Annotated in this window: 44 protein-coding genes; 18 read left to right on the top strand and 26 right to left on the bottom strand. The window is 71.9% G+C overall.

From position 1 onward, the window contains the following. Positions 1-194 precede the first annotated feature (194 nt). From ACFZBT_RS28990 to ACFZBT_RS28980, 3 genes are all read right to left on the bottom strand, one after another. Positions 195-596, bottom strand: coding sequence for a hypothetical protein (locus ACFZBT_RS28990; protein WP_391109418.1), 402 nt, complete (start codon positions 594-596; stop codon positions 195-197). 68 nt (positions 597-664) lie between these two features. Then, the gene (gene murQ, locus ACFZBT_RS28985) at positions 665-1597 is read right to left on the bottom strand and encodes an N-acetylmuramic acid 6-phosphate etherase (protein WP_391109416.1); all 933 of its coding nucleotides are present in this window, start codon (positions 1595-1597) and stop codon (positions 665-667) included. A gap of 45 nt (positions 1598-1642) precedes the next feature. Beyond that, positions 1643-2557 carry an SIS domain-containing protein gene (locus ACFZBT_RS28980; protein ID WP_391109413.1) on the bottom strand — a complete coding sequence of 305 codons (915 nt, stop codon included), beginning with the start codon at positions 2555-2557 and terminating at the stop codon, positions 1643-1645. Between the two features lie 56 nt (positions 2558-2613). Here ACFZBT_RS28980 and ACFZBT_RS28975 point away from each other — a divergent pair, with 56 nt between their 5' ends. Together ACFZBT_RS28975 and ACFZBT_RS28970 are read left to right on the top strand one after the other, a co-directional pair. Continuing rightward, positions 2614-2994 (top strand): hypothetical protein, encoded by a 381-nt coding sequence (locus ACFZBT_RS28975; RefSeq protein WP_391109409.1) that lies wholly within the window; start codon positions 2614-2616, stop codon positions 2992-2994. 7 nt (positions 2995-3001) lie between these two features. After that, positions 3002-3289: a DUF4031 domain-containing protein gene (locus ACFZBT_RS28970; RefSeq protein ID WP_391109407.1), complete on the top strand. Its 288-nt coding sequence runs from the start codon at positions 3002-3004 to the stop codon at positions 3287-3289. 49 nt (positions 3290-3338) lie between these two features. On the opposite strand, the gene ACFZBT_RS28965 is transcribed toward ACFZBT_RS28970, so the two are convergent. The 7 genes from ACFZBT_RS28965 to ACFZBT_RS28935 all read right to left on the bottom strand — a co-directional run bounded on the left by ACFZBT_RS28965 (position 3339) and on the right by ACFZBT_RS28935 (position 13862). Next, a complete protein-coding gene (locus ACFZBT_RS28965; protein WP_391109439.1) occupies positions 3339-4397 on the bottom strand; it encodes a GNAT family N-acetyltransferase in 1059 nt (352 codons plus the stop codon). Positions 4398-4431: 34 nt separating this feature from the next. Next, complete coding sequence (locus ACFZBT_RS28960; protein WP_391109404.1) at positions 4432-9117, bottom strand: caspase family protein; 4686 nt, start codon at positions 9115-9117, stop codon at positions 4432-4434. Between the two features lie 164 nt (positions 9118-9281). After that, positions 9282-9623, bottom strand: a complete 342-nt coding sequence (locus tag ACFZBT_RS28955) for a hypothetical protein (protein WP_391109402.1) — start codon at positions 9621-9623, stop codon at positions 9282-9284. Between the two features lie 35 nt (positions 9624-9658). After that, entirely contained in the window at positions 9659-10330 is a 672-nt protein-coding gene (locus ACFZBT_RS28950; RefSeq protein WP_391109399.1) for a hypothetical protein, read from the bottom strand. A 51-nt stretch (positions 10331-10381) separates the two neighbouring features. After that, positions 10382-10588 carry a hypothetical protein gene (locus ACFZBT_RS28945; protein ID WP_391109397.1) on the bottom strand — a complete coding sequence of 69 codons (207 nt, stop codon included), beginning with the start codon at positions 10586-10588 and terminating at the stop codon, positions 10382-10384. Positions 10589-10618: 30 nt separating this feature from the next. Next, complete coding sequence (locus tag ACFZBT_RS28940; RefSeq protein ID WP_391109394.1) at positions 10619-11968, bottom strand: diaminopimelate decarboxylase; 1350 nt, start codon at positions 11966-11968, stop codon at positions 10619-10621. Between the two features lie 226 nt (positions 11969-12194). Continuing rightward, positions 12195-13862 carry a helix-turn-helix domain-containing protein gene (locus ACFZBT_RS28935; protein ID WP_391109391.1) on the bottom strand — a complete coding sequence of 556 codons (1668 nt, stop codon included), beginning with the start codon at positions 13860-13862 and terminating at the stop codon, positions 12195-12197. Positions 13863-14000: 138 nt separating this feature from the next. On the opposite strand from ACFZBT_RS28935, the gene ACFZBT_RS28930 reads away from it, so the two are divergent. The 4 genes from ACFZBT_RS28930 (at position 14001) to ACFZBT_RS28915 (ending at position 17909) form a co-directional block, all read left to right on the top strand. Further along, entirely contained in the window at positions 14001-14681 is a 681-nt protein-coding gene (locus ACFZBT_RS28930) for a maleylpyruvate isomerase family mycothiol-dependent enzyme (protein ID WP_391109388.1), read from the top strand. A gap of 119 nt (positions 14682-14800) precedes the next feature. Further along, positions 14801-15499 (top strand): copper homeostasis protein CutC, encoded by a 699-nt coding sequence (locus ACFZBT_RS28925; RefSeq protein WP_391109384.1) that lies wholly within the window; start codon positions 14801-14803, stop codon positions 15497-15499. A gap of 76 nt (positions 15500-15575) precedes the next feature. Continuing rightward, complete coding sequence (locus ACFZBT_RS28920) at positions 15576-17141, top strand: BTAD domain-containing putative transcriptional regulator (protein WP_391109381.1); 1566 nt, start codon at positions 15576-15578, stop codon at positions 17139-17141. 27 nt (positions 17142-17168) lie between these two features. After that, complete coding sequence (locus tag ACFZBT_RS28915) at positions 17169-17909, top strand: glucose 1-dehydrogenase (protein ID WP_391109378.1); 741 nt, start codon at positions 17169-17171, stop codon at positions 17907-17909. A gap of 4 nt (positions 17910-17913) precedes the next feature. Here ACFZBT_RS28915 and ACFZBT_RS28910 read toward each other — a convergent pair whose 3' ends face one another. Next, entirely contained in the window at positions 17914-19953 is a 2040-nt protein-coding gene (locus ACFZBT_RS28910; protein WP_391109375.1) for an ATP-binding domain-containing protein, read from the bottom strand. 246 nt (positions 19954-20199) lie between these two features. Between ACFZBT_RS28910 and ACFZBT_RS28905 the strand changes: the two genes are divergently transcribed. Beyond that, complete coding sequence (locus ACFZBT_RS28905; protein WP_184599430.1) at positions 20200-20388, top strand: hypothetical protein; 189 nt, start codon at positions 20200-20202, stop codon at positions 20386-20388. Positions 20389-20424: 36 nt separating this feature from the next. Here the strand turns inward: ACFZBT_RS28905 and ACFZBT_RS28900 are convergent, their stop codons facing one another. Next, positions 20425-22068 carry a DNA repair helicase XPB gene (locus ACFZBT_RS28900; RefSeq protein WP_391109372.1) on the bottom strand — a complete coding sequence of 548 codons (1644 nt, stop codon included), beginning with the start codon at positions 22066-22068 and terminating at the stop codon, positions 20425-20427. Between the two features lie 164 nt (positions 22069-22232). Here ACFZBT_RS28900 and istB point away from each other — a divergent pair, with 164 nt between their 5' ends. Further along, positions 22233-23471 (top strand): IS21-like element helper ATPase IstB, encoded by a 1239-nt coding sequence (istB, locus tag ACFZBT_RS28895; protein ID WP_391109369.1) that lies wholly within the window; start codon positions 22233-22235, stop codon positions 23469-23471. Here istB and ACFZBT_RS28890 read toward each other — a convergent pair. The 3 genes from ACFZBT_RS28890 to ACFZBT_RS28880 form a co-directional block, all read right to left on the bottom strand. Beyond that, positions 23449-23640 (bottom strand): hypothetical protein, encoded by a 192-nt coding sequence (locus tag ACFZBT_RS28890; RefSeq protein WP_391109367.1) that lies wholly within the window; start codon positions 23638-23640, stop codon positions 23449-23451. The two genes, istB and ACFZBT_RS28890, sit on opposite strands and share 23 nt — an antisense overlap. A 96-nt stretch (positions 23641-23736) precedes the next feature. Then, on the bottom strand, positions 23737-23865 hold the full coding sequence (locus ACFZBT_RS28885; RefSeq protein ID WP_391109364.1) for a hypothetical protein: 129 nt from the start codon (positions 23863-23865) through the stop codon (positions 23737-23739). Between the two features lie 174 nt (positions 23866-24039). Further along, positions 24040-26589 (bottom strand): helicase-associated domain-containing protein, encoded by a 2550-nt coding sequence (locus ACFZBT_RS28880; RefSeq protein ID WP_391109361.1) that lies wholly within the window; start codon positions 26587-26589, stop codon positions 24040-24042. A 152-nt stretch (positions 26590-26741) separates the two neighbouring features. Here ACFZBT_RS28880 and ACFZBT_RS28875 point away from each other — a divergent pair, with 152 nt between their 5' ends. Both ACFZBT_RS28875 and ACFZBT_RS28870 read left to right on the top strand, forming a co-directional pair. Beyond that, positions 26742-27740 (top strand): hypothetical protein, encoded by a 999-nt coding sequence (locus ACFZBT_RS28875; RefSeq protein WP_391109358.1) that lies wholly within the window; start codon positions 26742-26744, stop codon positions 27738-27740. Positions 27741-27783: 43 nt separating this feature from the next. Then, complete coding sequence (locus ACFZBT_RS28870) at positions 27784-28407, top strand: haloacid dehalogenase-like hydrolase (RefSeq protein ID WP_391109355.1); 624 nt, start codon at positions 27784-27786, stop codon at positions 28405-28407. On the opposite strand, the gene ACFZBT_RS28865 is transcribed toward ACFZBT_RS28870, so the two are convergent. After that, positions 28386-28634, bottom strand: coding sequence for a hypothetical protein (locus tag ACFZBT_RS28865; RefSeq protein ID WP_010035898.1), 249 nt, complete (start codon positions 28632-28634; stop codon positions 28386-28388). The genes ACFZBT_RS28870 and ACFZBT_RS28865 overlap by 22 nt on opposite strands. A 164-nt stretch (positions 28635-28798) precedes the next feature. Here ACFZBT_RS28865 and ACFZBT_RS28860 point away from each other — a divergent pair, with 164 nt between their 5' ends. Continuing rightward, positions 28799-29182, top strand: coding sequence for a cold shock domain-containing protein (locus ACFZBT_RS28860; protein ID WP_391109352.1), 384 nt, complete (start codon positions 28799-28801; stop codon positions 29180-29182). 14 nt (positions 29183-29196) lie between these two features. Here ACFZBT_RS28860 and ACFZBT_RS28855 read toward each other — a convergent pair whose 3' ends face one another. The 4 genes from ACFZBT_RS28855 to ACFZBT_RS28840 all read right to left on the bottom strand — a co-directional run bounded on the left by ACFZBT_RS28855 (position 29197) and on the right by ACFZBT_RS28840 (position 32651). Continuing rightward, positions 29197-30045, bottom strand: a complete 849-nt coding sequence (locus ACFZBT_RS28855; RefSeq protein ID WP_391109349.1) for an MqnA/MqnD/SBP family protein — start codon at positions 30043-30045, stop codon at positions 29197-29199. Further along, positions 30035-30685 (bottom strand): futalosine hydrolase, encoded by a 651-nt coding sequence (locus tag ACFZBT_RS28850; protein WP_391109346.1) that lies wholly within the window; start codon positions 30683-30685, stop codon positions 30035-30037. The genes ACFZBT_RS28855 and ACFZBT_RS28850 overlap by 11 nt, the downstream gene beginning before the upstream one ends. A 29-nt stretch (positions 30686-30714) precedes the next feature. Continuing rightward, positions 30715-31188 (bottom strand): DUF2771 domain-containing protein, encoded by a 474-nt coding sequence (locus tag ACFZBT_RS28845; RefSeq protein ID WP_391109343.1) that lies wholly within the window; start codon positions 31186-31188, stop codon positions 30715-30717. A 62-nt stretch (positions 31189-31250) separates the two neighbouring features. Beyond that, the gene (locus ACFZBT_RS28840; protein WP_391109436.1) at positions 31251-32651 is read right to left on the bottom strand and encodes an MFS transporter; all 1401 of its coding nucleotides are present in this window, start codon (positions 32649-32651) and stop codon (positions 31251-31253) included. Positions 32652-32913: 262 nt separating this feature from the next. Here ACFZBT_RS28840 and ACFZBT_RS28835 point away from each other — a divergent pair, with 262 nt between their 5' ends. The 3 genes from ACFZBT_RS28835 to ACFZBT_RS28825 all read left to right on the top strand — a co-directional run bounded on the left by ACFZBT_RS28835 (position 32914) and on the right by ACFZBT_RS28825 (position 38104). Continuing rightward, the gene (locus tag ACFZBT_RS28835; protein WP_391109340.1) at positions 32914-33843 is read left to right on the top strand and encodes a DUF3027 domain-containing protein; all 930 of its coding nucleotides are present in this window, start codon (positions 32914-32916) and stop codon (positions 33841-33843) included. A 101-nt stretch (positions 33844-33944) separates the two neighbouring features. After that, positions 33945-37079, top strand: coding sequence for a sacsin N-terminal ATP-binding-like domain-containing protein (locus ACFZBT_RS28830; protein WP_391109337.1), 3135 nt, complete (start codon positions 33945-33947; stop codon positions 37077-37079). A gap of 170 nt (positions 37080-37249) precedes the next feature. Continuing rightward, positions 37250-38104 (top strand): hypothetical protein, encoded by an 855-nt coding sequence (locus ACFZBT_RS28825; RefSeq protein ID WP_391109335.1) that lies wholly within the window; start codon positions 37250-37252, stop codon positions 38102-38104. 8 nt (positions 38105-38112) lie between these two features. On the opposite strand, the gene ACFZBT_RS28820 is transcribed toward ACFZBT_RS28825, so the two are convergent. From ACFZBT_RS28820 to ACFZBT_RS28810, 3 genes are all read right to left on the bottom strand, one after another. Beyond that, positions 38113-40506, bottom strand: coding sequence for an HAD-IC family P-type ATPase (locus ACFZBT_RS28820; RefSeq protein ID WP_391109332.1), 2394 nt, complete (start codon positions 40504-40506; stop codon positions 38113-38115). Positions 40507-40640: 134 nt separating this feature from the next. Then, positions 40641-41468 (bottom strand): methyltransferase domain-containing protein, encoded by an 828-nt coding sequence (locus ACFZBT_RS28815; protein ID WP_391109330.1) that lies wholly within the window; start codon positions 41466-41468, stop codon positions 40641-40643. A gap of 376 nt (positions 41469-41844) precedes the next feature. After that, positions 41845-42120, bottom strand: a complete 276-nt coding sequence (locus tag ACFZBT_RS28810; protein ID WP_391109327.1) for a DUF2530 domain-containing protein — start codon at positions 42118-42120, stop codon at positions 41845-41847. A 117-nt stretch (positions 42121-42237) separates the two neighbouring features. On the opposite strand from ACFZBT_RS28810, the gene ACFZBT_RS28805 reads away from it, so the two are divergent. Beyond that, positions 42238-43689, top strand: a complete 1452-nt coding sequence (locus ACFZBT_RS28805; protein ID WP_391109324.1) for a solute carrier family 23 protein — start codon at positions 42238-42240, stop codon at positions 43687-43689. A gap of 39 nt (positions 43690-43728) precedes the next feature. Here ACFZBT_RS28805 and ACFZBT_RS28800 read toward each other — a convergent pair whose 3' ends face one another. Then, positions 43729-43911 (bottom strand): ribbon-helix-helix protein, CopG family, encoded by a 183-nt coding sequence (locus tag ACFZBT_RS28800; protein ID WP_391109322.1) that lies wholly within the window; start codon positions 43909-43911, stop codon positions 43729-43731. Positions 43912-44065: 154 nt separating this feature from the next. Between ACFZBT_RS28800 and ACFZBT_RS28795 the strand changes: the two genes are divergently transcribed. After that, positions 44066-44503 carry a MarR family winged helix-turn-helix transcriptional regulator gene (locus ACFZBT_RS28795; protein WP_215120700.1) on the top strand — a complete coding sequence of 146 codons (438 nt, stop codon included), beginning with the start codon at positions 44066-44068 and terminating at the stop codon, positions 44501-44503. 27 nt (positions 44504-44530) lie between these two features. Continuing rightward, positions 44531-45913 (top strand): MFS transporter, encoded by a 1383-nt coding sequence (locus tag ACFZBT_RS28790; protein WP_391109318.1) that lies wholly within the window; start codon positions 44531-44533, stop codon positions 45911-45913. Positions 45914-45933: 20 nt separating this feature from the next. On the opposite strand, the gene ACFZBT_RS28785 is transcribed toward ACFZBT_RS28790, so the two are convergent. Together ACFZBT_RS28785 and ACFZBT_RS28780 are read right to left on the bottom strand one after the other, a co-directional pair. Continuing rightward, complete coding sequence (locus ACFZBT_RS28785; RefSeq protein ID WP_391109316.1) at positions 45934-46521, bottom strand: Uma2 family endonuclease; 588 nt, start codon at positions 46519-46521, stop codon at positions 45934-45936. A 98-nt stretch (positions 46522-46619) separates the two neighbouring features. Further along, positions 46620-47141, bottom strand: coding sequence for a GNAT family N-acetyltransferase (locus ACFZBT_RS28780; protein ID WP_391109313.1), 522 nt, complete (start codon positions 47139-47141; stop codon positions 46620-46622). A gap of 25 nt (positions 47142-47166) precedes the next feature. On the opposite strand from ACFZBT_RS28780, the gene thpR reads away from it, so the two are divergent. Beyond that, complete coding sequence (gene thpR, locus ACFZBT_RS28775; RefSeq protein WP_391109311.1) at positions 47167-47739, top strand: RNA 2',3'-cyclic phosphodiesterase; 573 nt, start codon at positions 47167-47169, stop codon at positions 47737-47739. The last annotated feature ends 244 nt before the right edge of the window (positions 47740-47983 follow it).

Genomic DNA, 47983 nt, shown 5'->3' with positions numbered 1-47983 from the left:
GCCCTAGCCGGGTGAAACAGCACGTCAGGCGTTGCTCAGCCATGCCCGCCACCAAGCCTTCTGCAACACCCTTTAGGTCGTGTCCGCAAAGTCCCGTCGTCCGCCCGGAGGGCGGGGCAGGCGGGACTTTGCGGACACGGCCCAGGGCGCTCATCGAGTCGTGGTCAACGAGTCGCCCCGTGAGCGCGAGCGCCTCAAGGGCAAGTCAGGGCGTCGAGCGACGCCACGGGAACGATGCCGTCCGCCCGACGAGCCAACGCCTCATCGATCGTGACCAGCGCATCGGCCTGAAGCCGCGTCACGGCGAGATATTCGGCGTCCCCGATAGCGTCCCACCCCTGCTCCCGGGCGATCCGCCAGGCTGTGCGACGGGAGACTCGGTCGCCGAGCAGCCGCATCTTCACCTCGGTCAGGCGCTCGTGTATGCGCAACGCCTCGACCTCGTCGAGGTCGCCGCATCCGACCTGTTCGAACAGCAGCGACAGTGCCTGCGAGCGCACCGGATTCGGTGCGACGAGCTGGTGATCGGGGCTGATCCGCACGCCGGTCGACACTATGTGCAGCAAGGTCCTGGCATCGACCACGTAGCGCGTCATGGCTCGCAGAGTACGGCAGGGCATGCCCCGCCCTTCCGAACCCGTTTGATCACGACTCGAAACGCGCCCTAGGAACGCGAGTCGAGCGCCGCCCGCAGATGGCCGTCGGATTCCTCCAGCAGGCGGGCCGCCGTCGGGCCGTCGACACCGGCCAGGAGGGTGAGGATCGCGTTCTTGACCTCGCCGTCGGTGGCGAGGAGGGCGTCCTCGATCTCCTTGTCCTCGGCGCCGGTGGCGAGGGCGACGATGCGGTGGGAGCGGGCGCGGAGCTTGTCGTTCGAGGCGCGGACGTCGACCATCAGGTTCCCGTAGGTCTTGCCCAGGCGGATCATCGTGATCGTCGAGAGCATGTTGAGAACGAGTTTCTGTGCCGTGCCGGCCTTCAGGCGGGTGGAGCCGGTGAGGAGTTCGGGGCCCACGACGATCTCGATGCCGTGGTCGGCGGCGGCCCCGAGCGGGCTGCCGGGGTTGCAGGCGAGGCCGAGGGTGAGGGAGCCACGGGTGCGGGCGTACTCGACCGCGCCGATGGCGTAGGGCGTGCGGCCGGAGGCGGAGATGCCGACCACCGTGTCGTCGGGGGTGAGGCCGAGGGGCTCCAGGTCGGTCCGGGCCAGCTCGCGGGAGTCCTCCGCGCCCTCGACCGAGGTGACCATGGCCGCCGGGCCGCCCGCGATCAGGCCGACGACCCGGGCCGGGTCGGTGTTGAACGTGGGCGGGCACTCGGAGGCGTCCAGGATGCCCAGCCGGCCCGCCGTGCCCGCGCCCGCGTAGACGAGGCGGCCGCCCCGGGCCATGCGCTCCGCGATCGCGTCGATCGCGGCGGTGATCTGCGGCAGCCGTGCCGCGACCGCCCCGGCCACGGTGGCGTCCTCGCCGTTCATCAGCCGCGCGATGTCGAGCGTGGGCAGCCGGTCGATGTCCGCGAGCTCCGGCCGGAAGGCCTCGGTGGTCAGGGACTCCAGCTCGGTTCTGAGGTGCCGGGGGTCGGAGGTGGAGGTCATGACGGCTCTTTCGTGTCCTTCTGTGTCTTCCCGCGTCTTTCCGGCTCAGGAACGGTGCCGGTGGGCCAGCGCCTCGTACGACGCCGAGAGCGCCGGCGCCGCCGTCTCGTACGTCCGCTGCGCCACCCCTATGAACAGGCAGTCCACCACAAGGAGCTGACCGGTCCGCGACGACATCGCCGCCGGACGCAGTTCGCTCTCCCGCGCGGTGGACGTGGTGAGGACGTGATCGGCGTACTGCGTCACCGGCCCGTCCGGGCGGCCGGTGATCGCCACCGTCGTCGCGCCGCGCTCGAAGGCGACCCGCAGCGGCTCGATGACGTCCCCGGTGGACCCCGAGTGCGTGATGGCGACCGCCACGTCACCCGCCCGCAGTTGCACCGCGTTCGTCACGGCGAGGTGCGGGTCGCTGTGGGCGTGGGCCATCAGCCCTATGCGCAGCAGCTTCTGCGTGAGGTCCTGAGCGACCAGGCCGGACGCCCCGACGCCGTACACGTCGGTGCGGCGGGCCGCGACCAGCGCGGTGACGGCGGCGCCCAGCTGGACGGTGTCGAGGCCGGCGGCGGTGTCGGCGAGGGTCTGCTGTTCGTCGTAAGCGAGCTTCGCGACCACGTCGGCGATCGGGTCGTCCACCGCGATGTCCGTCGTGATGGCCGGGGCCCGGCCGGACTGCTGCTGGGCGGCGAGGCCGGCGAGGGCGAGGCGCAGGTCCCGGTAACCCGGATAGCCGAGCAGCCGGGCGGTGCGTACGACGGTGGCCTCGCTGGTGCCGGTGAGTTCGGCGAGGCCGGTGACCGTGAGGGCCGCGCAGCCGGCCGGGTCGCCCGCGACAGCCTCGGCGACACGCTGCATGGAACGCGTCATCGACGGCGCCAGCGTGCGGACCTTGGCCGCGAGGGCGGCGGGTGCGGGCGGGGTGCCGAGCGCGCCGACGAAACTTTCCTTCACTCTGCTGGTCACCACTGAAAGATATTTTCGGCTCGGTGCCGGGGTCAAGAGTGCGCACAATGGGGGGCATGGAGCCCATCACCCCCCTGGAGCAGACGCTGCACGCCGCGCGTGCCCTGGTACTGGCCGACCTCGTCGCGGGACGCGTCGCCGAGGCCGATGTCGTGTCCCTGGTCGAGGAGGCCGTCACACAGCGGCGGTGGTGGGTCGAGCAGTGGCCGGAGGGTGCGCCGTACGTGGCGGGTCTGGTCGCGCAGGACGTACAGGACGCCCTGCTGGAGCAGTACGGCCGCTGGCCGCTGTGCCCGGTGTGCGGCACCGGCGATCCGCACGCGCTGGACGTGGACCCGGTGCTGGGGGCCGACCCGCACTGGGTGTGCGGCGAGGCGGGCGTGAAGGTCGCGGCGGTCGGGTCGCTGAGCGAGGCCCTCGGCGGGGCGTCCTCGTGAGGCCCTGGTGACGATCTACATCGACCCACCGGCCTGGCCCGGGCACGGCCGCATGTGGTCCCACCTGATCAGCGACGTCTCGTACGACGAACTGCACACCTTCGCCGAACGCCTCGGCGTGCCCCGGCGGGCCTTCGAACGCGACCACTACGACATCCCCGCCCAGCGGTACGCCGACGCGGTGGGCGCCGGGGCCGTGGAGGTCAGCAGCCGCGAGGTGGTGCGGCTGCTGCACGGGGCCGGGCTGCGGCGGCCCAAAGGCCTCTACCGCTCGCCGGGTTCACCCGGCTCGTAGGCCATTCACCTCGTTGGCCATTCACCTCGTTGGCCATTCACCTCGTAGGTCATTCACCTCGCAGGTCGGTCATCTCGTAGGTCACCTGCTCGGTGTCCTCCGCGACGGCCGTGAAGCCGGCGCGGGTGAGGACGTTCCGCGAGGGCGTGTTGTCCCGCTCGACGTTGGCGACGACGGCCCGTACGCCGTCCTGGGCCAGGGCCCACGCCGACAGCGCGCGCAGGGCCTCGGTGGCGTAGCCGTGCCCGCGGGCCGCTTCGACCAGGTCGTAGCCGATCTCGACCCGACCCGCCTCGTCGGGAACGGCGTGGAACCCCATGGCGCCGAGCGCCTGGTCGTCCTCGCGGCGGACCAGCACGTACATGGTCCACTCCGGGCGGTGGACCCCGTCCTCGTACTGCTTGAACATCAGTCCGGCGCCCACCCGGGTGCCCTCGGCCGGGCTCCCGCCGAGCCACTCGAAGCAGCCGGCGTCGCCGTCCGTGGCGAGGTCGTGGGCCACCGCCGGGGTGACGCCCTCAAGGGTGAGCCGTTCGGTGTCGATCACCAGGTTGTTGTTCCACCGCCACTCGGTGACGGGCGCCCGCCCCGGCAGCTCACCCCGGCCGGTGGCCCACAGCAGGGTCTGCCAGGAGGCCGGGCCGGGCTGGACATGCGGGAAGATCCGCCTGAGGACGAAGTCGCACAGCCCGGAGTCCGCCTCGTACGCCACGCCCAGCCCCTCGGCGATGTCGTGCGTGTGCAGCAGCACCTCGGCCACGCCCATCGCCGCGAACCCCTCACGGTTCGCGCTGCGGAACGGATACGGATGGAAGGCCCGCACCTGCCGTGGCGTCGTCCGGATCGCGGCGGCGAGCAGGGCCCCCGTCGTCCTGATCACCCGCACCGCATCCGCGTTGCCGGCCCCCTCCTCCAGCGACAGCTCGAACGGTGTGTACCCATCGGGCTCCCGCCCCGCCAACTGCCCCGCGTACGCGATCAGATCCTGCGCGATGTGCACGGCCGTCTCCCGGCAGCTCCACGCGAGCCGCCCGGCCGCTGACCCCTCCCAGTCCCGGTCGGTGACGTCCCCCAGCAGGCCCACGCACTCGCCTACGGCCTGCTCCACTTGTTCCGCGCCCGTTGTCCACATGGTGGGGAGGTTACGAGGGGGTGGGGGGCTGGGGCGACGGGATTTCCGGGGTGGGGAACCAGTCCTCGATCTCGTGACGCATGCCGAGTTCGGTGGCCTTGAGGGCGGTTTCGCGGAGGGTCTTGGCGGCTGAGAGGGCTACTACGGCCAGGGTGACGAGGGAGAGCGGGGGGTCGTCGGGGAGGGGGGTGAAGGGCCAGGCTGTCAGCCCGGTGAGCGTGTGGAGCAGGACTTCTTCGAGTTGGAGTTCTCTGACGTCGCTTTCCGACAGAGGGACGACGTCGTAGCCGAAGTCGGTGAGGGCCTTGGCTCGGCCGCCCACGGCCTTGAGGGCGGCGGGGGATACCTGGCCGTAGGTGGCGGGGTCGGCGTACGGGCGGTGTCTCAGGATGATGCTGTCGATGTCGTCGGCGTGGGAAAGGGTCACGGCTGTGACCGCGCAGGGGTAGCCCCATCTGGCGAGGATGGAGACGGCCTCGGGCAGGGGGACACCCGCCTGCCGTGCTCCGTAGGCCACTTCGAACACGCTCAAGGGACCGTTCGTGTGCAGCGTGAGACTGGCATTCACGAGAGCGGTCTCAGTCGGGGAGGGCAGCTGAGCTTCCTCGTCGGGGACGGACGCCACCGCGTAGCCCAGTTCCTCCAGCCGCGCCGCGACGTCGGCGACGGGCCTGTGGAGATGGCGTGCCACAGCCGTCATGTAGAGGAGTGATACTTCCCGGTCCACCCACGGACGTTGGGCGTTGTACACAAGGAGCGACCGGTCGTCCTCGGTCAGTTCGGGGCCGTCCGTGGCGTCGGGGGGCAGTCGGAAGCCCAGCCCGGACAGGAACTCCGAGGCGCGGAGGACCGTCGCATCCGACCCATGGGCCACCGAGACCAACTGCGCCCGGGAGATCCGCAGAGCCTCCTCTGGGGACGGCGTGCCGGCGCACGACGACCACAAGCTCGTGAGGATGCCCCGCTCCTCCTCGGTCCAGTGCTCACGGACCGGCAGGTCATCCGGCACGGTGAAGCCCAGCTCCCGCAGACGCCGCGCGGCTTGCGCCGTGGAACAGGCACGGCGCGCGGCACTGACACAGACCTGGGGCCCCGAAAGCGCCGAGCCGGGAGCCAGCCAGCCCGACGGGTAGCCCATCGGTCGCAGCAGCGGAAGATCGTCGTAGCCGACGTCGAGGCAGTCGTCCAAGGACTCGACCTGGTACCCCAGAGCGGCGAGCCGGTCGGCGACCTCCGCGGGCGCGCGCTCCACCCGGAGGCTCAGCGAGAAGACCTCGCCGACGCCCAGCGGCCGGGCGGGATCGTGCCAATCGACGAGGAGACCGAGAAGCAACGCGGGATGCCGGCCGACCCGCTCAGTCGTCCAGTCCTGGTACGCCCTGTCCCAACGCCTTCGCCTGCCTCTGGTGAGCAGCGACAGGTCGGAGGGCCGGGCGCACAACTCGTCGGACGGGCATGATTCGGGCAGTGACACCGGGCCGCCGAGACCCGCGCGGTACAGCGCCCGCAGGCGCCAACGCAGCACACTCGGCGGCATGGTGGCAAAGAAACGGGCATTTTGGACCGACTGTCGTTCCGGTGTGTAGCTGCCGGTCACCAGCGGGATCAGGTCGATGTCGGGGAGGAAGTAGCCGACTTCACGGAAAGACATCGAGGCGTTCCCGATCCGCCATGGCAGATCGGCCAGTTGGGCATGCCGGGCCACGAGGTCGCCGAACCACATCGCGACCGAGCTGGCTTGCGTCAGCCACGGGTGGGTCGGGAGGGGAAGATCCGGGAGGGTCAGACTCGGCGCCGCGGCGGTGAGGACCGCCCTCACGTGATCGCCGTCGAAAGAACGCACCTTCTTGCGGTCGACGGTGAGGACCGGCGCATGCTCACCGTGCAGATTCAGGACGATGCCGTAAGGAAACTGGTGCACCAGCTGGAATGACGGTTCGGGTTCGGTCAACAGGCCGTCGGACAGGATGATGCCCTGGCGGTCGATCCACCAGAGGTCGGGTGAGCCGGACGCGAGGCAGACAGGATCCTTGACGCGGGGTCCTGGCTTCAGTCTCGACATCTCGATCTCAAGGGCCGTACGGGACAACTCCCCTGGCGCCCACCCGAACTCCCGTGACCCATGCACCGCCGAAGTCCTATACGGCGCCACCCACAGCAACCGCTGCAACGCCTCCACACACGACACACGCTTCCCCTGCCGCGACAGCAGCAGCCGCACGGTCGTCCCCGACGCGTCGCCCTCCCCGAGATCCTCCACCCGGAACAGATTCCCCGGCCCCGCGATCGTCACCTGCAGCAACCGCCCGGGCCGCCCGTCCCGCCCCATGCGGCAGGTGCGGACCACGATCTCGTCGGCCAGCATGAAGTAGCTCAGGACGCCGATGCCGAAACGGGAGTTGGGGTACAGCCGGAGCTTGGGCTCCGGGAGTTCGCTCCAGGCGACCTGTTCCTCGATGTACTCGGGCAGGTCGACGAAGCGGGTGCCGCCCTGGGAGAAGACGCTGCCGAGTTCGGTGAGGCCCATGCCGATGCCGTTGTCGCGGCACTCCAGGTAGGGGCGGCCGTCCGAGCCCACGCCCTGGACGAACTCGATCCGGCCCTCCCAGGACGCCGTCGGACGGCCCGTGCGCTGGAGGTACTGAGTGCGGCAGTCCCGGTAGCGGAGCGCGTCCAGCGCGTTCTGGTACAGCTCGCGGACCGCCAGCTCGCGGTCGCCGTAGAGCTGTTCGCCCATGAGGAGTTCCTGGACGCGGTCCTCGGCGAGCTGGAAGCGGATGCCGTCGGAGAGCTGGTCGGGGGTGTTGCCGTCGAGGCGGACCCGGCTGCCGTCGGCGTAGGGCGGCAGGGCGCCCAGCGGGGCCAGGGCGGGGTTGTCGTCGCGGTTGATCTCGCGGAGCAGGGTGTCGACGCGGGTGGCGTGTTCCCGCAGGGCGATCTGGACGGCCGGGTGGGTGCAGACCGCGTTCAGGGAGCGGCCGACGCCGGAGTGGCGCCAGTCGGAGCGGCGCACGGTGACCATGAGCTCGCCGAGGTCGACGCTGTCGTAGATGCCGAGGTGCTCCACGACGATCTCGGGCAGGTCGACGGGGTCGACGGCCATCGCGTAGGCCGCCTTGAGCAGGGCGGAGACCAGGGGCGGGCGCACCTCGTGCTCGTCGCCGGTGGTGGCGGCGATGACGTCGTGGTCGTCGAGGACGCCGGAAGGGCGGCCGACAGCGGCCCGGCGGACGGAGAACGGGGCCGTGCGGTGTTCCTTCAGCAGCCGCATCAGACGGTCCGCGGAGAGTGCGTCGGTCACCCACGGCGGCTGGTCGGAGCCGCCGGTCACCTCGCCGAGGAGGGACTTGAGCTTCTCCGCCGCGTACAGCTCCGGCTGCTGGATCAGCCAGCGGTGGAAGAGCCACCAGCGGATCCGCTTCACGGAGTCGCGGGCCGCCGTCTGATCGTGCAGGGTGCGCAGCCGACGCTTGAGGCGCGGGAAGCCCTGGCCGAACTTGCGGAAGCGGGTGTGGTCGGGGCCGGTGGCGCACCGGTCCGTGGCGAGTACGCCGACGCGCTGTGCCGCCTCCTGGGTCCAGAAGGCCTGCTCGACCAGGGGCAGCAGGACCGCCAGCGCGGCCTCGGTCGGGGACAGAGCGACGTTGTCGGCCAGCCGGCTGGTGAGGAAGTCCAGTCTGACGTGGGTGCGCCGGGCCAGTTCGGCATCGTGCCAGGGGTCGTCGCGCAGGGCGTCGGCCGCGCTCTCGTACGCCGCGGCCAGCCGGGACGCCAGGGCGGCACAGGTCTCCTGGAGGTGCCGGCGGGCGGGGCCGTCAGGGGTGCGCTGCCAGATCGGGTGCTGTTCGGCGGAACGGATCCACGGGTGCGCCTCGGTGCGCCGGTCGGGGCCGGGCAGCAGCGGGAAGTCCTCGCCGCCGGGGGTGGCCGCGGTCTCCGTGACGACGGTGACCTCCTGCACGGGCCGTGTCTTGCCGTAGGCGCGGTGGAGTTCCCCGACCCGTTTCTGCACCCGCGCCGCGAACTCGCGCAGGCGCAGGGCGTGCGGGTCCGCCGCGATCGTGTCCGCGAGGGCGCGGGAGAAGAGACTGAAGGACTCGCCCGGCTGCGTGCCGGGGTCGAAGCCCGGCCGGACCGTCTCCTTCTCGCCTACGAACAGGGCCAGTTGGGGTGCCTTGCAGGCGTGCACGTACGCCACTTTGCGGCGCAGCGCGTCGGCGACCTTGCGCCGGGGCCAGGGCTGGACGCCGGGCAGCGCCGCCATGGTGTCGCGGTCGATGCCCTCGCGGCAGGCGTCGACGAGGAAGACGACATGGCCGGCGGGGGAGTCCTCCAGCTCCCGCTCCCAGCCGATCTCGATGCAGCTGTCGGCGAAGACCCCGACATCGAAGGTGGCGTCCTCTGGGATCAGGAAGTCCTTGCCCTCGAAGTGCTGGCCGTGTCCGCTGAGCAGGATCAGCAGGGTGTCGCCCGGGCCGGCGTCGCGAAGGAAGGCGCGGATGCGGCCGTTGACCGTGTTCGGTGTGATGCCGCGCTTGCTCTCGACGATCTCCGCTGCCTGGAAGCCGCGTTCGATGAGTACGTCCCGGATCCGCTGCAGGTCGTCGCGGACGAACGGCAGGTTCTGGATGCGCTGGTCGTCGTAGTCGCTCGCTCCGATGAGCAGGGCCTTGTGCTGGACCTTGTGCTGGGGCATGCGCGGCGGGTCAGGCGGGGCAGGCCGTCTTGGCTGTACTGCTTCCGTTCGCCGCGCTGCCGCTCATGCCGTCCCCCTGACCCTCGGCCGTTCGTCCGACAACTTTAGTTCACAAAGGGGTTGTTGCGTCCCCTGCGGAAGTTCTCGGAAGTGCCTGGAAGGCGCTAGGAAGGCCGCTTGAAGACCAGCGTCAGTCCGCGGGTGCCCTGGACCTGGCCGGTGCCGAGGAGCTGGACGCCGCCGCTCGCGGTGACCTGGAACGACAGCTGGGCCTCGGCGAGCGGCAGGGTGCCGCCCCGGGCCGCGGCGTCCTCGAACAGCTGCTGGAGGGCGTCGACGGTCTCGGCGAGGTTCTTGCGCAGCGGGCCGAGCGGGACGGACCGCAGGGCCGGTTCGCCGCCGCCGTTGCCGAACAGGCCCATCGAGTCGTCGTCGCCCTCCTCGCTGACGGTGACCCAGAACGGCAGGCTCGGCTCGATGACCTCGGGCTCGGTGGTGTTGTCCATGCGTGTCCCCTCCCTGTGGTGCGTTGGGGCCAACCCTAGGACCCGGAGGCCGGTCCGGAGGGTGAATCCTCCAGCAGCTCCAGTTCCGACCGCAGGTTGTAGCGGGCCGTCGCCTCCCACTCCTTCGCTCCGTGCGGGGTCCTGAACAGCTTCGGCAGGGCGAGGAGTTGGCGCAGGATCGTGGCGCGGCCCGTGCGGAAGGCGTCGTTCGGGACGAAGTGGTACTCCTCGCGGACGGCGGCGGTATAGGCCGCGTACGCCGACGGGGGCGAGGCGAGGATCGCCAGGTCGGCGTCGCACAGGACCTGGCCGTCGGGGTCGTCGTCTGCGGGGTCGTGGCTGACCGTGAGGCGGACCAGGCGGGCCACCTCGGCGGTCTTGCCCTCCGGGAGTCCGGCCTCGGTCAGGGCACGTTCGGCGAGTCGGGCGGAGCGTTCCTCGTTCTCGGAGCGGTCGGGGAGGTAGACCGCGTCGTGGAACCAGGCGGCCAGCCGCACCACGTCCAGGTCGTGCGCGTGCCGCTCCAGTACGTCGATGTGATCGAGGACCGCCGTGAGGTGCTCGACCGTGTGGTAGCGGCGCTGGGGCTCCTGCCAGCGGGTGAGCAGGTTGTCGGCGTACGGCGTCGGGTCGGGGCCGCCGGCCGGGCCCCGGGCTCCTTCCAGGGCGCGGGCGAAGCGGGTGCGCAGGGTGTCGGGATCGGCCATGGGTGCATTCTCCGCCGACGGGGCCGGAACCCCAAGATCCTCATGGGTCCGCTAGTCGATGATCTCGTTGAAGAGCACGACGGCCACGGCGCTCGCACCGCAGCCGACGCCGACCGCGACAGGCCAGACGTTGCCGGCCAGGCACGACAGGACGGCGGCACCGATGCCGACCAGCGCGGCCAGCAGGAACACCACGGCGGCGCGCTGACTGAGCAGGGGCCCGTTCCCGTCGCCCTTGGTGCGGTTTCCGTGTTCCACCGTGGTGCTCCTCGCTGTCTCTCGTGGGCGTCAGCGACGGACGAGGCCGCTGGGCCGGGGGGCGGGCACGGCGGCGGTCCGGGCCGCCGGGGCCGGTACCTCGTAGGGGTCCTGGGCCGGTCGGAAGAGGTCGAAGGAGACCTGGCCGTCCGCGCCGACCCGCACGCCGTACACGGCCGGTTCCGGCAGGCTGTTGTAGTGGAACGGCGTCGAGAAGTAGTAGGCGCCGGTGTCCGGGAGCAGGACGATGTCGCCCGGTTCCAGCCGGGGCAGTGCGCGGTCGCGTGCCAGCAGGTCGCCGGAGAAGCAGGCCGGGCCTGCGATGTCCTGCCGGACGAGGCTGCCGTGCTTCGCCCGGCCAGTCGGGTCGTGCGCGGTGATCCGCAGGGGCCAGGACTCCGGGGCGAACACCGTCCGGGTGGCGACCTGCACGCCGGCGTGCGTGAGGGCGATCGGCCGGCCACCCGCCGTCTTGGTGTACTCGACATAGGCGGCCATGAAGCCGTTCTTCGCGAGGATCGAACGTCCGAACTCGGTGACGATCGCGTACCTGCCGGAGAACAGGTCGGGCGCGTGCTCGGCCAGCAGCGCGACGTAGGTGGCGAAGTCGGGGGTGACCTCGTCTCCGGCGAAGTTGACGGGCAGTCCGCCGCCGATGTCGATCCCGGTGACCTGGGGCCCTCCTGCCGCCCGGTTGACCTCCTCCGCGAAGGCGACGGCCTCCGCCACCCCCTGGGCCATGAGGTCCAGCGGGCATCCCTGCGATCCGGCGTGCGTGTGCACCCAGGTCAGCCAGGGACGTTCCCGGAAGGCACGGAGCAGTTCTCGGTGGCTCTCCGGGTCCGAGAGGGGGATGCCGAACTTCGACGTCCGCGTAGCCGTGCTCATCGCGGCGATGCTCCCCCCGCCCACCTGGGAGTTGACGCGTACGCCGAGCTGCGACACGGGGGCGCGTCCGGCGAGGATCGCGTCGATGCGGGCCAGTTCCTGAAAGCTGTCCACGTTGATGGTGACGCCCAGGTCCAGGGCCCGTTCAAGGTCCGTACGGTGCTTGACCGGCGAGTCGAACACGATCCGCTCCGGTGGGAAGCCCGCCGCGAGTGCCCCGGCCAGTTCGCCGGCCGTCGCCACTTCACAGCCCATGCCGTGGCGTTCCAGCTCCGCCAGGACGGGTACCAGGCTGTTCGCCTTCGCCGCGAAGGCGTGCAGGGCGGAGAGCGAGCCGGGGAACGCCGCGCGCAGGCCGCCGACCGTCGCCGCGACGCCGTCGAGGTCGACGAACCCGGCCAGCAGGGACCGCTCGGGATCCAGCAGTCCCTGCCGTACGGCTGCTCGCAGGATCTGCTCACGTCGGTCGGCGGGGGCGGTGAGGCCGGTCATGGTGTCTCCCGTGGGGGCCGTGTGCGGACGCCCGGCGGACCCGGGCTGGTTCCCAGGCTGCCGAGCTCCCCGGGGAGACGTCTTCGTGGAGAAGGCAGAGGTGCCGGCGCGGGGGCCGGGGCCGTGGGCAGGGTCCGGGCCGGGCCGCACCGCGGTTGTGCGCTACGACGAAGGCCGGGCCGAGCCATGGTGCGGACGGCCGAAGAACGGGGGACCGGCCGAGCGGTCAGTGACTGGCACCGGCGGCACCGTCGGCGTCGCGGTCGAGCAACCGCAACTGGAGCTCGGCGAACAGCCGGGCGTCCGGACTGTCCAGGGCGATCCCGGAGACCTCGACGATGCGGCGGATCCGGTAGCGCAGGCTGTTGGGGTGCAGGCACAGAGCGCGGGAGGCGGTCGGCACGTCCCCGAAGTGGTCGAGGTACACCCGCAGCGTCCGCAGCAGGCAACTCCCGCTGTGCTCAGCGTCGAACGCCGCCAGCCGCGCCACAGGGGTCCCCGGCGGCAGCGTCACCGTCCGCAGCGCGTCCATGACCTGCATGAGGCCGACCGTCTCCGCGAGATCCTCGGTACGGGCGACCACACGTGTCCCTCCGGCCGTTGTCAGCGCGGCGAGGGCCAGCTCGGCCGACCGGCGGGACGCGGGCAGCTCCGCCAGCCCCCCGGCCAGGTCGCCCAGGCCGACCCGCACGGTTGTCCCCAGGGTTGCCGACACCTGCCCGGCCACCGACGTCCCCAGCTCCTTCGCCTGCGCCTCCGCCCGCCCGCGCTCGCGGTCCAGCGCGCCCAGCACCACCAGCATCGCTCCGTTCAACCGCACGACGACGGCCCGGTAGCCGTGAGCGGAACAGAGCAGCGCCAGCACGTCGTGCAGCCGTGACGCCTCGGCACCTCCCTGGTCGGTCCCGGCGTGCACGGCGAGGACGGCGCAATTCCCGGTCTCCGGCAGCGAGGCCCGCTCGGCCAGCACCGCCGCGGGTCCACGCCCCTCCAGCACCGCCCGAGCCGCGTCCTCCACGAGACGGGTGTCCGCACCGCGCGTACGGTGGTGCAGCAGATGCGGAGCGGCCGCCCGGGTCGCCGCGCGCAGCGCCTCCGAGGCGTTCGGGGCGAGGGGACGGCCCCCCACCGCCGCCACCCAGATGGACCCCAGCACCTCGCCGCCCGCCCGCACGGCCCCCACCAGCCGCTCGGGATCCGCCCCACGAGCCGGCCGGTGGAGGACATCGCTTCTCCCCCACAGCGCCCGGAAGAACCCGGCCTCCCGCATCGCGTCGACCCGCCACGGCGGGACGCGGCGCCCGAGGATCGTCAGCCGCCGCAGCTCGTCCACGTCCTCCTCGGTGCCGGTGGAGGAGTAGGCCAGCACCTGGGAGTCCAGGTCTTCGATCGTCACGGCGCCCCCTACCAGGGCGGCCACCGCGTCCGCCAGCCCGTTGAGATCACCGAGGGGCACGCCCGGCGTGGTGAGACCAGGGGCGAGCCCCGCCGAGGCGAGCCCCGCCCTCAGTACGCCCACCAACTGGTCCCAGGAGCACCAGGACGTACGGACCAGCACAGCCGTACCGGCTTCCTCGGCTGTCTTCCGGAGCGCGGGGTTGGTCCCCTCCCCCGTGCCCGGGCCGAAGACCACCCCGGCGGCGCCGTCCGCTCCGGCCCGCCGCACCACGTCCACGGCGTGGGCCGACCCTGCGTCGACACCGACGGCGAGAAGCAGTTCGCGCGGCCGGACGCCGGGCTCCAGCGCGTCAAGCACCGTGACACCGGAGACGGGCACCTCAAGCCCACCCGGCGCGACGTGCAACTCCAGTGCCCCGGAGCCGACCACCGACAGCAAGCCTTCCAGCGTCACCTGCGACGCGTCGGCGGCTCCCCACTCCGGTAACGGGTCCATCCCCACGAGCGCCCCCTGCTTCCCGTCGGTGAGGACCGTACGACACCACACAAACGCCCGGCGCTCAACGGCGCACAGCCGCACGGGCGGGCGCAACGGGCCCTCGCCCGACACCGACGTCCCACATAGCGTGGGTGCATGACGACTCCTGCTGATGTGCACGACGTACGGGACCCCGAGCAGCCCGGGCGGCTGCTCACGATCGAGCGTGACGCGCTGATCCCGCTGCTGCGGGGCAGGGCGGAGGAGGACTTCGCGCGGCCCGTCGCCGCGTGTCCGGGCTGGACGGTGCGGGATGTGCTGGCGCACTGCTCGTCCGTGCTGACGCGGGTGGCGGAGGGCCGGTTCGAGGAGGGGGTGTTCTCGCCGGAGTCCAACGACCGGGACATCGCCGAGCGGGGCGGCTGGAGCAACGCGCAGGTCGTGGACGAGCTGGAGCGCGGGATGGGCGAGGCCGGGGCCGTGATCGCCGGGGCGGACGGGAAGCTCGACGGCCTCGCGCTCGGGGAGTGGGTGCACGCCGGGGACGTGCGCGAGGCCCTCGGTGAGCCGGGGGCGTACGGCGGGGCCGGGCTGCCGGACGCGCTCGCGCTGCTCGCCCGGATCACCCGTGAGCGGGGGCACGTACCACTGCACGCCGACCTCGACGACCTGGACGAGCCGCTGCGGCTCGGCGAGAGCGACGGGGAGCGGCCCCCGGGGCGTTTCATCGGGGACGGGCCGACCCTCGTACGGCTGTACGCGGGGCGGCCGGTCGACGGGGCGCCCGCGTTCGAGCTGGCGGGGGTGGAGGCGAAGGAGCTGAACATCTTCGGGTGAGGCCTGCCCTCCGGGTGCTTGGGATGGGGCGGAACTGGGCAGCGTAGGCTGTGATTGGACTAGACCTGTCATGACCGTCAGGCGTCCGAACGCCGATGCCACGCCGACGAAGGGGCCCCATGAGCAAGCGTGCAGTCCTGGAGGTGATCGCCCTCGGCGTCGAGGACGCGGTCGCCGCCCAGGCGGGAGGCGCGGACCGCCTCGAGCTGGTCACCGACATGGCGGCCGACGGGCTCACCCCGTCGGCCGCCACCGTCGCCGGGATCCGCCGGTCCGTGGACCTCTCGCTGCGGGTGATGCTCCGGCTCGCCGACGGTTTCGCCGCGGGGGACGTCGACCGGCTGGTCCGGGCGGCGGGCGAGCTGCGGGAGGCCGGGGCCGAGGAGTTCGTGCTCGGGTTCCTCGACGCGGACGGCGGCGTGGACCTGGCGGCGGTGGAGCGGGTGGTCGCGGTGCTGGACGGCTGTCCCTGGACCTTCCACCGCGCGATCGACCGGGCCGCCGACCGGGACGCCCTGCGCAAGCAGCTGGACGGGATGCCGGGGCTCGACACGTACCTCACCGCCGGATCGGCCGACGGGGTCGACGACGGGCTTTCCGTACTGCTCGCGGAGGCGGCCCGCCGAGGAGAGCCGGGGTACGAGCAGCACCTGCTGGTGGGCGGCGGCCTGCGGCTCGACCATGTGCCGACGCTGCTGGCGGCCGGGGTCGACGGCTTCCACATCGGCGGGGCGGCCCGGCCGGAGGGCTGGGAGGCGCCGGTGTCGGCGGAGGCCGTCGCGCGGTGGCGGACCGCACTGGACGCCGCCCCCGTGTGACCCTCCCGGCAGGACACGGGGAAGCAGGGCATGGGCCCCCGCGTTGTGCTGCTGCATGAGCCTGCGCTTCTCACTGATGGGTCCGGTACGAGCCTGGCGCGACGAGGAGGAGGTCGGACTGGGTCCGCGCCAGCAGCGGGCGGTGCTGGCGGCCCTGCTGCTGAACAACGGCGTCCGACTGAGTAACGACCAGTTGATCGGCATGGTCTGGGACGACCCGACGCCGAGCGCGGTGATGGCACTGCGGACGTACGTCTACAAGATCCGCAAGACGCTTCCGGAGCTGAACCTGAAGTCCAGGGACGGCGGGTACACGGTCCGGGCGGAGGTCGTCGACGACTGCCGCGGCGAGCCGCTGGAAGGCCTCCGGAGTGCCTACTTCGACGCGCAACGGGTGCGGCTCGGCGACCACCGGATCAAGGCGCGGGAGGACTGGCTCGAACGCGAGCTCGACGTGCTGGAGCTGCAGAAACACGTCGCCGCCTTCCCGCTCAGGGAACGACCGCGCGCCCTCCTGATGCGCGCGCTCTACCTGGAGGGCAGGCAGGGCGAAGCACTCGACCACTTCCACCGGATGCGCGCACTCCTCATCGAGGAGCTCGGCCTCGAACCAGGGCCGGAGCTGCGCAGGGTCCACGCGCAGATCCTCGACGGCGACCTCACCCTGCCGCGCAGGCCGGAGCAACTGGTGCCGGATCTGATCGACTTCACCGGTCGCGCCGAGGAGATCGCGCGGGCTCTGCGGACGCTGCCGGGCACCCTGGGCATCACCGGTATGCGGGGCAGCGGCAAGACCGCGCTGGCCATCCGGATCGGCCACCTCGTCAAAGGACGCTTCCCGGACGGGCAGATCTTCGTCAGGGGCGGGGACGTCGCCGGCGAGTTGTTGCGCGCGGTCGGTGTGGAGAACCCCGTCGGCGACAAGGCCGCGCTGTGGCGGGAGAAGGCGCGCGGCAAGCGGTTCCTGGTCGTGGTCGACGACGTGCGGGACGCGGCGGCCGTACGCGATCTCGCCACGTCCGGCTCGGCGATGATCCTCACGAGTGTCCGCCGGTTGCACGAGCTGCCGGGGGTGACCTGGCTGAAGATCGCCGGGCTGGCCGAGCGGGAGGCGCGGGAGTTCCTGCGCAAGACCGTCGGCCCGGTACGCGTGGACGCGGAACCCGAGCAGGCCGAGATGCTGCTGGAGCGCCTTTCGCGACTGCCGCACCCGATCAGGGTGATGGGCGGCAAGCTCAGCGCGCGTCCGCACTGGACGATCGAGATGGTCTTGCGGCAGATGGAGCGGGAAAGCAGGCTCGCCGACGTGATCCCGCCCGACTGCGCCGCGCTGATGGCCCCGTTGATCGCGGCCGAGAAGCAGCTGAGCGATCCGGAACGGCACATGCTCATGTGCCTCGCCCGCCAGGGCGCCGAGGTGATCGACAGTCAGAAGGCGGCGGAGATGTCCGGGACCGACGCCGGCGAGATCGAGCTGGTGCTGGAGTCGCTCGTGGGCGTGCACCTGATCGAGCCGCTCGTACTGGGCCGTTACCGGCTGCCGCGGTTCGTGAGCCTCTGCTTCAGGCTGCGCGCGGCGGCCTCCTCGCGACCTGGCCAGGCTGTACCTGACCAGGCCGTATATGCGGAAATTATGCGCTGACGATCCGGCGCGGTCAGGTTGGCAGACATGACAACCAAGGAACTTCAGGACAAGAAGGCACTCGTCACCGGCGCCACGTCGGGCATCGGCCGCGCGATCGCGGTCAAGCTCGCGGAGGCGGGTGCCACCGTCTACGTGACCGGGCGCAGGGCCGAACTCGGCAAGGAGACCGTCGAGCTGATCGAGCGGGCGGGCGGGACGGGCCACTTCGTCGTCGCGGACGTCGCGAACATCGACGACGTCCGCAGGCTCGCCGAGGAGGTCGGCGAGGTGGACGTGCTCGTGAACAACGCGGGCGTCTTCCCGTTCTCGACGACCCCGGAGCAGCCGCTCGACAGCTACCAGCAGGTGTTCGACGTCAACGTCCGTGCGACCTACTTCCTGACGGCCGCGCTCGTGCCGGCCATGGTCGCCAGGAAGAAGGGCGCGATCGTCAACGTTTCGTCGGTCGCCGGGCAGGTCGGCACCCCGGTCGGCTCCGTCTACAACGCCACCAAGGCCGCGATGGACGCGCTGACCCGGTCATGGGCCGTCGAGTTCGGCGCGGCGGGCGTTCGCGTCAACTCCGTGGCGCCCGGCCCGATCCGCACCGACATGGCCGTCGAGACGGTGGGCGAGATGTTCGAGGAGTTCAGCCGGAACACCCCGCTCGCCCGCGCCGGCGAGCCCGAGGAGATCGCCGAGGCCGTGGCGTTCCTGGCCTCCGACAAGGCCGGTTACATCACCGGCGCGGTGCTCGCCGCCGACGGTGGCTACGTCGCGACCTGAGCGGTCACGCCAGTTGCGGCGGCAGCGGCGCCGCGTGCGTGACGATCAGACCCGACACCGCTCGCGTCAGCGCCACGTACAGGCGCCGCAGCCCCGTCCGTTCGTCCGGCTCGCCGTCGACCACGGCCCGCGGCTCGTCCAGCACGACGTAGTCGTACTCCAGGCCCTTCGCGAGCGAGGCCGGGACCAGGGTCAGGCGGGTCTCCCGGGTGGTCTCCTCGCCGGGGCCCAGGTACGGGATCCCGGCCTCCGCCAGGGCCCGTGCCAGCTCCGGGATCCGGGCGTCCGCCGCGATCAGGCCGGTCGAGCCCTCGTTGCGCAGCAGCTCGCGGCAGGCCTCGACCACGCCGGTGGTCCCGGCGACCTCCCGGACCTCGAAGTGGCCCGGGTTCTCGCGGATCGACACGACCGGGGTGAGGCCCGGGGCGATGTGCGGCAGCAGCCGGGAGGCGTAGGTGATGACGTCCGTCGGGACGCGGAAACCGGCCGTCAGCTCCTCCACCACCGCGTCCTGCTTGCCCAGGTGGGTCAGCGCCTCCTGCCAGCCGCGGGTCGCCCAGGGCGTGGTGCCCTGCGCCAGGTCGCCGAGGACGGTCGCGCTGCCGGTGGTGCAGCGGCGGCCGACCGCCCGGTACTGCATGGGGGAGAGGTCCTGCGCCTCGTCGAGGACGACATGCCCGAGGGAGTGCGTGCGCTGGATCAGGTCGGTGGCCTCGTCGATGAGGACGGCGTCGGCCGCCGCCCACTTGGCGGACTTGACGCTGCGCGCCGGTCGCGCCCACAGGATCGCCTTCCGCTCCTCCTCGTCGAGGATCCCCTCCGCGTGCTCGGCGAGGAAGTCCGCGTCCGACAGCAGGCGCAGCACCAGTTTCGCCGGATCGACGGCCGGCCACACCGTCTTCACCGCCGCCTTGACCGCGCTGTTGCGGGCCACCGCGTCCTGCACCCGGTCGTCCGGCGCCTCGCCCGACCGCTCCATCTGCACCAGCACGGCGTGCGCGATGCGCTGCGGCAGGGCCTCGCGGGCGGCGCCGTAGCGGATGCCGCGGTCCAGCAACTCGCGGACGATGTCCTCCAGTTCGTACTGCGCGACCCGCCAGCGGCGGGAGCCGCGTACGACCACGACAGGCTCGGTGGGCAGGGTGACGTGCGCGTAGAGGGCCCTGCGCAGTACCTGGGCCATGCGGGCGTCACCCTTGACGACCGCGGCCGTGGCGTCGTCCGTGCCCTTGATCTCGACGTGCGCCACCAGGTCCTCGACGGTGGCCTGCTGGACGCTCAACTCGCCCAGGGCGGGGAGCACTTGCTCGATGTAGTGCAGGAAGGACCGGTTGGGTCCGATGACCAGGGTGCCGGTACGGGCGAGGCGCTCGCGGTGGGCGTAGAGGAGGTAGGCGACCCGGTGCAGGCCGACGGCGGTCTTCCCGGTGCCCGGACCGCCCTGCACGCACACCGAGCCGGAGAGCCCGGACCGTACGATCTCGTCCTGCTCGGGCTGGATCGTCGCGACGATGTCCCGCATCGGGCCGACACGCGGACGCTCGATCTCCTGCTGGAGCAGCCGGCTGGTCTTCGCCGCCTCGGCCGGGTCCGAGAGACGCTCGTCCTCGTACGCCGTGATGTCGCCGCGGGTGTACCCGAAGCGGCGGCGCAGCGCGATGTCCTGCGGGTCCTTCTTGGAGGCCCGGTAGAACGGCTGCGAGACCGGTGCGCGCCAGTCGATCACCATGGGGTCGCCGTCGGCGTCGTGCACATGCCGCCGCCCGATGTAGAAGCGCTCGCCCTCCGCGCCCTCGGCCTGCTCGGCGCCCGGGGTGTGCAGATAGTCGAGCCGCCCGAAGAACAGCGGGGTGTCGCTGAGGTCGGCCAGGGCCTTGATGCGCTCCTCGATCTGGTGGTTCAGCGCCTCCGCGTTGACCCAGTTCGCGGTGACGTCGCTGATGTCGAGGGCCTCGACGTCCTCGCGCATGGCGCGCAGGGCGGAACGGGACGAGGCGAGGTGGGAGCGCTCACGGGAGAGCGGGTCGTCGACGGGCGTGGACAAGGGAGTGCCTCCGGAGGACCTGCGGAAGGAATGGCGGTGAGATACCGGCCGGTTTCCGTCCGGTCGGCGGCGCTCCCTCGGGGAGGCGGGCAAGAGCGGAGATCCTAGAGGAGCGGGGAAGGCGACCGCCAACGGTTTTCCGGCGACCCGGAAGGGTTGCCGGCGTACGAGGTCATACGAGCGGAGGACGCGGACTCGGTCCCTGGACCGACGCGGGCTTTACGGGCGAAACCGCACCATGGAGACATGAGCGCAGCAACCCTTTCCCCTGCCCCCGCACCGGGCCGGCCGCCGGGTGCCACCGCCGTGACCGGCAGCCACCGCCACCGCCTCGGCGACGCCCTGCGCGCCGTCAAGGTCTTCGCGGGCGCCGCCTTCGACGTGATCGTCCTCGGACAGTACGGCGAGGAGGTCGGCGTGGTCCGCCGCAAGTGAGCCGACAGACCCGCCCCACGGAAGGACCGGCCGGTCTCAGCTGTCCGCCAGCAGCTCGTCCGCGTCCACGATCCGGTACGCGTACCCCTGCTCCGCCAGGAAGCGCTGCCGGTGGGCCGCGAAGTCCTGGTCGACGGTGTCCCGGGCGACCACGGAGTAGAAGTGGGCCTGGTGGCCGTCCGACTTGGGTCGCAGCACCCGGCCCAGGCGCTGGGCCTCCTCCTGGCGGGAGCCGAAGGTACCCGACACCTGGATCGCGACCGTCGCCTCCGGCAGGTCGATCGAGAAGTTCGCGACCTTGGAGACGACCAGCACGCTGATCTCGCCCTCGCGGAAGGCGTCGAAGAGCTTCTCGCGCTGCGCGTTCGACGTCTCGCCCTTGATCACGGGCGCGCCCAGGTGCTCACCCAGCTCGTCGAGCTGGTCGATGTACTGGCCGATCACCAGGATCTGCTGCCCGGCGAAGCGGCGGACGATCGCCTCGGTGACCTTCCGCTTGGTCGCGGTCGTGGCGCAGAAGCGGTACTTCTCCTCCGTCTCGGCCGTGGCGTACGCGAGCCGCTCGGAGTCCGTCAGATTGACCCGGACCTCGACGCAGTCGGCGGGCGCGATGTAGCCCTGCGCCTCGATCTCCTTCCACGGCGCGTCGAACCGCTTGGGCCCGATCAGGGAGAACACGTCCGACTCGCGGCCGTCCTCACGGACCAGGGTGGCGGTCAGGCCGAGGCGGCGACGCGCCTGCAGATCCGCGGTGAACTTGAAGACCGGCGCCGGCAGCAGGTGCACCTCGTCGTAGACGACCAGGCCCCAGTCCCGCGAGTCGAACAGCTCCAGGTGCGGATAGACGCCCTTCCGCTTGGTCGTCAGCACCTGGTACGTGGCGATCGTGACGGGCCGGATCTCCTTGCGCGTCCCGCTGTACTCGCCGATCTCGTCCTCGGTGAGCGAGGTCCGCCGCACCAGCTCGTGCTTCCACTGCCGGGCGGAGACGGTGTTGGTGACGAGGATCAGCGTCGTGGACTTCGCCTGTGCCATCGCCCCGGCCCCGACCAGCGTCTTCCCGGCGCCACAGGGCAGGACGACGACGCCGGAGCCGCCGTGCCAGAAGTTCTCGACCGCCTGCTTCTGGTACGGCCTGAGCGCCCAGCCGTCCTCGGCCAGCTCGATCGAATGCGCCTCGCCGTCGACGTACCCGGCGAGGTCCTCGGCCGGCCAGCCCAGCTTCAGCAGGGTCTGCTTGATCTGCCCGCGCTCGGAGGGGTGCACGGCGACGGTGTCCGGGTCGATCCGGGCGCCGACCAGCGGTGTGATCCGCTTCGAGCGCAGGATCTCCTCCAGCACCGGCCGGTCGGTGGTGGTCAGGACCAGGCCGTGCGCCGGGTGCTTGGACAGGGTGAGCCGGCCGTAGCGGTCCATCGTCTCGGCGATGTCGACGAGCAGCGCGTGCGGCACCGGATAGCGGCTGTACTCCACCAGCGCGTCCACGACCTGCTCTGCGTCATGGCCCGCCGCGCGCGCGTTCCACAGGCCCAGCGGGGTCACCCGGTAGGTGTGGATGTGCTCCGGCGCCCGCTCCAGCTCCGCGAAGGGGGCGATGACACGACGGCAGTCGTCGGCCCGCTCGTGGTCGACTTCCAGGAGCAGGGTCTTGTCGGACTGGACGATCAGCGGACCATTCACACGCGGCACCCTTTCTGCGGCCAAACGTCCAGTGTGCCTGATCGACGCCCCCCGAGGGTGTGATCTGCGCTGCTGGAACGACACCGGTCCTACAGAATGCCTTTTCATCCCAACGTGTGGTGTGAATTCAGTTTTTCCACCGTCTCCCCGAAGAATGGCGAACCGTGCAGAATACGCCGACGACCACGCTCGGATACGCCCTGTTCGCCACCCGCTGGCTCCAGGCCCCGCTGTACTTCGGGCTGGTGGCCGCGCAGGGCGTCTACGTCTACAAGTTCTTCAAGGAGCTGTGGACCTTAATTCTGATGTGCGTGAGCGGGCACGCCACCGAGACGTATGTGATGCTCGCCGTGCTCAAGCTCGTCGACGTCGTCATGATCGCCAATCTGCTGATCATGGTGATCGTCGGCGGCTACGAGACCTTCGTCTCGCGCATCGGCCTCCAGGGCCACCGCGACCAGCCGGAATGGCTCTCGCACGTCAACTCCAACGTACTGAAGGTCAAGCTCGCCACCGCGATCGTGGGCATCTCCTCCGTGCATCTGCTCCAGATGTTCGTGGACGTCCACCACACCTCCCACCACTCCCTGCTGTGGGGGACGGTGATCCACATGGCGTTCATCGCCTCGGCGGCGATCCTCGCGTACATGTCGGGGCCGATGGCGGCGCAGAGCGATCGCGGACACACCGACCGCCCCCACACCGACCATGCGCAGGCCGGGCACCCGCAGGCCGTGCTCCCGCGGCCGGGCCAGGACACCCCGGCGATCACGTTGCCCTCACCCCGGCAGCCGGAGCCGGGCCCCGTGCCGGAACCCGACGCGGACGCCGAGGCCCGGATCCGCGCGGCCGGCTTCCCCGCCCGCAAGCAGCTGGAGGACTTCGACCAGCAGCACCCCCGTGGCTTCGACCGGGAGACCGTGGCCCGGCTCGGCAAGGCGGACTTCGTCGCCGCCCGGCGCAATGTGGTCTTCGTCGGCCCGACCGGCACCGGCAAGACACATCTGGCCGTCGCCCTGGGCGTGCGGGCCTGCCAGGCCGGGCACCGGGTGCTGTTCGCGACCGCCGCCGACTGGGCCGCCCGGCTGTCCGAGGCCCGGGCCGCCGGCCGGCTCGACGCGGAGCTGGCCGCCCTCGACGAACACCCCCTCCTGATCGTCGACGAGATCGGCTACACGCCCTTCGACGCGGCCACCGCCGGCCTGTTCTTCCGGCTGGTCGCGCACCGCTACGAGCGTGGCTCGCTGATCGTGACCAGCGACCGCCCGCTCGGCCGCTGGGACGAGGTCTTCGGTGCCTCCGCACCCGCGATGGCGGACCGCCTCGCCCATCACGCCGAGGTCGTCCGGCTGGAGGGCGACAGCTACCGGACCCGCCGCGCTACCGCGGCGTGGACAGACTGATGGTGTTGACCAGCGGGCCCTCGACGGAGACGCCCTCGCCCACCAGGGACTCGGCGTGGGCCGCCGGGATCGGCAGCGGCAGCGCGGCCGGGGCCGCCGCGGCCGAGGGCGCGAGCACGGCCACGAGGGCGGCGGCGGAGAGGACGACGGCGGGAAGCTTTTCACGCATGGCGGCAGGGCCTTTCACGGGCTGATCGGTGAGGGACACAGCACCGCGGGCCGGCCCGGAACACGGGGCCGGCCCCGACGGGTGCGCGGAGGCGGATCAGATCTGCGGCGTCTCGATGACAAGGCCGGCGACATCGATGCCGACCGCCGCGGCCGGGGTGGCGAGCCCTCCGAACATCAGGGCGGCGGTGGCCAGGACGGCGGCGACTCGACGGGCAGCACGCATGCTGGGACTTCCTTTCGGCAGTGCTCACAGGAACACCCGGTGGCTGCCCCCGGGCACAGCGCGGGATGCGGCACGCCCGGCAACGTCGCCCGAGGGTGGGACATCCCCGGCGTGGCGTGCATGAACGCCGTCGTGCACCCGAACGGGTGAGACAACGCTTCTGCCCAGGAGGAGTCAGCCCGCGTCGTCGGCCAGCTCCGCGACCCCGGTGATCCGGTGCAGCGGATACGTACGGACCTCGTCCGCCGTGTGGTCGTACGCCGTGACGAAGCCGCCCTCGACGCGGACGGGCGCGATGACCCGCTGGCTGGCGGTGCCCTCGGCGTTGACGTAGCCGATCCACAGGGCCTCGCCGGTCAGGACGGCGGCCTGCATGGTGGCGAGGGTTTCGGCGGAACCGGTGCGGGGCAGCTCGCCGTTGACCGCCGGGGCGGTGCCGGGCTTGCGAGGTGTGGTGGAGGCCAGGTCGCCCGCCCGGATGGCGCGCAGCGCCGCCGCGAGGAGGACGTCGTCGGGGACCGGCGGGCCGTCCGGCACCGGCTCGGGCGCCGTACGCGGGGGAGTGCGGTGGGCGAGGGCGCGGGTGATCAGCACATCGCCCTCGGCGGACTCGGCGGCCGGTGCGAACCCCATCGCCCGCAGGCCTTCGAGGAGGCCCGCGGGGTCGGCCTGCGCGGCCAGCACGGTCGGGGCGAGCCGCCGCAGGCCCAGCCCGGCGGCCCGTTTGTCGGCCAGGATCTCGTTGAGTACCGCGTCGTCGTCGCAGCGCACATACGCCGAGGCCGCGCCGACCCGCAGATGGCCGTGTCTGCGGGCCACGTCGTCGATCAGATAGGCGAGCGGCTGCGGCACCGGCGTACGGGAGTGCGCGGCGAGGAAGGCGTGCAGGTCGGAGGCGGCCTGCCCGGCGTCGAGCGCGCGCCGCACCGAGCCGGGCGTGAACCGGTAGACGGTGGCACCGCCCTTGGACTCGACGTCCGCCAGCACTCCGAGCATGTCGGCGAGCGGGCGCCGCAGGGGCCCGGGCGCCACCGCCGTCAGGTCGGCCTGGAGCAGCACGTGGTCCAGCGGCTCGGGCAGCTGGGGTGTGAGGAGCCGGGCCGCCGCGGCGGAGGCGACGGCCTGTTCGGCGGGGGAGAGGGGAGCGACCGGGGCGGGTCGATGGTGGTGGTGATGGACGGGGAGCTTGTCTCCCGGACCCGCCGATCCGGAGGGCTCCGCTTCGGGGTGCTTCACGGCCGCCGCCGGTCCCAGCAGGGCCCGGCCATGGCCCGACAACGCGCCCCGGCCGGTCACGCCCAGCAGCTCCGCCTCGGACAGGGCCCACCGGGCGAGGCGGGTGCGCGGGTCGTCCTCGTGCTGCGCGCCGCGCAGGGGACGCTCCCAGCGCAGCCGGGCCAGCACCGACTCCGCGTCCGGCGCGGCCCCCTCCGGCAGCCCGGCCAGCAGCGCCAGCACCCGGTGCCGTACCTCGGGCGCCGCCGAGCGGTCCAGGCCCGGCCCGAGCGCCGACAACGTACGGTCCTTCGCGTCCCGCCCGCCCACCAGGCCGGCCGTCCGGGTCGCCGCGAGCCACGCCGTGGCCAGCCGCGACCAGCGCTCGGCGGGCGGCGCCTCCAGCCACTCGTCGTAGGCCGGGGTCGCCGCGTACCGCTCGTCGGCCTCACCGTCCGAGGCGATCAGGCCCGCCGCGTACGCCAGTTCCACCCAGAACGCGGCGACCGGCTCGGGCACGTCGAGCGCGACGGCGGTCCGCTTCAGGTCCCGCACGCTCAGCCCGCCGGCCCGCAGCACCGCGGGCCCGCCCTCGTCCCAGTCCTTCAGCAGCTCCTCGACGGTCGCCAGCGCGGTGTACGCCTGCCCGGCCGCCGTACTGTCCACAACCTGTGGACGATGCGCGGCGGTGGCCTCGACCACCGGCGGCACGGGCTCGGGCGTCCGGTGCGCGAGCCCTCGTCGCAGGTGCAGGGCGACCTCGCGCGGCAGGACGACCGTCCCCGGCGCCGTCGGCAGCAGCAGCCCCCGGTCCAGCAGCCAGCGCAGCCGCGCCGCCGGGTCCGCGGTGACCTGCCCGTACGGCGGCCCCCACACCAGGCGTTCGAGCACCTCCAGGGAGTCGGCCGGGGCGTCGGCGAGCAGCGCGGCCATTCGGGCCCGGTCCGTGAACAGGCCGGTGAGGGCGGTCACAGCGGAGACCGAGTCATGGGTCGAGGCCAGCCCGGCCGTCGTGACGATCTCCTGGATCCGCCCCGGGGACATCCCGGCGGTGGCCTCCTGGACCGTGGGGCCGAGACCGGTCGGCGAGGGGTGCTGCGGCGCGGGTGCCAGCAGCTCACGCGCCGTACGGACCAGCCGCAGCCGGTCGTCGCCGCCCCAGACCAGGGCCTGCTCGCGCAGGACGTCCACGGCGTGCGGCAGGGCGGCGACCACGGCCGGGTCGGCGTCGTCCCCGGCGGTGAGCCCGAGCAGTTCGCCGTACGTCGCCGGGTCCGCCGCCACGGCCAGCGCCTCGGCCGTCTGCAGCGTGAACCGGTCCAGCCGCTCCAGGGCCCGCACGACCGAGGCGCGGGTGCCGGCCCGGGTCGCGAGCTGGGTGAGGTCGGTCGGCACGGGCGTGATGAGGTCCGGGCGGCTGCGCAGGAGCGCGCCCAGCGCGGCATCGCCCCGCGCGCGGAGCGCTTCGGCGAGGGAGCGGGGGGCCGGGGGCCTGTCCTCGGTGCTCATCCGGTCCACGGTAGCGGGTCGCCTCGGGCGGCCGGGCCGACTGCGGGCACCCCCGGCCCCGATCGCGGTACGGGCTTTTGGCCGACCCGCCGGTCCTCGCGATACCGTCGTCCGACGGCGTCAGCCAACGCACCCGCCCCGGAGGGGACTTCGTGGGGATTGAGAGCGACCAGGTCGTTTACGAGTATCTGAGCCGTGTCGGCGACGTGGCCCAGCAGCGGCAGTTGTCCTCGGCCACCCGGATGCGCCTGGTCGCGGACCTGCGCAATGAGATCGACCGGCGCCGCGCGAAAGCCACCGTGGACTCGCCCGCCGCCGTCCGCCGCATCCTGACCCGCATGGGCAGCCCCGACGAGGTCGTGGCGGCGGCAGCGGACGGCACCGGCGGCCCGCCCCAGGGCGCCACCCCCGCCCCCGCTTCCGTCCCCGTGCAGCGCGACGCCGAGCCGGAGGAACGGCCGAAGGGGGTCCTGCGGCGCGTCGTCCCCCGGCCCCGCCCGGCCCGGCCCGCCGGGGAGTCGCACCCGGCGCCCTCCGACGGCCCGGCCCCGCCGCACCTGGCCGCCGGGCACGAGCTCGGGGACAGCGTCGTCCAGCCCGACTGGTGGCGGGTGGACAGCAGCCCGTTCGGCGTGGGCGAGGAGGTGCCGGGCTTCGTGGGCGGCGTGGAACTGCCGGACCTGCTGAAGCCACCGCAGCCGAGGAAGCCGGAGCTGGAGAAGACGGCCGCCGAGGAGACCGAGCCGGCCGTCGAGGCCGTCGAGGAAGCGGCCGGGACCGGCGCCCGTCGCCGCCTGCCCCGGCTGCCGGGCGGCAGCTGGAGCAACCCGCTGCTCCTCGCCGCCGCCGCTCTGCTCGTCGCGGGCGCCGTGCTCGGCAACTGGTTCGTGCTGCTCCTCGGCTGGCTCATCGCCTACGCCTCGCGCCGGCTGACCCAGGCCGAGACGAAGTGGGCGGTCATGGTCCTGCCCGGGCTCGCCCTCACGTCGGGCCTGGTCTGGCTCTGGGGCAGGATGAACGGCCGCTGGGGCACCCCGATCGCCGAGGGCCACATGAACGACGCGGTCTCCGAGACCTGGCCCTGGGTGGTGCGGGGCGCGGCGGTGGCGTCGGCGCTGTTCCTGGTCTGGCGCTCCCAGCGTCAGAAGTAACCGGCACCCCGGGGACGCCTGCCCGTCACCCGCCCTGGGCACAATGGCCCATATGGCACTCACCGTCGGTTTCGACCTGGACATGACCCTCATCGACTCCCGCCCCGGCATCCGCGCCTGCTACCAGGCGCTGTCCGAGCGGACGGGGACGTACATCGACGCCGATCTGGCGGTCACGCGGCTCGGGCCGCCGCTGGCCGATGAGCTGATCAACTGGTTCCCGGCCGAGGAGGTCGCGGACATGGCCGACCTGTACCGCGCGATGTACCCGTCGATCGCCATCGCCGCGACCCCGGCGATGACCGGCGCCGCCGAGGCCATCGCGGCCGTACGGGAGGCCGGCGGACGGGCGATAGTCGTCACCGCCAAGTACGAGCCCAACGCCAAGCTGCACCTCGCCCACCTCGGCATGGAGCCCGACGCGGTGATCGGCGACCTGTGGGCCGAGCGGAAGGCGGAGGCGCTGCGCGAGCACGACGCGGCCGTCTACGTCGGCGACCACGTCGGGGACGTGCGCGGCGCCCGGACGGCCGGCGCGCTGTCCGTCGCCGTGGCCACCGGTCCCTGCTCCCCGGAGGAACTGCGCGCGGCGGGCGCGGACGTCGTCCTCGGGGATCTGACGGAATTCCCCGGGTGGCTTTCGGACTACCGGCCCGCGCGCGCCTGACGCCGGCCGGCCGCCACGGAACGCAGTACTCCCGCGCCGGCCATCAGGAAACCGACCGCCATGAGCATGCTCAATCCGAACATGTACGTCGGAAAGGGCGTCGTCCCGAGGAACAGCGGGGCGACCGTGACCAGTGTGGCCACGGCACCGATGAAGAAGACGATGGCACCGGCACGGACCAGACGGTCACCGGGCGCGGCGGAATTCGTTTGGGTTTTGTCACGCACCCGACCAGGGTAGTTCCCAGCCCGAAGGAACAACCCGGTGACGTCTTGTCACCGGCCTGAAGAGCACTAGCCTTGGTACCGGCGGGTCCGTGCGGCCCGCCCGAGTGCTATCAAGAGCCGTTTCCCGAAGCAGTTTTCCGACGAGTACGAGGACGAGGACAGACGTGCCTACCGGCAAGGTCAAGTGGTTCAACAGCGAGAAGGGCTTCGGCTTTCTCTCCCGCGACGACGGCGGTGACGTCTTCGTCCATTCCTCGGTCCTCCCCGCCGGAGTCGAGACGCTCAAGCCCGGTCAGCGAGTGGAGTTCGGCGTGGTCGCCGGGCAGCGCGGCGACCAGGCCCTGTCCCTGGCGATTCTGGACCCGACCCCCTCGGTCGCCGCCGCGACGCGCAAGAAGCCGGACGAACTCGCCTCGATCGTCCAGGACCTCACGACCCTGCTGGAGAACATCACCCCGATGCTGGAGCGGGGCCGCTATCCCGAGCGCACCTCCGGCAAGAAGATCGCCGGCCTGCTGCGGGCGGTCGCCGACCAGCTGGACGTCTGAGACTCCCGGGGGCTTCAGGGAAAGCGCAGCGCGTTCGGGCCGAGGGGCGGTACGAGTCCCTCGGCCGCCGCGCGGGTCAGCAGTCCCCGTACGGCCGCGTAGCCGTCCTCGCCGAGACCGGCCGTGAACTCGTTGACGTACAGCCCGATGTGCTGGTCGGCGACGGCCGGGTCCATCTCCTGGGCGTGCTCCATGACGTACGGGCGGGACACCTCGGGGTCGTCCCAGGCGGCGCGCACGGACGTCCGGATGGAGTCGGCGAGCAGCCGCAGCTTCTGCTCGCCCAGCGACCGCTTGGCGATGATCGCGCCCAGCGGGATCGGCAGCCCGGTGGTGTGCTCCCAGTGCTCGCCCATGTCGGCGAGCTTGTGCAGGCCGTAGCCCCCGTAGGTGAAGCGCGCCTCGTGGATCACGAGCCCCGCGTCGACCTTCCCGTCCCGCACGGCGGGCATGATCTCGTGGAACGGCATGACGACGATCTCGCCGACCCCGTCGGCCAGCGTGTCGGCGGCCCACAGCCGGAACAGCAGATAGGCGGTGGACTTCTCGCTGGGCATGGCGACGGTGCGCCCGGTGAGGTCGACGTCCGCCTCCCGTGTCAGCACCAGCGGCCCGCAGCCCCGCCCCAGCGCACCCCCGCAGGGCAGCAGCGCGTACTCGTCGAGGACGTACGGCAGCACGGCGTACGACACCTTCAGCACGTCGAACTCGCCGCGCTCGGCCATGCCGTTGGTGACGTCGATGTCGGCGAAGGTCACGTCGAGGGAGGGGGCGCCCGGGACGCGGGCGTGGGCCAGGGCGTCGAAGACGAAGGTGTCGTTCGGGCAGGGGGAGTACGCGATCTGCAACTGGTCACTGGTCATGCCGGTTCCAACTCTCCAGTACGGGCCCGAGCTTCCCGAAACCCTCGGTCAAAGCCGCCAGGGCGTCCCCGATGCGCCAGGCGGCGCGGTCACGCGGCCCGACGGGATTCGAGACCGCCCGGATCTCCAGCACCGGCACCCCGTGCGCCCCGGCGGCCTCGGCGACACCGAAGCCCTCCATGGCCTCGGCGAGAGCGGTGGGGTGCCGCTCGCGCAGCGCGGTGGCCCTGGCGGCCGTCCCGGTCACGGTGGACACGGTGAGCACGGCCCCGGTCAGCGCCCCGGCGGCCTCGGCGACCCGCCGTACGAGTTCCCCGGGCGGCCGGTGACGTACGGTCCCGAATCCGAGCTCAGTGACCGGCACGAACCCGTCGGGCGTCTCGGCCCCCAGATCGGCCGCGACGATCTCGTCGGCGACGACGAGCGACCCCACGGGCGCCTCCGGCTGGAAGCCGCCACCGATCCCGGCGGAGACGACGAGGTCGTAGGGGGTGCCCTGGAGGGCGGCGGCGGTGAGAGCCGAGGCGGTGGAGGCGGCGGCGAGGGCGGGCCCGACACCGGCGTCGATCACGTCGACGCCGCTACCGCCGTGGAAAGCCCGGGCCACCGCGTCCCTCTCCACAGGAACGGCGGTGGCCACCAGCACCCTGCCCAGCCCAGCGGCAGCGATCAGGCGTCCTTCTTGAGCTTGAAGTTCCAGAGCCCGGACGTGTCCTTCTCGCCCTCCTTGATGGACACCAGCGTCGAGTCGCCCTGCGCGCCGTACTGGGCGTTGAAGAACACGCTGCCCGGGATGGTGCGGTACGTCTTCGTGCTGTTGTCGGTCAGCGGCTGACCGTTCATCAGGATCGTCCAGCCCTTGTCGGCGATCTCCGGGTCGACGCCGAAGCGCACGGTCTCGTCCGGGTCGACCGAGATGGACTTGATGCCCTTGTCCTTCAGGCACTGCGTGAGGTCGGCGGGCTTCAGGGCGTCGCCCTCGCCGCCGCAGGTGGCCTCGGAGTTCACCGTGTCGCTGCCCACGGTGACCGTGGCCATCGGCGTCGGCTTGTCGCAGGCCGACAGGACGAGCAGTCCGGCGGATACGACACCGGCGACAGCGACGGCGCGGCGGCGTCGCACTACGGATTGCAACGTGTTCATGGGCGAAGGTTATCGGGCACACGACCGGGAGTGCCCACGCGGGGTACGGCGTGCCCGTACGGCTACGCCACGCGCGCCCGCGTCGCACCGCCGCGCCGGGCCGAGGCGATCAGCCCCCGTACGGTCGTCAGCCACCCCGTGCCGATGATCACCGCGCCCACCGCCAGCCCGACCGGGCCGTTGAGCGGCAGCACGATGCCGACCGCCCCGCCGAGCACCCAGGCCATCTGCAGCAGGGTCTCGGACCGTGCGAAGGCCGAGGTGCGGACCAGTTCGGGCACGTCCCGCTGGATCAGCGCGTCCAGCGACAGCTTGGCCAGGGCCTGCGCGAAGCCCGCCATCGCCGCCAGACAGGCCACCAGGACCGCGCTGAAGAACACCGAGGCCAGCACCGCCACGCCCACCACACACGCCACGACCGTCACGATGATGATCTCCGGCGCCCGGGAGCGCAGCCATGCCCCGACCGCCGTACCGAGCGCGTTGCCCGCGCCCGCCGAGACGCCCACGATCCCCAGGGACACGGCGGCGCTCTGGCCGGAGACCGGGTGCTCGCGGAGCAGGAAGGCCAGGAAGAAGATCAGGAAGCCGGTGAGACAGCGGATGGAGGCGTTGGCGGCCAGCGCGTGGGTGACGGCCGGGCCGACCGTGCGCAGCCCCGGGCGTTTGACGGGCCTGCGGTGCGGGCCGTGCAGATGCTGTTCGTCCGCGGCCAGCAGCGCGGTGTCCTCGCCCTTGGCGGAGTCGACCTTGGGCGGCAGCGTGAACGACAGGACCGTCCCCGCGATGAAGAGCACGAAGGCACCGTAGAGCGGCCAGCGTGGCCCGATCTGCTGGAGTCCGGCGCCGATCGGGGCGGCGATGCCGGTGGCGAGGAGACCGCCGAGGGTGACCCGCGAGTTGGCCTTCACCAGGGAGAAGCGAGGCGGCAGCAGCCGGGGCACGACGGCGCTTCTGACCACCCCGTACGCCTTCGACGAGACGAGCACGCCGAGCGCCGCCGGGTACAGCTCGATACCGCCGGTGACGACCGCCCCGGACAGGACGATCGCGAGCAGCGCCCGGGCCAGCATCGCGCCGGCCATGGCCGCCCGGCGGCCGTGCGGGACGCGGTCGAGGAGGGGGCCGATCACCGGCGCGAGGAGTGTGAAGGGCGCCATGGTGATGGCGAGGTAGAGCGCGACCCGGCCGCGGGCCTCGTCGGTGGGAACGGAGAAGAAGACGGTCGACGCGAGGGCGACGGTGACCATGACATCGCCGGCGCCGTTCACGCCGTGCAGCTCGATCAGCTTGCCGAGGCCGGACTCGCCGGCGCCGTGCGCGTGGGTGGCCTTGCGGATGCCGCGGGCGGTCCCGGTCACCGGGAAGTGCAGGGCACGGCCGACCGCGCGGAGGGAGCCGCGCATACGGCCCGGTCCGCTCAGTCGGCTGCTTCCCTTGACGGGCGTCTTCGCGGCTGCCACGACGTCATAGTGCCCCGAGAAGGCTGTGGGTAGTGCCATTACCGCTTGTATAGGGCCTGTGGGGTGACTGTCGGATGACTGCCCGGTCGTCGGGTCATGGGACCGTCGGTGTACGTGAAGAGGGGCGGAAGGGTAGCGTGCGTATCTCAGCCATCCCGCAAAATGGATGAAGGACGTCGACGCGGTCCCCCGGTCCGCTCCGTCCGCCCCCGCGCTGGGAGTGGCGCACTCGTGAGACGGCGTATGGAGAGAAGCGATACCTGTGAGCGCAGCGACAACGCGAAGCCGCACCCCTGACCGCCTGTGCGCCGAGGCCGTCGACCTCGCGCGCGCCGCAGCCGAGGAGGCCGCGGCGCCAGGGATCGTCGGCGAGCACGTGGGGGCGGTCTCCGAGGGAGACCGCGTTGTCACGCACTTCTTCGAGTGCCGGGAGCTGGGGTACCGGGGCTGGCGCTGGGCCGTGACGGTGGCCCGGGCGTCCCGGGCGAAGATCGTCACGGTGGACGAGGCGGCGCTGCTGCCCGGCCCGGACGCGGTGCTCGCGCCCGAGTGGGTGCCGTGGAGCGAGCGGCTGCGCCCCGGCGACATGGGGCCGGGCGATCTGCTGCCCACGGACGCCGAGGACCTGCGTCTGGAGCCCGGCTACACGGGAGAGGACGAGCCGGCGCCGAATTCCCCCGTCTCGCACGAGCTGGCCGACCTGGTGGAGGCCGAGGACGCGGACGTCGCCGCGGGCCCCCCGTCCGGCTTCCTCCCGGTCGTCCCGTCCCGCGGCTCCATCACCGGAGTGGCGGAGGAGCTCGGCATGCGCCGGGCCCGCGTCCTGTCCCGCTACGGCCTGTACACTGCGGCCGACCGCTGGGAGGAGGCGTTCGGCCCCAAGACGCCCATGGCCCAGTCGGCCCCGGCGGCCTGCGTCACCTGCGGCTTCCTCGCCCCCATCGGCGGCTCCCTCGGCCAGGCCTTCGGCGTCTGCGCCAACGAGTTCTCCCCGGCCGACGGCCGCCTCGTCTCACTCACCTACGGCTGCGGCGGCCACTCCGAGGCCGCGGTCATGCCCCGCCCCCCGCAGCCGCCCTCCCCGGTCATCGACGAGACCCGGGTCGACCCGTTCCCGCTGCGCCCGGCACCGGACTCGGGCTCGGTGGCGGCGACGGCGGACGAGGACTCGGAGGAACTGGGCCACTCGTAGCGGCCCGCGCGTTCCGGAGCCGGTAGCGCCGGGCGGGCGCGCACCCCCCGCTCCACAGGCGGTACCTTCGTCCTCACGCCGACGAGGAGAAGGTACGGAACGTGAGCAGCAAGTTCGTGCGGCCCGCCGCTGAGGGGGCCGATCCGTTCGGTACCGCCCGCCTGCGCCGCGGGGTCCTCGACGCCTGGGCCACCAGCCCCGCCCGGTTCCGTGAGGACGCCAACGCCGAGGAGGACCTGGTCCTCGGCGGCTACCGGGACCGGCTCGTCGTCGAGCTCGCCCAGAACGCCGCCGACGCCGCGGCCCGGGCCGGAGTGCCGGGGCGCTTGCGGCTCACCCTGCGGGACGGCGTTCTCGTCGCCGCCAACACGGGGGCACCCCTGGACGCGGCCGGTGTCGAGTCGCTGTCCACGCTGCGGGCGTCGGCGAAACGGGAGACCCAGGAGCAGGCCGTCGGACGCTTCGGTGTCGGCTTCGCCGCCGTCCTGTCCGTCACCGACGAGCCCGCCGTCGTCGGCCGGCACGGCGGGGTGCGCTGGTCCCTCGCCGAGGCACGCGACCTTGCCGCCGAGACCGCCCGGCACAGCCCCGGACTCGGGGACGAGGTCCGGCGGCGTGACGGGCACGTACCGCTGCTGCGACTGCCGTTCGCCGCCGAGGGCACCGCCCCCGCCCCGTACGACACCGCTGTCATCCTGCCCCTGCGCGACGACCCCGCCGCCGACCTCGCCGAGCGGCTGCTGCACGCCGTCGACGACGCGCTGCTGCTCGCCCTCCCCGGCCTCGAAGAGGTCGTCGTGGAGGTCAACGGGGAGAGCCCCAGGACCCTCACCCGCCGCACCGACGGGGCCTTCACCGTCGTCGACGACTCCGAGGGCGGCGTCACCCACTGGCGGACCGCCGTCGCACACGGCCCGCTCACCCCCGAGCTGCTCGCCGACCGGCCCGTCGAGGAGCGGCTGCGGCCGCGGTGGTCCGTCACCTGGGCCGTGCCCGTCGACAGCGACGGCAGCCCGGCCCGGCCCCGCACCAGCCCGGTCGTGCACGCCCCCACGCCCAGCGACGAGCCGCTCGGGGTCCCGGCGCTGCTCATCGCCTCGTTCCCGCTGGACTCCACCCGCCGGCACGCCGCCCCCGGGCCGCTGACCGACTTCCTCGTCCAGCGCGCGGCCGACGCGTACACCGAACTCCTCGGCGACTGGCGGCCCGTGACCGCCGGGATCATCGGCCTCGTGCCCGGCCCGCTCGGCAAGGCCGAGCTGGACGGCGCCCTGCGCCGGGCGATCCTGGAGCGGCTGCCGCGGACGCCGTTTCTCCCGCCCGCCGCCGAGCGCCGTGAGCAGGAGGGGGACGACGACCTGCCCGAGTCCCTGCGGCCCCGGGACGCCGAGATCGTCGAGGGCGCGGGCGCGGACACCGTCCGGGTCCTCGCCGAGGTGCTGCCCACCCTGCTGCCCGGCGGTCTCGAGCGGCGCGCCGAGCTGCGGACCCTGGGCGTCGCCCGCGTCCCGCTGACCGACGCGATCGACCGGCTGGCCGGGCTGGAGAAGGACCCCGGCTGGTGGCGGCGGCTCTACGACAGCCTCGCCGGGGTGGACCCCGACCGGCTGTCGGGCCTCCCGGTGCCGCTTGCCGACGGGCGTACGACGATCGGCCCCCGGCAGGTCCTCCTGCCCAGCGCGGAGGCCGCCGGTATCGACCCCGAGGTGCTGGCCCGGCTCGGCCTGAAGGTCGCCCACCCGGACGCCGCCCACCCGCTCCTGGAGAAGCTCGGCGCCCTGCCCGCGACCCCGCGTGCCGTGCTCACCACCCCGCAGGTGAGGGCTGCCGTCGCCGCGTCCCTGGACGACGAGGGCGGGGTGAACTGGGAAGAGGACACCCTCGACGCCGAGGAACTGGCCGACACCGTGCTCGCACTGGTCCGGGACGCCGGCCTGGAGCCCGGTGACGAGCCCTGGCTCGGCGCCCTCGCCCTGCCCGACGAGGACGGCGAACCGGCCCCCGCCTGCGAACTCGTCTTCCCCGGCGGCCCCTTCGCCCAGGTGATGCGCGAGGGCGAACTCGCCGCCGTGGACACCGAACTGGCCGACCGGTGGGGCGAGCAGCCGCTCGCGGCCTGCGGGGTCCTGGTGGACTTCGCGCTCGTCCGCGCCACCGACGTCGTCCTCGACCCGGACGAACTGGAGCCCCGCGAGGGCGACTTCGCCGAGCCCGACGACGCGGGCCTGCTGGACGCCGTCGACGTGTGGTGCGAGGACATCCTCGACCGCTTCCCGGACAGCCCGGTCCCGCCGGTCGCCACGGAGATCATCGCCGTACGGGACCTGGACCTGGTCGACGAGGACAAGTGGGCCCAGGCCCTGGCCCTGCTGTCGCGGCCGCCCTTCCGGGACGCCATCGTCCAGCCCGTGCGGATCCTGCTGCACGACGGGACACACGAGGTCGTACGTCCGTACGCGGCGTGGTGGCTCCGCGGGAACCCGGTGCTCGACGGCCGCCGCCCGGCCGGACTGCGCGCCGCCGGTGGCGACCCGCTGCTGCGCGGTCTCTACGACGAGGCCGACGCCACCGGCTTCGAGGACGAACAGGTGCTGCGGGCGCTGGGCGTACGGACGTCCGTCGCCGCGCTGCTGGACGAGCCCGGCGGCGCCGCCGAGCTGCTCGACCGGCTCGCCGATCCCGAGCGCGAGGTGGCGGACGCCCAGCTGCACGCCCTGTACGGGGCCTTGGCGGATCTGGATCCCGAGCAGGTGACCCTGCCGGACGAGCTGCGCGCGGTCGTCGACGGCCGGGTGGAGGTCGTGGACGCGGCCGAGGCCGTGGTCGTCGACTCGCCCGACCTCCTCCCCTTCACCTCGGGCGTCCCCCTGCTGCCGGTCCGCCCCGCCCGGGCCGCCGAGCTGGCCGAGCTGTTCCAGGTGCGGCGCCTCAGCGAGTCCGTCACTGGGGCGGTCGGCTCCGAGGGTGTCGAGCACGACGTACCGGAGCCGGTGCGGGTGCTGCTCGGCCGGCTGACCCCGGCCTCCTACGTCGAGCACGAGGAACTCGTCGTCGACGGCGTGGAGATCGACTGGCGCCTGACGAACGACGGCGTCCTGCACGCCGCCACCCTGGAGGGCGTGGCCGCGGGTCTGGCCTGGGCGGCCGGGCAGTGGCCGCGGCGGTTCGAGGTGGCGGCGCTGCTGGAGGATCCGTCGCGGACGGAGGAGTTGGCGCGGGATCGGTGGTTCGACTGAGGCTCAAGGGGCTCGGGCGGCTGGTGAAAACTTCCGCACAAAGTTTTCACTCGTCGCACAACCATGCGCATCCGTCGCGTATCTGATCACCTGAGTCAACAGACTCCACGATCACTTGGGCCCCAGGAGCCGACGACGAGCGCCGGGGCCCCTCTCCACCTGGAGAACGCATGCGCATCCGAGCCACCGTGGCCGCCGTCACCGGCGCCCTGGCCCTTTCCGCCTTCGCCGTGCCGGCGGCGCAGGCCGCCGACGCGCCCTGGGCGTCGGGCAGGACCGCCTTCGGTGCGGCCACCGTCGGCGGCGTCACCGCCGCCGCCGATCTCGATGTCACCTTCTCGAACATGAAGGTGAACGGCGGCAAGAACATAGTCGTCGGTACCACGAACGCGGTCAGGGTCCCGGTCACTTACACCCTGACGCACCCCGCCGACCTGGACACCAGCGCCGACAACTTCGCCAACGGCCCGCTCATCTACAAGGGCAGCTCGGGGGCCACCGCGACCAACATGCTGATCAGCGACGACCCGGCGACCTGCACCGCCACCTCGTCGACCAAGCTCAGCTGCAAGGGCGTCATCACCATTCGCCCCGCCGACGGCGACCTGTCGAGCGACGAGGCCGGCACGTGGAACGCGGGCGGCCTCGCCATCGCGGGCGAAGAGGACTCCAAGGTCCAGGACGGTCTCGGAGCCGTCCGAGTCCAGCGGTACTCGAAGCTGACGGTCAACGCCTCGCCCGAGCCGGTGAAGAAGGGCAAGACCATCACCGTCACCGGCAAGCTGTCCCGGGCCAACTGGGACGACAACAAGTACCACGGCTACACCAACCAGTCGGTGAAGCTGCAGTTCCGCAAGAAGAACTCCAGCACCTACACGACGGTGAAGACCATCAAGTCGAACTCCACCGGTGAGCTGAAGACCACGGTCAAGGCGTCGGCCGATGGTTACTTCCGCTACTCCTTCGCGGGCACGACGACCACCCCGGCGGTCAACGCCACGGGCGACTTCGTCGACGTGCAGTAGACCCGGCGCTATGCGGGAACGCGGCGGTCCACCCATCTCCACGTGAGTTCCAGGGTGGCCGCCGCCACCGCCGCGATGCCGACCGCGACCCACGGCATGGTCATGCCGACCAGCTTCAGCGCGAAGAAGTGCTGGAGCCATGGGACCACCAGGACCAGCAGGAACGCCCCGGCCATCGACGCCACCAGGCCGATGCGCCACCAGGTGTAGGGGCGGGCGATGATCGCCAGGACCCACATCGAGATCAGGAAGAGGGTCAGCGTCGCGGCGCTGGTCTCCGCGTCCAGCGCGCCCGCGCCCGTGTAGTGCTCCCGGGCGATGAGATACGTCGCGAACGTCGCCAGCGCTGCCACCACTCCGCCCGGGATCGCGTACCGCATGACCCGCCGCACGAAGTTCGGCCTCGCACGCTCCTTGTTGGGCGCGAGCGCGAGGAAGAACGCGGGGACACCGATCGTCAGCGTGGAGAGCAGAGTCAGGTGGCGTGGCAGGAACGGGTACTCGACCTGTGAGCAGACCACCAGGACGGCCAGCAGCACCGAGTACACCGTCTTGACGAGGAACAGCGTCGCCACGCGCGAGATGTTGCCGATCACCCGGCGGCCCTCGGCCACCACCGAAGGCAGCGTGGCGAAGCTGTTGTTCAGCAGCACGATCTGCGCCACCGCCCGGGTCGCCTCCGAGCCCGAGCCCATCGCCACGCCGATGTCGGCGTCCTTCAGGGCGAGGACGTCGTTCACCCCGTCACCCGTCATCGCGACCGTGTGCCCGCGGGACTGCAGCGCGCCCACCATGGTCCGCTTCTGCTGCGGGGTGACCCGCCCGAACACCGTGCTGTCGTCGAGGGCGTCGGCCATCCCGTCCTGGTCGGCGGGGAGCCGGCGGGCGTCGATCGTGGTTCCGGAGAGTCCGAGCTTGGCCGCCACCGCGCCTACCGATACCGCGTTGTCGCCGGAGATGACCTTGGCCTTGACGTTCTGGTCGGCGAAGTAGCGCAGGGTGTCGGCCGCGTCCGGGCGCAGCCGCTGCTCCAGGACGACCAGCGCGGTGGGCTTCGCCCCCTCGGTCACCTCGGCGTCGTCGAGGTCGCGTGCGACGCGGACGAGCAGCAGCACCCGTAGGCCCTGTTCGTTCAGCCGGCCTGTCTCCGCGAGGGCGGGGTCGTCGTCGGGCAGCAGGACGTCGGGTGCCCCGAGCAGCCAGGTGCTCGTCCGGCCGTCGGTCTCGGCGAACGCTGCGCCGCTGTACTTGCGGGCCGAGGAGAAGGGCAGCGCCTGGGTGCAGCGCCACTGCTCGCCGTCCGGGTAGGCGTCGATGATCGCCTTCAGGGAGGCGTTCGGGCGCGGGTCCGATTCGCCGAGGGCGCCGAGGACCTGTCGTACGTACGTCTCGTCGGCGTCCTGGAGCGGGCGCAGCTCCGTGACGTCCATGCCGCCCTCGGTGAGGGTGCCGGTCTTGTCGAGGCAGACCGTGTCGACCCGGGCCAGGCCCTCGATCGCGGGTAGTTCCTGGACCAGGCACTGCTTGCGGCCGAGGCGGATGACGCCGATGGCGAAGGCGACGGAGGTGAGCAGGACCAAGCCCTCGGGGACCATCGGGACGATGCCGCCGACCGTGCGGGCGACGGAGTCGTCGAAGGCGTTCTCCTTCACGAACAGCTGGCTGACGACCAGGCCGATCGCGGTCGGGACCATCATCCACGTGACGTACTTGAGGATCGTCGAGATGCCGGAGCGCAGCTCGGACTGGACGAGGGTGAAGCGCGAGGCCTCCTCGGCGAGCTGGGCGGCGTAGGCCTCCCGGCCGACCTTCGTCGCCTGGAAGGCGCCGCCGCCCGCGACCACGAAACTGCCCGACATCACCTGGTCGCCGGGGCGTTTGACGACCGGGTCGGCCTCGCCGGTGAGCAGCGACTCGTCGATCTCGAGGCTGTCGGCCTCCGCGCAGACGCCGTCGACGACGACCTTGTCGCCGGGAGCGATCTCTATCAGGTCGTCGAGGACGATCTCGGACGTGCTGATTCGGGTGGCGGCTCCGTCACGGCGGACGGTGGGTCTGACCTCGCCGATCAGCGCGAGGGAGTCCAGCGTCTTCTTCGCCCGCCACTCCTGCACGATCCCGATGCCGGTGTTGGCGAGGATCACGAAGCCGAACAGGCTGTCCTGGATCGGCGCGACGACCAGCATGATCAGCCACAGGATGCCGATAATCGCGTTGAAGCGGGTGAAGACGTTCGCGCGGACGATGTCGACGGTGGAGCGGCTGCTGCGCACCGGTACGTCGTTGACCTCGCCGCGCGCCACGCGTTCGGCGACCTGAGCACCGGTCAGGCCGGTCACCGGGGAGGTGACCCGCGCCGGTCCTGCGGAGTCGAGCCGGGCACCCGCGTCGAGATGCGTCATGCATTCGACGGTACGTGCGGATTTGCCGCTTCACCTGCTGAATGTGGGGAAGGTCCGACCTGGGGAGGAGGGGTGTAGTGCCCTGGTCGTACGGCAGTTGTATGCGTCCGTCGACCTGTCCGTCGGCCTGTCCGTCAGCCTGCCCGGCGGGCGGTGAGCAGGAGGTACTCCCACTCCCGGGCCGCGCCGTCGTGACCGAGATCCACCAGGGCGCGGTCCAGGGCGGCGACGCGGTCGGGGTCGTCGGCGATGTTCTTGTAGACGGCGATCGTCGGGCCGTAGCGCTCCTTGAAGTAGTCCCGGAACGCCTCGGGCGTCGCGAAGCGGTCGACCCTGGCGGTGCCGCGCTCGGCGTGTACGTCCGTGACCCGGTCGCGGTCGCCGAGGAGGGCGCGTACGTGGTTCTCGTCTCCCCAGAGCGGGGGCGGCTGGGCGCCGGGTGGGGGTGGGGGCGCGTACGGCTTCATCGTGGCGAACATCCGGCCGATGAAGCCCTGGGGTGTCCAGCTCAGGAGGCCGATGGTGCCGCCGGGCCGGCAGACGCGGACGAGTTCGTCGGCTGCCTGCTGGTGGTGCGGGGCGAACATGACGCCGACGCAGGACAGCACGGTGTCGAATGCCGCGTCGGCGAAGGGCAGGGCCTCGGCGTCGGCCTCCTGCCAGGTGAGGGTGGCGCCCTGTTTCTCGGCCGCGAGGCGGCCTGCCGCGAACAGTTCCGGGGTCAGGTCGGAGGCGATGACGTCCGCGCCGGCCAGGGCCGCCGGGATGGCGGCGTTGCCGCTGCCGGCGCCGACGTCCAGTACGCGGTGGCCGGGGCGTACCCCGCATGCCTCGACCAGGACCGCTCCCAGGCCGGGGATGACCTCGGCGGCCAGGGAGGGGTAGTCGCCCTGGGCCCACATCGCGCGGTGCTTGGCCTTCAGAGCCCGGTCGGCGTCGACCGCGTTGTGCTGCGTCGTCATGGCGTCGCTCCTCACCGGTTCGGCGGTGGTTCCTTTTGAGCGTAGAGAGGGGGAGGGCGGGTGTCGCGTCGGCGCCTGCGGATTCGTGGGGGGTCGGGGCCGCGCCGGGGGGTGTCCGTCCTCGGAACGTCGCGATGGGGTGCCATACCGACTGACTGTTCGTTGACGCGACAACCGCTGCGGGCGGACACCCCCCGACACGTCCCCTTGCGTCCGTCCGGCGCCCGCCGCTGCGGGCATGCGCACCGCCCCAGCTGCGGGCATGCGTGCCGCCCCAGCTGCGGGCATGCGTGCCGCTAAGGGCGGCACGGGTGGGCGCAGCAGCACCCCGTCACGCCGGGCTGCGCACCCACCCGACCCCAGCACCCACGCCGGGCTACTGAGCCGAGGGGCTCGCTGTCGGGGCCTGGGCCGCGGCCCGCTTGATCGCGGCATCGCGCTTGCGGACGTACCAGATGCCGATCAGGCCGAGCCCGGCCCCGGCCAGGCACGTCCACACCCACCAGGTGTGGCCGTGGTCGTCGAACCAGCCATAGAAGGGGAGCTGAACCAGGAAGAGGACGAACCACAGAATCGTGCCGCCGGTGATGGTGGCGACCACGGGGCCCTCCAAGGGCTCCGGCGCCTCGTGCCTGGGGGTCCACTTCGCCATGGGGACAGCTTACGAGGCGATCAGGTCTACGCGCGGAGATGGTCGTTCGGGGGTTTATATGTTCATACTGAAACGGTTTGTGTCTGACCACTTCTCTTCGTAGGAAACGCCAAACGCATGTCGTCCTCGGCTCCCGCCCAGGCCCCCGCCCCTGAACAGCCGGGAGCCGGGCCCACGTACGGCGCACTCGACCGCTTCTTCCGGATCTCCGAGCGGGGCAGCACCCTGTCCCGCGAGGTCCGGGGCGGTCTCGCCACCTTCTTCGCGATGGCCTACATCATCGTGCTGAATCCGATCATTCTCGGCAGCGCGAAGGACATGTACGGCCATCAGCTCGACAACGGGCAGCTGGTCACCGCCACGGCCCTCACGGCGGCCTTCACCACCCTTCTCATGGGCGTCATCGGCAATGTGCCCATCGCGCTCGCCGCCGGGCTGGGTGTGAATTCGGTTGTCGCGCTTCAGCTGGCTCCGCGTATGTCCTGGCCGGATGCGATGGGCATGGTGGTCCTCGCCGGGTTTGTTGTGATGTTGCTGGTCGCGACCGGGTTGCGCGAGCGGGTCATGAACGCCGTGCCCTTCGGGCTGCGCAAGGCCATTTCGATCGGTATCGGTCTGTTCATCATGCTGATCGGCCTCGTCGACGCCGGTTTTGTTTCGCGCATTCCGGATGCCGCGCAGACGACCGTGCCGCTGCAGCTGGGTGGCGACGGTCATCTCAACGGCTGGCCGGTGCTGGTCTTCGTGCTGGGGGTGCTGCTGACGCTCGCGCTGATCGTGCGCAAGGTGTCCGGGGCGATCCTGATCTCGATCGTCGCCATGACGGTGGTCGCGGTGGTGATCGAGGCCGTGGTCGATGTGCCGAGTTGGGGGCTGACCACTCCGAAGTGGCCCGGGAATCCCGTCGCCAGTCCTGACTTCGGGTTGGTGGGGCAGGTCAGTCTGTTCGGTGGCTTCGAGAAGGTCGGCATGCTGACCGGCGTGCTCTTCGTCTTCACCGTGCTGCTGTCGTGCTTCTTCGACGCGATGGGCACGATCATGGGCGTCTCCGACGAGGCGAAGCTGACGGACGCGCAGGGGCAGATGCCCGGCATCAACAAGGTGCTGCTGGTGGACGGCTTCGCGGTCGCCGCCGGTGGTGCGAGTTCGTCGTCGGCCACGACCGCCTTCGTCGAGTCGACGGCGGGTGTTGGCGAGGGGGCTCGCACCGGTCTGGCCAACGTCGTCACCGGCGGGCTCTTCGCCCTTGCCCTCTTCCTGACGCCGGTCGCCACGATGGTGCCGTCCCAGGCCGCCACCCCGGCCCTGGTCGCGGTCGGCTTCCTGATCCTGTCCGGCTCGGTCAAGGAGATCGACTGGGCGGACTACACGATCGCCGTCCCGGCCTTCGTGACGATGCTGATGATGCCGTTCACGTACTCGATCACCAACGGCATCGGCATGGGCTTCATCACCTTCGTGGTGCTGCGCCTGGCGGCCGGCCGGGGCCGGGAGGTTCCGACCGCGATGTACGCGGTGGCGGCGGTGTTCGCGTTCTACTACCTGATGCCCGCGCTGGGGCTCACGTGAGCCGGGGCCGGGGTTGCCAGGTAGGCCGGGGCCGGGTTCTCAGGTGACTCCGTAGAACCTTTCCGTCTCCTCGACCGCGGCCTGGAACCGTTCGTCGAAGTCATCTCGAATGAGCGTCCGGACGACATAGTCCTGGACGCTCATTCCCCTTTTCGCGGCATGGTGCCGGAGCCGGTCGAGCAGGTCGTGGTCTATTCGCAGGCTGAGCACGCTGGTCCCCATGGCATGAGGGTCGCGGCATCCTTCGGTGCGGTGGGTAGCGTTCCGCCGCCGCATCACCCATATGAGTGATGTCACGGGTAAGTGGCCAGGGTCACGGGTCTTTCTGCGTGTCCCCGGTGTTCTTTAGCGAGAGTAATGAGTTAAGCTAAAGAACATGCCGGACCTCAGCCATGGCGACGACGTAGCCGCCGTGAATTCCCTCCGATCCGCCGTGATGCGGCTGTCCCGTCGGCTCAAACACCAGCGTGTCGACGAGTCGCTCAGCCCCACCGAGATGTCGGTGCTCGGCACCCTGTCCCTCTGCGGCAGGGCCACACCGGGCGAGCTCGCCCGCAAGGAACACGTCCAGCCGCCGTCGATGACCCGCATCGTGGCGCTGCTGGAGGCGAAGGGGCTGGTCCGTCTGGAGCCGCACCCCGAGGACCGGCGCCAGAAGGTCGTGACGCGCACCGAGCAGGCGGAAACGATGCTCGAGGAGAGCCGCCGCAAGCGGAACGCGTTCCTGGCCACCCTGGTCGAGGACCTCGACGAGGACGAGTGGGCGAAACTCCGCGCCGCCGCCCCCGTGCTGGAGAAGCTCGCGCACCTGTAAGTCGTCACAGCAAGGAGGCGAACCCCTTTGAGTACGGGACCCGGAGCAGCTTCCGTCCCCGCACCTGATCCCCACGACTCCCCGCCCACCCCCGATTCCTCCGCCTCCGACGCCGGGCCCGCTCGCAAGTCCTCGATGTTCTCCTCCCTGAAGGTGAGGAACTACCGCCTGTTCTTCCTGGGACAGGTCGTCTCCAACATCGGCACCTGGATGCAGCGCATCGCCCAGGACTGGCTGGTCCTCAGCCTCACCGGCTCCTCCGCCGCCGTCGGCATAACGACCGCGCTGCAGTTCCTGCCGATGCTGCTCTTCGGCCTCTACGGCGGTGTCCTCGTCGACCGGCTGCGCAAGCGGCCCACCCTGCTCGTCACCCAGTCGTCGATGGGCCTCACCGCCCTCGCCCTCGCCGTCCTCACCCTCACCGGCCATGTCCAGGTGTGGCACGTGTACGTCGCCGCCTTCGCGATGGGCCTGGCCACGGTCGTCGACAACCCGGCCCGGCAGTCCTTCGTCTCCGAACTGGTCGGGCCCGGGCAGCTGCAGAACGCCGTCAGCCTGAACTCCGCCAACTTCCAGTCCGCCCGGCTGGTCGGTCCGGCTGTGGCGGGTCTGCTGATCACCGGCGTCGGCACCGGCTACGCCTTCCTCTTCAACGGCCTGTCCTTCGTCGCGCCGCTCACCGGCCTGCTGCTGATGCGGGCCCGCGAGCTGCACGCCGTGGAGCGTGCCCCGCGCGGCAAGGGGCAGCTACGGGAGGGCGTCCGCTATGTCACCGGCCGCCCGGAGCTGATCTGGCCGATCGTCCTGGTCGGTTTCGTCGGCACCTTCGCCTTCAACTTCCCCGTCTACCTCTCGGCCTTCGCGGACGACGTGTTCCACGCGGGCGCCGGCGCCTACAGCATGTTCAACACGCTGATGGCGGTGGGTTCGGTCGCGGGCGCGCTGCTCGCCGCACGGCGCGGGACCGCCCGGCTGCGGCTGCTGATCGCCGCTGCCCTGGTCTTCGGCGCGCTGGAGATCGTGGCGGCGACGACGCCGACGCTGTGGCTGTTCGCCCTGCTCATGGTGCCGCTGGGTCTGTTCGGGATGACGGTCAACGTCACGACGAACACCAGCATCCAGATGTCCACGGACCCGGCCATGCGCGGCCGTGTCATGGCCCTCTACATGATGGTCTTCCTCGGCGGGTCCCCGGTCGGCGCCCCGATCGTCGGCTGGATCACCGATACGTACGGCGCCCGGGTGGGCCTCGCGGCGGGCGGTGCGGTGGCGGCGGTGGCGGCGGCCGTGATCGGTCTGATCCTGGCCCGCGTCGGCAATCTGCGGCTGTCGGTGGGCTGGCACCAGGGCCACCCACGGGTGCGGTTCGTCCCCCGGGAGCGGCGGGAGGCACTGGCTCCGGCGGCGTAGGGCGGCGTCAGTCGCGGGCCTCAGTCCCGGGGGAACTCGCCGGTTTCGAGGACGAGTCCGACCACGGTGCCCGTCAGGTCGATCTCGTCCCCGAAGTCCAGGCTCAGCTCGCCCCGGTACTCGCCGTCCTTGGGCTTGGTGTGCAGATGCCAGCGGCCGGTGTACGGGTCCACGATCAGGTACACGGGCACGCCGGCCGCGGCGTAGGCGTCCTTCTTGGGCCCGTAGTCGTTCGCCGCGGTCTTCCTGGAGATCACCTCGGCGACGAACTCGACGTCCTGGTAGCGCAACAGCCCCTTGGCGTTCTCCGCCGCGGCCTCCGCCATCACGGTCACGTCGGAGGCGAAGCCGTTGAGGTGGCCCGGGTAGTCGACTCGGACGTCAGACCTCAGCCGCTTGCGCGGATACTTGGCGCGCAGCTGCTCGACGATGTTCAGGATGATGTCCCAGTGAGTGGCCCGCTGAGGCGCCATGAAGATGTTCCCCCCGACGATCTCGACCTTGTAACCCTCGGGGACGGGCATCGTCTCCACCCACTCGAACATCATGTCGAGGGTGAGTTCGCCGCTGGTGTCGGCCATCTCGATCCTGTCGTCAAGGACGGTCATCGTGGCGCTCCTCCCCGGCCGCACCCGCGGATGGACCCGGCCGCGCGGTACAACGATACGCACGGTGACCGGGACACGCCCGGGCCGGCGGGGCTGTCCTACACCCTGCGGGCCAGCAACTGTCCCGGCCAGTCGTTCTCGCCGACCGTGAAGGACTCGGTCCGGGTGAAGCCGTTGGACTCGTAGTAGTGGACGAGCTTGCCGTCGTCGCCGGCGTAGCAGTCCACCCGGAGAAGGCCCACTCCGGCCCGGCGGGTCTCCTCGGCGGCGTGGTCGAGCAGGGCGCCGCCCACGCCGTGGCCCTTGAAGCGGCGGTCGGAGGCGAGCCAGTGGATGTAGCGCTCGGGTTCGCCGGGCGGCGAGAGGTGGGACAGGTAGGCGCCCGCCGAGTCGGTGAGGGTGAGGGTGCCGGCGGGGACGCCGTCGACGTCGGCCATGAAGGTGCTCCCCTCCGCCATGTACCGGTCGACCGACTCCACCGTCTTCGGGCGCTGCGACAGGGGCCGTGTCCCCCACTGCCCCGTGCGGCCCTGGGAGACCAGCCATTCCACGCAGCTGTCGAGCATGCCGAGTATCGCGGGAATGTCGTCGGGCCCGCCGTCCCGGATGGTGATCCGCATGGCCTCATGGTGCCAGGCTGGGGCCATGAGACTCTTCGCGGCCGTGCTGCCCCCCGACGAGGTGTGCCGTGAACTCGGCTCCGTGGTCGACCGGTTGCGCGGGCTGCCCGGCGCCGACGGCATGCGCTGGACCGGCCGCCCTGGCTGGCACTTCACCCTCGCGTTCTACGGTGAGGTCGACGACGATCTCGTCCCCGAGCTGTCGGAGCGGCTGGAGCGGGCCGCGCGCCGTACCGAGCCGTTTGCCCTGGCCGTGCGGGGCGGCGGTCAGTTCGGGCACGGGCGGGCGCTGTGGGCCGGGGCCGAGGGCGATCTGGCGACCCTGCGGCTGCTGGCCGACCGGGCCGAGGCGGCGGCGCGGAAGGCGGGGGTGCCGATGGGGGAGCACCGGCGGTACAAGGCCCATCTGACGATCGCGAGGAGCCGGGAGGCGCGGGACGTGCGCGCGTACCTGGACGCCCTGGCCGGGTTCACGGGCCGGACCTGGACGGTGGGCGAGCTGGCGCTGGTGCGGAGCAATCTGCCGACGTCGGGGGTTCCGGGGGAGCAGCCCCGGTATGAGGCGGTCGGTCGGTGGGCGCTCGGAGGTGCCGGTTAGGCTCGGTGCCGTGGACCCGAAAACCCGTAACCGGATCATGGCCGGTGTGCTCGTGCTGATGTTTCTCGTTGTCGCCTTGGCTTCCGCGCTGGGGAGGTAGGCGGCGGGCAACTGCGGACGGCTGTTCGCCGGCCGCGGGGCGGGGGGGGGGGGGGGCGCCCCCCCCCCCCCCCCCCCCGCCCCGCCCCCAGCCCCCCCCCCCACCGGGGCGCGACCCCGCGCAGGGCGGCGCGGGCGCGCCCCC

It is taken from the genome of Streptomyces sp. NPDC008137 (assembly GCF_042957035.1).
Lineage (GTDB): Bacteria > Actinomycetota > Actinomycetes > Streptomycetales > Streptomycetaceae > Streptomyces.
The sequence above is the reverse complement of the archived record's forward strand: the minus strand, read 5'-3'. Positions and strand labels throughout refer to the sequence as shown.

Bases quoted from the DNA above. Each gene is read 5' to 3' on its own strand.
- ACFZBT_RS28905 (WP_184599430.1), top strand. From the start codon at position 20,200: ATGAGCGCAGCAACCCTTTCCCCTGCCCCCGCACCGGGCCGGCCGCCG.
- ACFZBT_RS28825 (WP_391109335.1), top strand. From the start codon at position 37,250: ATGCGCATCCGAGCCACCGTGGCCGCCGTCACCGGCGCCCTGGCCCTT.
- ACFZBT_RS28990 (WP_391109418.1), bottom strand. From the start codon at position 596: ATGACGCGCTACGTGGTCGATGCCAGGACCTTGCTGCACATAGTGTCG.
- ACFZBT_RS28890 (WP_391109367.1), bottom strand. From the start codon at position 23,640: ATGCGTGAAAAGCTTCCCGCCGTCGTCCTCTCCGCCGCCGCCCTCGTG.
- ACFZBT_RS28855 (WP_391109349.1), bottom strand. From the start codon at position 30,045: ATGACCAGTGACCAGTTGCAGATCGCGTACTCCCCCTGCCCGAACGAC.
- ACFZBT_RS28975 (WP_391109409.1), top strand. From the start codon at position 2,614: ATGGAGCCCATCACCCCCCTGGAGCAGACGCTGCACGCCGCGCGTGCC.
- ACFZBT_RS28920 (WP_391109381.1), top strand. From the start codon at position 15,576: ATGGGTCCGGTACGAGCCTGGCGCGACGAGGAGGAGGTCGGACTGGGT.
- ACFZBT_RS28810 (WP_391109327.1), bottom strand. From the start codon at position 42,120: ATGGCGAAGTGGACCCCCAGGCACGAGGCGCCGGAGCCCTTGGAGGGC.
- ACFZBT_RS28960 (WP_391109404.1), bottom strand. From the start codon at position 9,117: ATGCCCCAGCACAAGGTCCAGCACAAGGCCCTGCTCATCGGAGCGAGC.
- ACFZBT_RS28795 (WP_215120700.1), top strand. From the start codon at position 44,066: ATGCCGGACCTCAGCCATGGCGACGACGTAGCCGCCGTGAATTCCCTC.
- ACFZBT_RS28820 (WP_391109332.1), bottom strand. From the start codon at position 40,506: ATGACGCATCTCGACGCGGGTGCCCGGCTCGACTCCGCAGGACCGGCG.
- ACFZBT_RS28845 (WP_391109343.1), bottom strand. From the start codon at position 31,188: ATGAACACGTTGCAATCCGTAGTGCGACGCCGCCGCGCCGTCGCTGTC.
- ACFZBT_RS28880 (WP_391109361.1), bottom strand. From the start codon at position 26,589: ATGAGCACCGAGGACAGGCCCCCGGCCCCCCGCTCCCTCGCCGAAGCG.
- ACFZBT_RS28935 (WP_391109391.1), bottom strand. From the start codon at position 13,862: ATGGACCCGTTACCGGAGTGGGGAGCCGCCGACGCGTCGCAGGTGACG.
- ACFZBT_RS28800 (WP_391109322.1), bottom strand. From the start codon at position 43,911: ATGGGGACCAGCGTGCTCAGCCTGCGAATAGACCACGACCTGCTCGAC.
- ACFZBT_RS28885 (WP_391109364.1), bottom strand. From the start codon at position 23,865: ATGCGTGCTGCCCGTCGAGTCGCCGCCGTCCTGGCCACCGCCGCCCTG.
- ACFZBT_RS28950 (WP_391109399.1), bottom strand. From the start codon at position 10,330: ATGGCCGATCCCGACACCCTGCGCACCCGCTTCGCCCGCGCCCTGGAA.
- ACFZBT_RS28915 (WP_391109378.1), top strand. From the start codon at position 17,169: ATGACAACCAAGGAACTTCAGGACAAGAAGGCACTCGTCACCGGCGCC.
- ACFZBT_RS28940 (WP_391109394.1), bottom strand. From the start codon at position 11,968: ATGACCGGCCTCACCGCCCCCGCCGACCGACGTGAGCAGATCCTGCGA.
- ACFZBT_RS28780 (WP_391109313.1), bottom strand. From the start codon at position 47,141: ATGCGGATCACCATCCGGGACGGCGGGCCCGACGACATTCCCGCGATA.
- thpR (WP_391109311.1), top strand. From the start codon at position 47,167: ATGAGACTCTTCGCGGCCGTGCTGCCCCCCGACGAGGTGTGCCGTGAA.
- ACFZBT_RS28930 (WP_391109388.1), top strand. From the start codon at position 14,001: ATGACGACTCCTGCTGATGTGCACGACGTACGGGACCCCGAGCAGCCC.
- ACFZBT_RS28785 (WP_391109316.1), bottom strand. From the start codon at position 46,521: ATGACCGTCCTTGACGACAGGATCGAGATGGCCGACACCAGCGGCGAA.
- ACFZBT_RS28815 (WP_391109330.1), bottom strand. From the start codon at position 41,468: ATGACGACGCAGCACAACGCGGTCGACGCCGACCGGGCTCTGAAGGCC.
- ACFZBT_RS28805 (WP_391109324.1), top strand. From the start codon at position 42,238: ATGTCGTCCTCGGCTCCCGCCCAGGCCCCCGCCCCTGAACAGCCGGGA.
- ACFZBT_RS28955 (WP_391109402.1), bottom strand. From the start codon at position 9,623: ATGGACAACACCACCGAGCCCGAGGTCATCGAGCCGAGCCTGCCGTTC.
- murQ (WP_391109416.1), bottom strand. From the start codon at position 1,597: ATGACCTCCACCTCCGACCCCCGGCACCTCAGAACCGAGCTGGAGTCC.
- ACFZBT_RS28870 (WP_391109355.1), top strand. From the start codon at position 27,784: ATGGCCCATATGGCACTCACCGTCGGTTTCGACCTGGACATGACCCTC.
- ACFZBT_RS28925 (WP_391109384.1), top strand. From the start codon at position 14,801: ATGAGCAAGCGTGCAGTCCTGGAGGTGATCGCCCTCGGCGTCGAGGAC.